50 protein-coding genes and 2 tRNA genes (2 of these 52 running past the window's edge) are annotated in these 55,804 nt (G+C 70.0%); 18 read left to right on the top strand and 34 right to left on the bottom strand.

The genetic code is table 11. The features are described from left to right. A protein-coding gene (locus AC5DRG_RS19685; protein ID WP_491811860.1) for a M6 family metalloprotease domain-containing protein crosses the window boundary here: on the top strand, positions 1 to 103 show its 3' end. The gene continues 1,169 nt to the left of window position 1, outside the view; the window shows 103 of its 1,272 coding nt (coding positions 1,170–1,272); the start codon falls outside the window, past its left edge; it ends in the stop codon at positions 101 to 103. Positions 104 to 176: 73 nt separating this feature from the next. Here AC5DRG_RS19685 and AC5DRG_RS19680 read toward each other — a convergent pair. The 7 genes from AC5DRG_RS19680 to AC5DRG_RS19650 all read right to left on the bottom strand — a co-directional run bounded on the left by AC5DRG_RS19680 (position 177) and on the right by AC5DRG_RS19650 (position 6,501). Then, positions 177 to 250: transfer RNA gene (locus AC5DRG_RS19680), tRNA-Lys, on the bottom strand. Beyond that, positions 241 to 888: a bifunctional DNA primase/polymerase gene (locus AC5DRG_RS19675; protein WP_491811859.1), complete on the bottom strand. Its 648-nt coding sequence runs from the start codon at positions 886 to 888 to the stop codon at positions 241 to 243. Before AC5DRG_RS19675 ends, AC5DRG_RS19680 begins: the two co-directional genes overlap by 10 nt. A 126-nt stretch (positions 889 to 1,014) precedes the next feature. Then, on the bottom strand, positions 1,015 to 1,380 hold the full coding sequence (locus AC5DRG_RS19670) for a DUF8844 domain-containing protein (RefSeq protein ID WP_491811858.1): 366 nt from the start codon (positions 1,378 to 1,380) through the stop codon (positions 1,015 to 1,017). A gap of 121 nt (positions 1,381 to 1,501) precedes the next feature. Next, positions 1,502 to 2,842 (bottom strand): AAA domain-containing protein, encoded by a 1,341-nt coding sequence (locus tag AC5DRG_RS19665; protein WP_491811857.1) that lies wholly within the window; start codon positions 2,840 to 2,842, stop codon positions 1,502 to 1,504. After that, entirely contained in the window at positions 2,839 to 4,449 is a 1,611-nt protein-coding gene (locus tag AC5DRG_RS19660; protein WP_491811856.1) for a hypothetical protein, read from the bottom strand. Before AC5DRG_RS19660 ends, AC5DRG_RS19665 begins: the two co-directional genes overlap by 4 nt. Then, positions 4,440 to 5,597 carry a hypothetical protein gene (locus AC5DRG_RS19655; protein WP_491811855.1) on the bottom strand — a complete coding sequence of 386 codons (1,158 nt, stop codon included), beginning with the start codon at positions 5,595 to 5,597 and terminating at the stop codon, positions 4,440 to 4,442. Before AC5DRG_RS19655 ends, AC5DRG_RS19660 begins: the two co-directional genes overlap by 10 nt. Then, complete coding sequence (locus tag AC5DRG_RS19650; protein ID WP_491811854.1) at positions 5,548 to 6,501, bottom strand: phosphatase PAP2 family protein; 954 nt, start codon at positions 6,499 to 6,501, stop codon at positions 5,548 to 5,550. Before AC5DRG_RS19650 ends, AC5DRG_RS19655 begins: the two co-directional genes overlap by 50 nt. Positions 6,502 to 6,697: 196 nt before the next feature. Between AC5DRG_RS19650 and AC5DRG_RS19645 the strand changes: the two genes are divergently transcribed. Further along, the gene (locus tag AC5DRG_RS19645; protein WP_491811853.1) at positions 6,698 to 7,294 is read left to right on the top strand and encodes a histidine phosphatase family protein; all 597 of its coding nucleotides are present in this window, start codon (positions 6,698 to 6,700) and stop codon (positions 7,292 to 7,294) included. Positions 7,295 to 7,317: 23 nt separating this feature from the next. Here AC5DRG_RS19645 and AC5DRG_RS19640 read toward each other — a convergent pair whose 3' ends face one another. Further along, the gene (locus AC5DRG_RS19640; protein ID WP_491813091.1) at positions 7,318 to 8,748 is read right to left on the bottom strand and encodes an NsdA family TPR-like regulatory protein; all 1,431 of its coding nucleotides are present in this window, start codon (positions 8,746 to 8,748) and stop codon (positions 7,318 to 7,320) included. A 334-nt stretch (positions 8,749 to 9,082) separates the two neighbouring features. Here AC5DRG_RS19640 and AC5DRG_RS19635 point away from each other — a divergent pair, with 334 nt between their 5' ends. Both AC5DRG_RS19635 and AC5DRG_RS19630 read left to right on the top strand, forming a co-directional pair. After that, complete coding sequence (locus AC5DRG_RS19635) at positions 9,083 to 9,508, top strand: hypothetical protein (RefSeq protein WP_491813090.1); 426 nt, start codon at positions 9,083 to 9,085, stop codon at positions 9,506 to 9,508. A gap of 84 nt (positions 9,509 to 9,592) precedes the next feature. Next, positions 9,593 to 10,462, top strand: coding sequence for a spermidine synthase (locus tag AC5DRG_RS19630; RefSeq protein WP_491811852.1), 870 nt, complete (start codon positions 9,593 to 9,595; stop codon positions 10,460 to 10,462). 3 nt (positions 10,463 to 10,465) lie between these two features. On the opposite strand, the gene AC5DRG_RS19625 is transcribed toward AC5DRG_RS19630, so the two are convergent. Further along, positions 10,466 to 10,975, bottom strand: coding sequence for a hypothetical protein (locus AC5DRG_RS19625; RefSeq protein ID WP_491811851.1), 510 nt, complete (start codon positions 10,973 to 10,975; stop codon positions 10,466 to 10,468). A 127-nt stretch (positions 10,976 to 11,102) separates the two neighbouring features. On the opposite strand from AC5DRG_RS19625, the gene AC5DRG_RS19620 reads away from it, so the two are divergent. From AC5DRG_RS19620 to AC5DRG_RS19610, 3 genes are all read left to right on the top strand, one after another. Beyond that, positions 11,103 to 11,822 carry a response regulator transcription factor gene (locus AC5DRG_RS19620; RefSeq protein ID WP_491811850.1) on the top strand — a complete coding sequence of 240 codons (720 nt, stop codon included), beginning with the start codon at positions 11,103 to 11,105 and terminating at the stop codon, positions 11,820 to 11,822. Further along, positions 11,819 to 13,192 carry a HAMP domain-containing sensor histidine kinase gene (locus AC5DRG_RS19615; protein ID WP_491811849.1) on the top strand — a complete coding sequence of 458 codons (1,374 nt, stop codon included), beginning with the start codon at positions 11,819 to 11,821 and terminating at the stop codon, positions 13,190 to 13,192. Before AC5DRG_RS19620 ends, AC5DRG_RS19615 begins: the two co-directional genes overlap by 4 nt. Positions 13,193 to 13,343: 151 nt before the next feature. Further along, positions 13,344 to 14,816, top strand: coding sequence for a glycoside hydrolase family 18 protein (locus tag AC5DRG_RS19610; protein WP_491811848.1), 1,473 nt, complete (start codon positions 13,344 to 13,346; stop codon positions 14,814 to 14,816). A 135-nt stretch (positions 14,817 to 14,951) separates the two neighbouring features. On the opposite strand, the gene AC5DRG_RS19605 is transcribed toward AC5DRG_RS19610, so the two are convergent. Continuing rightward, positions 14,952 to 15,575 carry a hypothetical protein gene (locus AC5DRG_RS19605; RefSeq protein WP_491811847.1) on the bottom strand — a complete coding sequence of 208 codons (624 nt, stop codon included), beginning with the start codon at positions 15,573 to 15,575 and terminating at the stop codon, positions 14,952 to 14,954. Between the two features lie 144 nt (positions 15,576 to 15,719). Continuing rightward, positions 15,720 to 17,255, bottom strand: coding sequence for a carboxylesterase/lipase family protein (locus AC5DRG_RS19600; RefSeq protein WP_491811846.1), 1,536 nt, complete (start codon positions 17,253 to 17,255; stop codon positions 15,720 to 15,722). 82 nt (positions 17,256 to 17,337) lie between these two features. Here AC5DRG_RS19600 and AC5DRG_RS19595 point away from each other — a divergent pair, with 82 nt between their 5' ends. Beyond that, positions 17,338 to 17,970: a TetR/AcrR family transcriptional regulator gene (locus AC5DRG_RS19595; protein WP_491811845.1), complete on the top strand. Its 633-nt coding sequence runs from the start codon at positions 17,338 to 17,340 to the stop codon at positions 17,968 to 17,970. Continuing rightward, positions 17,967 to 19,592, top strand: coding sequence for a CocE/NonD family hydrolase (locus AC5DRG_RS19590; RefSeq protein ID WP_491811843.1), 1,626 nt, complete (start codon positions 17,967 to 17,969; stop codon positions 19,590 to 19,592). Before AC5DRG_RS19595 ends, AC5DRG_RS19590 begins: the two co-directional genes overlap by 4 nt. Before the next feature lie 48 nt (positions 19,593 to 19,640). Here AC5DRG_RS19590 and AC5DRG_RS19585 read toward each other — a convergent pair whose 3' ends face one another. The 4 genes from AC5DRG_RS19585 to AC5DRG_RS19570 all read right to left on the bottom strand — a co-directional run bounded on the left by AC5DRG_RS19585 (position 19,641) and on the right by AC5DRG_RS19570 (position 24,482). Then, positions 19,641 to 21,068, bottom strand: a complete 1,428-nt coding sequence (locus AC5DRG_RS19585) for a GH1 family beta-glucosidase (RefSeq protein WP_491811842.1) — start codon at positions 21,066 to 21,068, stop codon at positions 19,641 to 19,643. A gap of 121 nt (positions 21,069 to 21,189) precedes the next feature. Continuing rightward, a complete protein-coding gene (locus AC5DRG_RS19580; RefSeq protein ID WP_491811841.1) occupies positions 21,190 to 22,098 on the bottom strand; it encodes a carbohydrate ABC transporter permease in 909 nt (302 codons plus the stop codon). A gap of 42 nt (positions 22,099 to 22,140) precedes the next feature. Beyond that, positions 22,141 to 23,160 (bottom strand): carbohydrate ABC transporter permease, encoded by a 1,020-nt coding sequence (locus AC5DRG_RS19575; protein ID WP_491813089.1) that lies wholly within the window; start codon positions 23,158 to 23,160, stop codon positions 22,141 to 22,143. Between the two features lie 5 nt (positions 23,161 to 23,165). After that, a complete protein-coding gene (locus tag AC5DRG_RS19570; RefSeq protein WP_491811840.1) occupies positions 23,166 to 24,482 on the bottom strand; it encodes an ABC transporter substrate-binding protein in 1,317 nt (438 codons plus the stop codon). 362 nt (positions 24,483 to 24,844) lie between these two features. Here AC5DRG_RS19570 and AC5DRG_RS19565 point away from each other — a divergent pair, with 362 nt between their 5' ends. Then, positions 24,845 to 25,900: a LacI family DNA-binding transcriptional regulator gene (locus AC5DRG_RS19565; protein ID WP_491811839.1), complete on the top strand. Its 1,056-nt coding sequence runs from the start codon at positions 24,845 to 24,847 to the stop codon at positions 25,898 to 25,900. A gap of 10 nt (positions 25,901 to 25,910) precedes the next feature. Here the strand turns inward: AC5DRG_RS19565 and AC5DRG_RS19560 are convergent, their stop codons facing one another. The 5 genes from AC5DRG_RS19560 to AC5DRG_RS19540 form a co-directional block, all read right to left on the bottom strand. Continuing rightward, entirely contained in the window at positions 25,911 to 26,417 is a 507-nt protein-coding gene (locus tag AC5DRG_RS19560) for a GNAT family N-acetyltransferase (protein WP_491811838.1), read from the bottom strand. Between the two features lie 70 nt (positions 26,418 to 26,487). Beyond that, positions 26,488 to 26,560: transfer RNA gene (locus tag AC5DRG_RS19555), tRNA-His, on the bottom strand. 113 nt (positions 26,561 to 26,673) lie between these two features. Next, the gene (orn, locus tag AC5DRG_RS19550; protein WP_491811837.1) at positions 26,674 to 27,276 is read right to left on the bottom strand and encodes an oligoribonuclease; all 603 of its coding nucleotides are present in this window, start codon (positions 27,274 to 27,276) and stop codon (positions 26,674 to 26,676) included. Positions 27,277 to 27,396: 120 nt separating this feature from the next. Continuing rightward, positions 27,397 to 28,641, bottom strand: a complete 1,245-nt coding sequence (locus AC5DRG_RS19545) for a helix-turn-helix domain-containing protein (RefSeq protein WP_491811836.1) — start codon at positions 28,639 to 28,641, stop codon at positions 27,397 to 27,399. Positions 28,642 to 29,019: 378 nt separating this feature from the next. Next, complete coding sequence (locus AC5DRG_RS19540; protein ID WP_491811835.1) at positions 29,020 to 29,316, bottom strand: hypothetical protein; 297 nt, start codon at positions 29,314 to 29,316, stop codon at positions 29,020 to 29,022. 319 nt (positions 29,317 to 29,635) lie between these two features. Between AC5DRG_RS19540 and AC5DRG_RS19535 the strand changes: the two genes are divergently transcribed. Then, a complete protein-coding gene (locus tag AC5DRG_RS19535; protein WP_491811834.1) occupies positions 29,636 to 30,163 on the top strand; it encodes a universal stress protein in 528 nt (175 codons plus the stop codon). Positions 30,164 to 30,314: 151 nt separating this feature from the next. Then, the gene (locus AC5DRG_RS19530; protein ID WP_491811833.1) at positions 30,315 to 30,878 is read left to right on the top strand and encodes a GPR1/FUN34/YaaH family transporter; all 564 of its coding nucleotides are present in this window, start codon (positions 30,315 to 30,317) and stop codon (positions 30,876 to 30,878) included. 152 nt (positions 30,879 to 31,030) lie between these two features. On the opposite strand, the gene glmS is transcribed toward AC5DRG_RS19530, so the two are convergent. Beyond that, positions 31,031 to 32,848 (bottom strand): glutamine--fructose-6-phosphate transaminase (isomerizing), encoded by a 1,818-nt coding sequence (gene glmS, locus AC5DRG_RS19525; RefSeq protein ID WP_491811832.1) that lies wholly within the window; start codon positions 32,846 to 32,848, stop codon positions 31,031 to 31,033. 13 nt (positions 32,849 to 32,861) lie between these two features. Beyond that, entirely contained in the window at positions 32,862 to 33,119 is a 258-nt protein-coding gene (locus AC5DRG_RS19520) for a hypothetical protein (protein ID WP_491811831.1), read from the bottom strand. A 186-nt stretch (positions 33,120 to 33,305) separates the two neighbouring features. On the opposite strand from AC5DRG_RS19520, the gene AC5DRG_RS19515 reads away from it, so the two are divergent. Continuing rightward, entirely contained in the window at positions 33,306 to 34,871 is a 1,566-nt protein-coding gene (locus AC5DRG_RS19515; protein WP_491811830.1) for a purple acid phosphatase family protein, read from the top strand. Positions 34,872 to 34,911: 40 nt separating this feature from the next. Here the strand turns inward: AC5DRG_RS19515 and AC5DRG_RS19510 are convergent, their stop codons facing one another. Further along, entirely contained in the window at positions 34,912 to 35,796 is an 885-nt protein-coding gene (locus AC5DRG_RS19510) for a DUF4429 domain-containing protein (RefSeq protein ID WP_491811829.1), read from the bottom strand. Between the two features lie 94 nt (positions 35,797 to 35,890). Here AC5DRG_RS19510 and AC5DRG_RS19505 point away from each other — a divergent pair, with 94 nt between their 5' ends. Then, positions 35,891 to 37,477, top strand: a complete 1,587-nt coding sequence (locus tag AC5DRG_RS19505; RefSeq protein ID WP_491811828.1) for a beta-N-acetylhexosaminidase — start codon at positions 35,891 to 35,893, stop codon at positions 37,475 to 37,477. A 76-nt stretch (positions 37,478 to 37,553) separates the two neighbouring features. On the opposite strand, the gene AC5DRG_RS19500 is transcribed toward AC5DRG_RS19505, so the two are convergent. From AC5DRG_RS19500 to AC5DRG_RS19475, 6 genes are all read right to left on the bottom strand, one after another. Then, positions 37,554 to 39,326 carry an IucA/IucC family protein gene (locus AC5DRG_RS19500; protein ID WP_491811827.1) on the bottom strand — a complete coding sequence of 591 codons (1,773 nt, stop codon included), beginning with the start codon at positions 39,324 to 39,326 and terminating at the stop codon, positions 37,554 to 37,556. Continuing rightward, entirely contained in the window at positions 39,323 to 39,886 is a 564-nt protein-coding gene (locus AC5DRG_RS19495) for a GNAT family N-acetyltransferase (RefSeq protein WP_491811826.1), read from the bottom strand. The genes AC5DRG_RS19500 and AC5DRG_RS19495 overlap by 4 nt, the downstream gene beginning before the upstream one ends. Beyond that, entirely contained in the window at positions 39,883 to 41,187 is a 1,305-nt protein-coding gene (locus tag AC5DRG_RS19490; RefSeq protein ID WP_491811825.1) for a lysine N(6)-hydroxylase/L-ornithine N(5)-oxygenase family protein, read from the bottom strand. The genes AC5DRG_RS19495 and AC5DRG_RS19490 overlap by 4 nt, the downstream gene beginning before the upstream one ends. Beyond that, positions 41,144 to 42,610, bottom strand: a complete 1,467-nt coding sequence (desA, locus tag AC5DRG_RS19485; RefSeq protein ID WP_491811824.1) for a lysine decarboxylase DesA — start codon at positions 42,608 to 42,610, stop codon at positions 41,144 to 41,146. The genes AC5DRG_RS19490 and desA overlap by 44 nt, the downstream gene beginning before the upstream one ends. Before the next feature lie 166 nt (positions 42,611 to 42,776). Continuing rightward, positions 42,777 to 43,622, bottom strand: a complete 846-nt coding sequence (locus AC5DRG_RS19480; protein WP_491811823.1) for a siderophore-interacting protein — start codon at positions 43,620 to 43,622, stop codon at positions 42,777 to 42,779. 123 nt (positions 43,623 to 43,745) lie between these two features. After that, a complete protein-coding gene (locus AC5DRG_RS19475) occupies positions 43,746 to 44,798 on the bottom strand; it encodes an ABC transporter substrate-binding protein (RefSeq protein ID WP_491811822.1) in 1,053 nt (350 codons plus the stop codon). 149 nt (positions 44,799 to 44,947) lie between these two features. On the opposite strand from AC5DRG_RS19475, the gene AC5DRG_RS19470 reads away from it, so the two are divergent. Continuing rightward, the gene (locus AC5DRG_RS19470) at positions 44,948 to 46,876 is read left to right on the top strand and encodes a glycosyltransferase family 2 protein (protein WP_491813088.1); all 1,929 of its coding nucleotides are present in this window, start codon (positions 44,948 to 44,950) and stop codon (positions 46,874 to 46,876) included. A gap of 18 nt (positions 46,877 to 46,894) precedes the next feature. On the opposite strand, the gene AC5DRG_RS19465 is transcribed toward AC5DRG_RS19470, so the two are convergent. The 4 genes from AC5DRG_RS19465 to AC5DRG_RS19450 are packed head-to-tail and all read right to left on the bottom strand — an operon-like array spanning position 46,895 to position 52,614. After that, positions 46,895 to 48,055, bottom strand: coding sequence for an acyl-CoA dehydrogenase family protein (locus AC5DRG_RS19465; protein WP_491811821.1), 1,161 nt, complete (start codon positions 48,053 to 48,055; stop codon positions 46,895 to 46,897). Between the two features lie 46 nt (positions 48,056 to 48,101). Continuing rightward, positions 48,102 to 49,034, bottom strand: coding sequence for a hydroxymethylglutaryl-CoA lyase (locus AC5DRG_RS19460; protein ID WP_491813087.1), 933 nt, complete (start codon positions 49,032 to 49,034; stop codon positions 48,102 to 48,104). Positions 49,035 to 49,042: 8 nt separating this feature from the next. Further along, the gene (locus AC5DRG_RS19455) at positions 49,043 to 50,971 is read right to left on the bottom strand and encodes an acetyl/propionyl/methylcrotonyl-CoA carboxylase subunit alpha (RefSeq protein WP_491813086.1); all 1,929 of its coding nucleotides are present in this window, start codon (positions 50,969 to 50,971) and stop codon (positions 49,043 to 49,045) included. 26 nt (positions 50,972 to 50,997) lie between these two features. Continuing rightward, positions 50,998 to 52,614 carry a carboxyl transferase domain-containing protein gene (locus AC5DRG_RS19450; protein WP_491811820.1) on the bottom strand — a complete coding sequence of 539 codons (1,617 nt, stop codon included), beginning with the start codon at positions 52,612 to 52,614 and terminating at the stop codon, positions 50,998 to 51,000. Positions 52,615 to 52,709: 95 nt separating this feature from the next. On the opposite strand from AC5DRG_RS19450, the gene AC5DRG_RS19445 reads away from it, so the two are divergent. The 3 genes from AC5DRG_RS19445 (at position 52,710) to tesB (ending at position 55,468) form a co-directional block, all read left to right on the top strand. After that, a complete protein-coding gene (locus AC5DRG_RS19445) occupies positions 52,710 to 53,300 on the top strand; it encodes an SACE_7040 family transcriptional regulator (RefSeq protein ID WP_491811819.1) in 591 nt (196 codons plus the stop codon). A 108-nt stretch (positions 53,301 to 53,408) separates the two neighbouring features. Continuing rightward, on the top strand, positions 53,409 to 54,566 hold the full coding sequence (locus tag AC5DRG_RS19440; protein ID WP_491811818.1) for an acyl-CoA dehydrogenase family protein: 1,158 nt from the start codon (positions 53,409 to 53,411) through the stop codon (positions 54,564 to 54,566). 35 nt (positions 54,567 to 54,601) lie between these two features. Continuing rightward, complete coding sequence (gene tesB / locus AC5DRG_RS19435; RefSeq protein WP_491811817.1) at positions 54,602 to 55,468, top strand: acyl-CoA thioesterase II; 867 nt, start codon at positions 54,602 to 54,604, stop codon at positions 55,466 to 55,468. 13 nt (positions 55,469 to 55,481) lie between these two features. Here tesB and AC5DRG_RS19430 read toward each other — a convergent pair whose 3' ends face one another. Beyond that, a protein-coding gene (locus tag AC5DRG_RS19430; RefSeq protein ID WP_491811816.1) for a phosphatase crosses the window boundary here: on the bottom strand, positions 55,482 to 55,804 show its final stretch. Its footprint extends 466 nt past the window's final position; the window shows 323 of its 789 coding nt (coding positions 467–789); its start codon lies beyond the right edge, outside the window — the gene reads right to left on this strand; its stop codon occupies positions 55,482 to 55,484.

Raw genomic sequence — 55,804 nt, 5'->3', positions numbered from 1 at the left:
CGGCTTCGGCGAGAGCTTCACCGTGCCCGGCGAGAACGTGCGGGTCGAGGTGGAGGGGCGTACGGCCTCGGGGGCGTGGACGGTGCGGATCACACCGGGGTGAGTAAGTGGTTCTGAGGGGGGATACGACGATGGCGGTCAGGTTCCTGGGAACCTGACCGCCATCCTCATTCGCGTGCGCCGCCAGGGACTCGAACCCCGGACCCGCTGATTAAGAGTCAGCTGCTCTAACCAACTGAGCTAGCGGCGCCTGCTGACGTCGTAGACCTTAGCATCCTGATCGGCGGGAGGAAAAATCGATATCCGCACCGCCGTGCGGGCCGCCCGGACGGCCGCCCACAGCAGGATCTCCGGGCCCGGCAGCCAGGGGTGAAGGGTGTCCGGGGCGACCAGCCAGCGGGAGTCGAGCGGGGTGGCGTCGGCCTCCGGCGGGGGCCCCAGCGGGGCGGGGACGGTGACCGCGTCGCCGTTGCCGTGACACAGGAGGGGCGGGATGGACGCCGTACGGCTGCTGCCCTCGCCGTCCCCGCGATGCGTGCCCCACTCCTCCCACTCCAGCAGCGAGGGCAGCCGCTGGGCCGTGCCCGGGGCGGCGAACAGGAGCATGCGGCCCCGGAACGCGGCCACCGGCCCCGATCCCGGGCCCTCGTCCCATAGGCGGTCGAGCATGCGGCGGCCGAAGATAGCGGGCGCGTTCACGATGTCGAAGGCGGAACCGCAGGGCAGGACGGCCGGAGCGTCGGGGCGTTCCTGCCAGAGGGCGAGCGTGCTACGGGGATACGTGCCTGCAGAGGCGAGCCAGGCGGCGCCGTCCGGGGTGACATCCGAGACGGCGAGGCGGGGGCCGTCGGAGGGGTGGGGGGACCGGTCGCGCGGTGTGCTGCTCATGGCATCTACAGGTACCGGGCGTAAGCGTCCCGATTCGGAGGGTTGCCGGAAACCGGGACAGGAGGGGGTGGGAGGGAGTATCTTGCCCACCTGGCATATGCCACGACTTCTTGCCGCCGCTGCCGCTCACACCGGGTCTGCGTGCCCGCTGCCCTCGGTGCCCCGCATCAGGTCCCGGCCGAACTCGACCATCTTCTTCGCGTAGTCCTCGGTCCACTCGGCCCGCTCGGCGATGTCCGCGGGCGTCAGCCGGTCGAACCGCCGCGGATCGGCGAGCTGCGCCGCCGCCATCGCCTGGAACTCGACCGCCCGGTCGGTCGCGGCACGGAACGCCTGCGTCAGCTCCGTGGCACGCGCCAGCAGAGCGCGGGGATCGTCGATCGACTCCAGGTCGAAGAAGTGCTCCGGGTCGTCGGCCACCTGCGTGGGCTCGAAGAGCAGGGGCGCGGGGCGTAGCCGCGGTTCGTTCCGACGCGGCGTGGGCTCCGCCATGTCTTCATCTCCTCCTCGTGCGGTTCGTTCTTCATTCGCTTCTACGATCTCGGCGGCCCGGCTTCCGGCTGGGCCACCGTCCATTGTCTCCCGAGAGCGCAAGTGGGCCGGAGTGAGCCCACTAGGGCCGCCAGCTCACTCTTCGCTCGGCGAGATGCGCCAGCACCGCGTGGTTCGCCTCCCAGCCGTCCGGGAACTTCACGACCGTCCCCAGCTGGACCGGTTCCGTCGACGGGTAGTCGTCCAGGAGGTCGGTCACGCCCGCTCGGCACACCACGATGCAGGCGTGGCGGTGGCGGGAGGCGAGGACGCAGAGGCGGCCCGTTTCCAGGTGGAAGGCGGTGGCGTCCGGGCGGCCGGAGAGGGGGTGGAGGACCACCGTGACGTCGAACTCGCGGCCCTGGAGGCGGTTCGCCGTGTCGACGGTGACGTCCGTGACGCCCAGGTCGGCGAGGGCCGCGCGGACCGCCGCCGCCTGGTCACGGTGCGCGGTGCCGACGGCGATCCGGTCGGCGGTCAGCGGGGCCGGGTCCGGTGACCGCTCCGACGTGGCCGCGCCGCCCCGGTCCAGCAGGCGTCGTACGACCGTCGCGACCGCCCGCACCGCCTCCGGGTCCGTACGGGGCGTGTGGCGCGCGGGGAGTTCCAGCAGGCCCCAGCCCGACTCGGCGGCCTCGTCGATCACCCGGTCCGGGCCCGAACCGTCCGACGGGACCGCGAAGGCCAGGCGTCGGTCGCCGTGGTCGGTGCCGCTGCGGAACGGGGTGTACGGGTAGAACGCGTCCGAGACCAGGGGTGCGGCCGAGGCCGGGAGCCGCCACGACACCGGGAGGCGGTGCTGCGGCAGCTCCGGGTTGTGGGCGAGGAGCGTGGTCACCGCCGACGCCGAGGGGTCGTACGACAGGCCCGCCCACTGCTCGCTGCCCACGATCGCGAACGGGTCCAGCTGGCCCGGGTCGCCCACGAACAGCGCCCGCTCGAAGAGCCCGGCGACGGCGAGCAGCGCGTCCGAGCGCATCTGGTACGCCTCGTCGACGATCGCGTGCCGCCATGGCTCGTCGACCTTCACATGGCCCCACTTGGCGGCCGTGGAGATCACCACCGCCAGGCCGGCGAGGTCGCCCGCCTTCGCCGACTTGCGGACGTTCGGCAGGTCGTCGAGCGCCTTGTCGTACGGGTCGGCGTCGCTGCTGTGCAGCCGGCCGACCGGCAGCTCGGGGTTCTTCTCGGCGAGCCTCAGCACCAGGTCGTCGACCTGGGCGTTGGTCTGCGCGACGACCATCAACGGGCGCCCGGCGTCGGCCAGTTCGAGCGCCGCCCGCACGACGAGCGTGGACTTGCCGGCGCCGGGCGGGGAGTCCACGACGACTCCGCGCGCGGTGCCGTGCAGGGTGTCGCGGAGGATCGCCTCGGTGGCGCGGGCGGCCGCGGCACCGGGGTCGAAGGTGGTCCCGGCGGTCACAGCACATCCTCCTCGGTCACCGCGTCGGCCTCCGGCACGCTCGCCTCGCCCGGCGGGCCGCCGTGCGTCCACGGTGTCTCCTCCGGGTCGGGCAGCTTCGCCCCGCCCCGCTGCTCGTGCTCGAAGAGCGTGAAGCAGACCCGGTCGCCCTTCTCGGGCACGGACCCCGTCTCGGGCTCCTTGCCGCGCCCCATCTTGTCGACCACCCGCAGGACGATCAGAGCGCCTTCGCCCTCGCTCGCGTCCTCTTCCTCGCAGGCGACGAACTCCGCCGCCTGCGGCTTCCCGCCCAGCGACCGGTACACCTTCATCCGCTCCCCGAGCTGCGGCCGGTCGTCCGTGCGTACGGTGACCAGCGGGCGCGGACTGGGCCGCTTGCCCTCGCTGTACGTCATGACGACATCCGTGACCTCGCCCGCGAACGCCTCCCCGCCCAGCCGCCGCCCGGCCATCACCAGCGGGTCGTCGAGGGCCTCCTGGGCCTCAAGGCGGGCCTGTTCACGCTCGCGCGTGGCGAGCTTGTTCGCCGCGGTGACCGCGTCGTCGCGGCGCGGCTGCGGGGGCTCGCCGGCCACGATCCGGTCGCGGTGGCCGGTGAACGACCAGCGGTCGCGCGTCCACCGCTCCTCGACCCGTGAGCCCTCGGGCAGTTCGCGCAGCAGGTCGAGGCCGCGCCACACCGCGTCCCAGGTGGGCCTCGTACGGCTCTCGACCAGGGCGTGGATATGCCGCTCGGCGGCGGTGAGTTCACCGAGCCGGTCGTCGGCCTGCAGACCGTCCTCGGCGGCGGCGAGTGCGGTCCGCGCGCGGTCGTAGCGCTCGAAGGCGGGGGCCAGCAGCTTGTTGTCGAACGCCGGGTCGGTGGCCGGTCCGGCGGGCGGGCACAGCAACTGGCCCTTGGCGTCCCGCGCGAGCTCGGCCCGCCCCGCGGCCTCCGCTCCCGACTCCCCCTCCGGGGGGTCGATCCAGGCGAGCAGCGCTCCCAGGTGCTGATCCTCCAGGCTGGACTGGCCGGTGGACCAGTGCCGCGCCAGCACGTCCGTCAGGGCCAGCAGCAGCGACGAGCCGGGCACCCGGGACCGCTCCCCGAAGTGCGTCAGCCAGCGCCCGAGCAACGGCACCCGGGGCGGCGCGGGATACGGCGTCTCCGGGTCCTGCTCCGCCGTACGCCTGAAGCGCATGGAGCGCCCCAGCAGCCGTACGAAGTCGATGCCCGCGCGGCTCGGCACGATCAACTGCGGGGCGTCCGCGCACAGTTCGACCTCGACCTTGACCCGCTTGCCGGTCTCCGGATCGGTCTCGCTGCGCTCGGCCGCTTCGACGTGCTCCGCGAAGGTGTCGATGTACGGCAGGACCACATCGGCAAGTTCGGCCAGGAACACGAAGCGCAGGTCCCGGTCGCGTGGCTGCGGTACGACCAGCAGGCGCGGCGCGTCCCGGTCCGTGCCGACGAGCGCGCCGAGCGGGGCGCCGGCCTCACCGGCGGTGGTGAGCGGCACGAAGACCAGGGGCCGGTCCGACAGGTGCCGGTGGAGCACGGTGGCGGCGGGCTGGGCGCGGCCGGTGGTGACGGCTTCGAGGCGGGCGAGGGTGGCCATCAGCGACATGGGGTCACCTCCTGGGCGGCACGAGCGCCCAGCGCTTCCGCCCGTAGCTCCGCCGCTCTCCGCAGCGCCGCGACGGCCGGATCGTCCGGGTCTCCGGCCTCTCCGCGCGCCGCGGCCAGGACGTCGGTGACGGTCGTCAGGCCGCCCAGTTCGGCGCGCAGTGAGCGGCCCAGGGAGGTCACCGCGCCGGCCGCGCGGGAACGGCCGCGGCAGTGGAAGGCCAGCTCGCACGCGGACAGGCACTCGGGCGCGTAGGTCGCCGGGACCGACTCCACCGCGGCCGTCAGCTGGGTGGCCGGCAGGTCGGGGGAGAAGCAGGTGCCCTCGGGGAGCGTGTCGGCGATGTCCTGGATACGGGTGAGACGGGCCAGCTGGCGGCCGGTGACCGCGCGCTGCTTGCGGACGTCGACGGCGGACGCGGTGGGCAGGTTGGAGAAGTCCTTCGGGCAGACGAGCAGGACGCGGTGGCGCACGCGCGGGGCCGGGGTGAGGTGGGCGGCGACCTGCTCCAGTGCCAGGACGTACACCGCGGCCTGGCGGGCGGCCGCGCCGACCTTCGCCGGGTCCGCCGAACCGTCCAGCATCGGGAAGGACTTGATCTCCACGACCGTCCAACTGCCGTCCGGGTGCACGACGACCGCGTCCGGCTCCAGGAACGCGGGGGATCCGGCCACGTCGAGGGCGAGCATCGGGTGGTCGAGCAGTGTCCATGCGCCAGTGCCGCTGTCGGCGCCGGTGTCGGTGGCCTCGCGCAGCGCCAGCGCCGTACGCGCGGTGCGGCCCTCCGGGCCGATGGCAGAGAGCTCGGGCACGCGCGCGTCGGTGGGTGGCGGGGCCGCCGGGTCCAGCTTCTCGTGCAGCAGCCGCAGCAGCTCCGCGCCTCCGTCGGCCTTGACCCGCGCCTCGAACGCGATGCCGCGCGTGAGGGCGAACTGCGACTGCCCGAAGGCGGACGGCGAGCCCAACGCGCTCGCCAGCGCCGTCTTGTTCACCCCGGCGCCGTCGAGGATCGCCCGCCGCTTGCAGCCCGGGTTCGCGGCGAGTGCCGCGAGGGCGCGCGCGTCGAGCGCCTTGGCCGGTACGTCGGGACCGCGCAGCTCAGCGAGCCGCTGCCGGAGTGCCGTCCCCCGCGTCCTGGGGAGCGGCACTCGGCTCGGCTCCTGGCTGGAGCCGTGACTCGCGCTGCCATGGAATTCGCTCACCCGGGGAAGTCTGGCATCCGCCACTGACAATTGAGGCGTCTGCGCCCCGAGCGGCTGCCGTGACCGGGGCGACACGGGCCAACAGCCGCGCCTTGACCGCGTTCGCGCACCGTGTCACGTACGGCGCCAGCAGCAGGCCGGCCCCCATCACGGCCGCGCCCGCGACCGCGTCCAGGAAGTAGTGGTTGGCGGTGCCCATCACCACGATGACGGTCACCAGCGGGTAGGCGACGCCCAGGACCTTGGTGATGCGCATACCGCCGTAGCGCCACAGCATCACTCCGCACCACAGCGCCCAGCCGACGTGCAGGCTCGGCATCGCCGCGTACTGGTTCGTCATGCCGCCCAGCCCTCGTGGCGCGCTGGCCTGGCCGCCCCACCAGCCGTACGAGCTGTACTGGGCCATCGTGTCGACGAAGCCGTACTCGGCGGAGAGTAGCCGGGGCGGGCAGGTCGGCAGCAGGGTGAAGCCGATCAGGCCGATGAAGGTGGACGTCATGAGCCAGGTGCGGGCGGCGCGGTAGTGCACGGCGCGCGATCTGAAGAGCCAGATCAGGATCGCGGGCGTGACCATGTAGTGCAGGGACGCGTACCAGAAGTCGGCCGGTACGCCGAGCCACGTCTCGCGTGTGAACAGCCGGTTGAGCGGATGCTCGGCGTTGATGTGCAGGAACTTCTCGATGCGCAGGATCGCCAGACCGTGGTCGACGGCGCCCGCTTCGTCGCCCCGGGCGAGGAGCCGGCCCGCGGAGTAGCAGGCGTACACCACCAGGATCAGCGGCAGTTCGGTCCACCAGCGCAACCGGGTTCGCGGGGCCGCCTCGATGCCCGGTATCTCGGTCTGCGGCATCCGATCGCCCTCCCCTTTCGCCTCGCGCGCGCCCGTTCGTTGCCGGTCGTGCCACTTTACGGTGTATGTGCCTGCCCTCGTGGGGTGCCCCCGGCCCTGAGAGACGCAGAGATCGCCCGCCGGGTTGCCCCCGCACAGGGTGCGCGATGATGGAGGTGCTCCGCCTCTCGTTTCTCCCGGAAGGGCCCCCGTTCTCATGGCACCGCGCATCCTGCTGGCCCGGCATGGACAGACCGAGTGGTCACTGTCCGGAAAACACACCGGCAGGACCGACGTCCCCCTCCTCGAAGAGGGCCGGCGCGGCGCGAAACTGCTCGGCGAGCGCCTGCACCGCGCGCCCTTCGACGGGCTTCCTGGGGTCGAGGTGCGCACCAGCCCATTGGCACGCGCGCGTGAGACGTGCGAACTCGCCGGGTTCGGTGAGCGCGCGAGCGCCTGGGACACGCTGATGGAGTGGGACTACGGCGCGTACGAAGGCATGACGCCGGACGACATCCAGGCCCTCCGGCCCGGCTGGCTGATCTGGCGCGACGGGGTGCCTGACGGGGAGAGCCTCGCCGAGGTGAGCGCCCGCGCGGACGAGGTCGTCGCCTGGGCACGGGCCGAGGACCGGGATGTGCTGGTGTTCGCGCACGGGCACATCCTGCGGTCGATCGGCGCCCGCTGGCTGGGCCTGCCGATCGACTTCGCGGCCCGGATCCGCCTCAACCCGACGTCGCTGTCGATCCTGGGCTGGGCCTACGGCGAGCCCGCGATCGAGAGCTGGAACGACCTGGGGCACCTGCCGGCGTAGGCGACGACACCCGTTGTCGGCGGCTATGCGGGTCGCGGCAGGCTCGCGTGCCGCTCCAGAAACGTCGACACCCCCGACGCCCGCCGGTGCGGCAGCAGGACCCGGGCCGTGCCCGCCAGCATCGTCTGGATCCGGGACGACTGGACCTCGCCCAGCAGATCCAGCACCCGCATGCCCGCCACCGCGGCCTCGTCGGGCCTCCCGCCCCGGGCGAGGTCGTCCGCCAGTTCGGCGGTGTACAGCGCGATGTTGCGCGTGAAGTGCGGGTCCTGGAGCTGGGCCGCACGCCGCGCGTGCCGCGCCGCCCGGGGCCAGTCGCCCAGCGTGGACCAGCACTGCGCCTCAAGTCCCTCCAGCTCGGCCTCTCCGTAGAAGCTCATCCACTCGGGGTCGGCGTCCGAGAGGCCTCGCTCGTAGAGGGCCTGCGCGCGGGCGAGTGCCTGTTCGCAGCCGGCGCGGTCGGCGAGCCCCGCCCAGCCGCCCGCCTCGCGCAGCGCGAGCAGCGACATCAGCCGGGGGGAGCCCAGGGGGCGCGCGACGCGTTGCGCGGCCTGCGCCGCGCGCACCGCCTCGCGCGGTCGCCCCGTATCGCGCGCCAGGAACGCCGTGTTGCAGAAGGCGTGCGCCTCAAGGCCCGGGTCGCCGGCCATCCTGGCGGTCGCGAGCGCCTCCGCGTAGTGCGAGCGCGCGTCGTCGAACCGCCCCGAGTCATGGGCCAGCCAGCCCACGGAGATGGCGAGTTCACCGGCGCCGGTGTGCAGCCGGTCGCTGGTCGTCTGCCGGGTGGTGCCGGCGTCGAGCAGTTCGTAGGCGGCGCGCAGCGGAGCCGCCGCGCGCCGGTAGAGGCCGTCGGCGCCGTGCCGGTCGTCGAGCAGCCGGATTCTGCGGACCGCCTCTTCGAGGACGCCGGCCTCGCTCGCGCCGGCCCGGCGGACCGGGCGGCTCGCGGCCAGGGCGTCGTGGGCGATTCCCAGGGGGCTCAGCGAGGCGGCGGCCACTGTGGCGCCCCCGCTGGTCATGAATGCGCGACGCAGCACGTCGCTCTCCTCGTAGTTGTCGTGCGTCTCGTACGGGTTCTGCGTGTCATACGGCTCGTACGCCCCCCGCGTCTCACCCGCGCTGTACGCGGGGGGTGTTGCGTGCGAGGGGGGCGCGTCCTCGGCGGTGCGCGCCCCGCGCCCGCGTACGGACGAGCGGGGCGCGAAGCCCAGGTCGGTGAGCGTGCGGCCGGGGAACATGTGCAGGAACACCCGTTCGTACGCGTAGTTGGGGCAGCGGATCTCACCTGCCTCGACCCGGCCGACGTAGCGCGCGTCGCAGCTGACCCGCTCGCCGATCTCGCGCGCGGCTCGGCGCACCGCCGCGGCGAACTCGGCCGGCGAGCGCTGTCCGCGCAGGCGCCGGAAGGCGAGGTTCGGCCGCGGTGGCCGGGGGAACTGGGATGGGGTCACCATTGACGCCATGGCCGGGTCCTCTCGTGCGAACCGTCGAACCATGCCGGATTCAAGGTGAGTTGTCCGTGTGGGCCCCTGTTTCCGGCGGGCTAGAACGTACCTGCTGTGTCGGACCCGCCACGCAGGGTTTGGCTACAAACCGGATATCTCATCCAGGATCTGCCATGAACTGCCATCCTTTGCGGCGGACTTGTGCCGTAGCCGTTGACGCGCTGACACGTTGAACTCGGTGGACGGGAGCCACCCGACTCCCGACCCGCTCGGACGAGGAGGCGTTTCCGTGGTGGAGGCCGGGATGAGGACCAGCCAGAGCATCGATCCGTGTCCGCCTGGCATGCCGATGACGACGGCCATGCCGTTGACGACGGTGGGACACGCGCCGACCCCCGAGTACAGCGCGCCACCGTGCCAGGCCGACGCCTGCGACCTGGTCACGGTCCCGGCGCGGCAAGGGCTGGAAGCGGTCGACATCCTGCGGCGCGGGGTCGGCGACGCGGTGGGCCCGGTGCTGCACGACGACGACTGCGACACGCTCGGCTTCCTGGTCCCGTCCGGCACGGCCGCGGCCTGGGACGTGCCGGGCAGCACCTGCACGGAGACCAACGGGCGGGGCCTGAGCCTGAACCCCGAGCCGCCCGTCGAGGGCTCGGACTGGCTGCTGCCGCCCGGCGAGGCCGACCTCGCGACGGACCCGGCGGTACTGCGGGCGGCACTGGGCGAGGCGGCCCGGCTGATCGAGGCGGCGGACAACTGCCGCTGACGCGTCCAGGCTGACGCCGGTGACGCGCCTGGGCCCACAGGGCCTGGCCGCGCCGACCTCCCCGCACCCCCCGATAATGGCGGAATGGGAAAGTCCAGGAACCCGCGGCGCGGCGGCTCGGCCGTGGAAGCCGTCGTCGAGGCCGTCGACGGCGGGCTCGCCGAGCTGATACCCGACCGGGAACGCGCGCGTGCCTGGACGCTGCTGATCGACGGGGCGCCGCAGTCGCACGTCGACCTCGACGACCCGGCGTACCTCTCCTTCGAGTACCAGCGCCGCCTGGGCCACGTCATCGACCTGACCGCCCCGCCCGGCAAGCCCATCCACGCCGTGCACCTAGGCGGCGGCGCCCTCAGCCTCGCCCGCTACGTCGCCGCCACCCGCCCCCGCTCCACCCAGCAGGTCGTCGAACGCGACGCGACACTCGTCCAACTGGTCCGCCGCGAGCTCCCCTTGGACCCCAATGCCCGGATACGGGTCCGGTCGACGGACGCGCGCGAGGGGCTCGGCAAGGTGCCCGACGGCTGGGCCGACCTCGTCATCGCCGACGTGTTCAGCGGCGCCCGCACCCCGGCCCACCTCACCTCGACCGAGTTCCTCGACGAGGTCCGCCGCACCCTCAAACCCGGCGGCCTCTATGCCGCCAACCTCGCCGACGGCCCGCCGCTGGCCCATCTGCGCGGCCAGATCGCCACCGCGGCCGCCCGCTTCCCGGAACTCGCCCTCGTCGCCGACCCGACCGTCCTGCGCGGCAAACGCTTCGGCAACGCCGTCCTCGTCGCCTCCGACCAGCCGCTCCCGGTCACCGAACTGACCCGCCGCGCCGCCTCGGATCCCCACCCCGCGCGCGTGGAGCACGGCAAGGCCCTCACCGACTTCACCGGAGGCGCCGTACCGGTGACGGACGAGGCGGCGGTGGCGTCACCGGCGCCGCCGCCCTCGGTGTTCCGCTGATCCCTAGTAAGTGCCGATCTCCACGCGAGGCGCGCTGTCGTGCCACGTACAGAACACCGACACCCGGTCCGCGCCCTTGCCGAACTCGATCCGGATCCACGTCTCCGTCTTCCACACCTGCATCGACCAGCCCGTGGCCGGCGTCGCGGAGACGAGCGTCGCGTAGGTCTTCCCGAGGTCGAAGACGGCCCGCCCGCCCTCGGTGTCGTAGCTCTTGACCCGGCCGGACGTGGAAGGGGAAGGGGAAGAGCTGGGGCTCTGCGTCGGGGTCTTCGACGGTGTGGGCGTGGGGGACGCCTTGCTCGACGCGTTCTTCGACGGGGACGGCCGCACCGTCGAGGACGCCAGCGGCTTCGAGTCCTGGGTGGTCGCGTCGGCCGCCGTGATGGGCAGGGCGCGGGGCGGGTCGTACGCCGTCCCCGCCATGACCGTATGGACACCCCACCACGACAGCGTGACCGCCGCGCCCGTGGCGAGCGACCAAGCGAGTACGTGTACGAGTCCTCTGCGCATCGCGAGCCATACTGCCTCACGCGTCCCACGGGTGTCCCAGCCGGTCCTGCGGGGGCCGGTTTTCCACAGCCCGGAGTTATCCACAGGCGCCGGACCGGGCTCGCCCGCATGGCGTACGGTGCGGCGCATGGCAAGTGTGCTCGTGGTCGAGGACGACCAGTTCGTGCGCTCCGCCCTCATCCGGCATCTGACCGACGCCGCACACACCGTGCGCAGTGTCGGCACCGCCCTTGAGGCGCTGCGCGAGGTCGCCCATTTCCGTTTCGACGTGGTCATCCTGGACCTCGGTCTGCCCGATCTCGACGGGTCCGAGGCCCTGAAAATGCTGCGTGGCATCACGGACGTACCCGTGATCATCGCCACGGCACGGGACGACGAAACGGAGATCGTCCGGCTGCTGAACGCAGGGGCGGACGACTACCTGACCAAGCCGTTCTCGGTCGAGCACCTGTCCGCGCGAATGGCGGCGGTCCTACGGCGGTCCCGTGCCGCCGGCGGGGAGGCGACGCCCGAGTCCGTGCTCCGCGTCGGCGGCCTGACCGTCGACCCGCTGCGCCGCCAGGCCGAACTGGACGGCGTCCGCCTCGACCTCACCCGCCGTGAGTTCGACCTGCTCGCCTTCCTGGCCGGGCGGCCCGGCGTCGTCGTGGCGCGCAAGGAGCTGCTCGCCGAGGTGTGGCAGCAGTCGTACGGCGACGACCAGACCATCGACGTCCACCTGTCGTGGCTGCGCCGCAAGTTGGGCGAGACGGCGGCCCGGCCCCGCTATCTGCACACCCTGCGCGGCGTCGGAGTGAAGCTGGAGCCCCCCGGAGTGGAACCGGGCGGAGCGGAGCCACTGCGATGAGGTGGGCACTGGTCAGGGTCTGTCTGGCGATCGCGGCGATGGTCGTCGTCGCCTTCGCGGTCCCGCTCGGCCTCGTCATCAAGGAGATGGCCCGGGACCGCGCCTTCTCCAACGCCGAACGGGAGGCCGCGGCCGTCGCCCCGGCACTCTCCATCACCACCGACCGCGACCAGCTGGAGCGCGTGGTCGCCTCCGCGGGCTCGGACTCCGGCATGGCCGTCCACATACCGGCGGGCGACGGCGCGGCCGCCGTCGACATCGGACGGCAGCGCGCCGCCGACAAGGACATCGCGACCGTACGGAAACTGGGCCGCGCCTCCACCACCGAGGTACCCGGCGGCTCCACCCTGCTCCAGCCGGTCGCGCTGAGCTCCGGCGAGATCGCCGTCGTCGAGGTCTACGTCCCCGAGTCCGAGGTCAGCAACGGCGTCGGCGCGGCCTGGGGAGTGCTGGCCGCCGTCGGCGTCGCGCTGATCGTCGGCTCCGTCGCGGTCGCCGACCGGCTGGGCGTACGGATGGTGCAGCCCGCGCAACGTCTGGTCGAGGGCGCGCATGAACTGGGGGAGGGCAAGCTGGGCGCCCGGGTGCCGGAGGAGGGGCCGACCGAACTGCGGCTGGCGGCGGTCGCGTTCAACTCCATGGCCGACCAGGTCGTACAACTGATGGCGAACGAAAGGGAGTTGGCGGCCGATCTCTCCCACCGGCTGCGCACACCGCTGACCGTGCTGCGGCTCAACGCGGCCTCGCTCGGGGACGGTCCGGCCGCCGACCAGACGCGGGCCGCCGTCGCGCAGTTGGAGCGGGAGGTCGACACGATCATCCGCACGGCCCGGGACTCCAAGCCGCAGACCACGGTGCCGGGTCCGGGCGCCGGATGCGACGCGGCCGAGGTCGTCCGGGAACGGATGGGGTTCTGGTCGGCGCTCGCCGAGGACGAGGGCCGCAAGGTGCGGGTGGCCGGGGTCGACCGGCCGGTGCGCATACCGGTGGCCCGGGCGGATCTGGCGGCCGCGCTGGACGCCCTGCTCGGCAACGTCTTCCGTCACACCCCCGAGCGCACGGCCTTCGCGGTCGACGTCCACAACGGCGAGGACGCGGTGATCGTGCTCGTGTCGGACGCGGGCCCGGGGATCACCGACCCCGAGGCGGCGATGGCGCGCGGGCGGGGCTCCGGGAGCGCCGGGTCGACCGGGCTCGGCCTTGACATCGTGCGGCGGCTCGCGGAGTCGACGGGCGGGGACGTGCGGATCGGTTCGTCGGTGCTGGGCGGGACCGAGGTGCGGATATGGATCCAGCTGGATGGGCGGGAGCCGGTGCGGAGGGGGCACCGGGGGTCGGTGCGGCGGCGTCGGAGGGCGGCCGCGAGGTGAGCGCCGGGGGGCTATGGGGGTGCGCCGTCGGCTCCGAATTGGTCTCTACCTTTAACCGTTCCCGATCCCTCCCTTAAGCGCGGCATAAGATCGCCAACCTCCGCCCTGATCAGGCCTTTTGCCCGATTCCGGATCGCTAGCGTGCCACGTCATGAGCATCCATCGACGCAGGGTCAGCGGCAGAAACAAGATGATCGGCGGGGCCGTGGCCGCTGCCGTGGTCGGCGGTGGCGCGGTCCTCCTCGGCGGCACCGCGCAGGCGGCCGGCATCGGCGCCGCGTACACCAAGACCAGTGACTGGTCGACGGGTTACACCGCGCAGTACGTCGTCACGAACAACAGCGGTACGGCGGAGACGGACTGGAAGCTGGAGTTCGACCTGCCATCGGGCTCGAAGCTGAGCTCACTGTGGAACGCCGAGTCGGCGGTTAGCGGTCAGCACGTCACCGTGACCTCGGCGAAGTGGGACACGGACGGGCTGGCGGTGGGGGAGTCGGTCACCGTTGGGTTCGTGGTCAACGGCGGTGGCGATCCGGCCGGTTGTCTGATCGATGGGATGACGTGTTCGGCGGATGGCGGTGCGACGCCGGAGCCCAGCGGTCGCCCGACGGAGTCGGCCATACCTACGTCCACACCTACATCCACATCCACACCCACTCCGACGGCCACCCCTACTGGGACCGTCACTGCCACGGCTTCCCCCTCGGAGAGCTCCGGTGGTGGCACGACGACCAGCGCCGGTTTCGCCCCGTACGTCGACACCTCCCTCTACCCGGCCTTCGATCTGGTCGCGAGTGCCGAGGCGACGGGCGTCAAGGACTACAACCTGGCCTTCGTCACGGACGGCGGCGGCTGCACGCCGAAGTGGGGCGGGGTGACCGACCTGGCGAGCGACGCGGTGGCCGCGCAGATCGGTGAGTTGCGGGCGGCGGGCGGTGACGTCAGGGTCTCCTTCGGCGGGGCGGCCGGGTCCGAGTTGGCGACGACGTGCTCGTCGGCGGACGCGCTGGCGACGGCGTACGGCAAGGTCGTGGACGCGTACGGCCTCACCAAGGTCGACTTCGACGTGGAGGGCGGGGCGCTGCCGAACACGACGGCGAACACGCGCCGCGCGCAGGCGATAGCGACCCTCCAGCAGGCCCACCCCGACCTGGACGTCTCCTTCACCCTCCCTGTCATGCCCGAGGGCCTGACCCAGGACGGCGTGAACCTCCTGTCCAACGCCAAGTCGAACGGCGTCGACATCAACACCGTCAACATCATGGCGATGGACTACGGGGCCTCCTACAGCGGCGACATGGGCACCTACGCCGAGCAGGCCGCCACCGCCACGCAGGCCCAGGTCAAGAGCGTCCTCGGGCTGACCGACAGCGCGGCCTGGAAGGCGGTCGCGGTGACCCCGATGATCGGCGTCAACGACGTCACCACCGAGATCTTCAAGGTCGACGACGCCACCCAACTGGTGAACTTCGCCAAGTCAAAGGGTCTGGGGTGGCTGTCGATGTGGTCGGCGACCCGGGACAAGCAGTGCGCGGGCGGGGCGCTGCCGTACGCGGACGCTACGTGCAGCTCGATCGTCCAGGATGCGTACGCGTTCTCTAAGGCGTTCGGGGCTTACGAGTAGGCATCAGCAGGTCTCTTGGCGGGGTTGGTAGGGAGAGGAGGTGATTGGAGCCTTTGGCCCACGGCCAGAAGTGCTGACCTGCGGGTTTGCTTCTATCGCTTGGGTCAAAGGGGCCAATCACCGGGGCGTGGCAGGTCACGCGTGATGCGCGTACAGCCCATCCAGTGCCGCGTCCGCCAGCAGTACCCCGCCCACTCCTGCCACGGTGCCGACCAGTGCCGTCTTCCACCACGGTGCGCTGTACCAGCCGCCCGGCACCGTGCGGCCGTCGACCACGCCGCCGGGGTGGTAGTAGGGCGTCGTGGCGCCTGGGCGGGCGGAGGCGGTGTAGAAGCCGGCGCCGACCGTGACCTCGCCGCCGGTGGCGATGACCGGGCCGGTGCCGGGGTCCGGGAGGGTGGGGCCCGGGTCGAGGTCCAGGGCGGTGCGGGCGGCGCGGATGTAGTACAGGCCCTCTACGGCTGTCCGCTGCACGTGCGTGTAATCGGCCGGGTCCGACGCGGTCGCCAGCTGTCGTCGCGCGGCCTCGTGGTGTTCCTCGGCGTCGGTCAGGGCCTGCCGGGCGGGCAGGTTGCCGCCTGCCTTCAGCGTGGACAGGCTTCCGCCCAGCCGCTCGACCCACTCGCGCGCCTCGGCCTCGTACGACGGCCGTTCCTGGCGCGGGTCGTTCGCGCCCTGTCGCCGTCCCCTGGTCGACAGCACCACCGCGCCGGCGGCCAGCGCCAGCACGACCACCCAGACCAGCCCGATGATTCCCATGTCGTCCTCCGGTGTTTCGCGAGGTCACTCACCCCGCCACACCCGATGAGACCTCGTCCCGCTGGGTGAACCCTGCGTGCTTCCTGAGGGCTTCTTGTGAGAGTCGTCGTCCTGTTTGTTCCTGAACTGTCCGCTCAGCCCTGCCTATCCCTTCAGCAGCGGCAGTGCCCCGAACACGTGGTCCTTCCACATGGCCCGGCTTGTCTCCTCCGGGTACGTCGCGACCGCCGTCTCCGTGTCGAAGACCTGCGTCAGGCGCACGTCCGGCTCGTACGCGGGCCAGCCCGGGTCGCCCGTCCAGGCGAAGGACGTCCACGCGGTGCGCATACGGGTGGCCACCGTTTCCGCCTCCGGCGGGGGCGTCGGGCCTAGCACCAGCGGGCCGAGGTGCGCGTCGAACGTGCCGAACAGCAGCGGCCCGTCCAGGCCGTGGCACGCACCCAGCGCCGACTGCCACGCCAGCTCGTAGAGGTACGCCCTGCCGCCGCCTGCGGCCTGTGCCTCGGCCAAGTGCAGCACCGGCATCCTGAACAGCCAGTCGGTCTGGACCAGTTCGTACAGTTCGCCCGCCGACGCTGCCGGGAAGGCCTCGCGGTAAGCCCGTTCGCCTCCTTCCGGGCCGGGGCCGTACACCCGTAGCGCTTCCGTCGCCGCCCCCTCGTCGATCTTTCCCAGCAGGCCGGTCAGCGCGACGAACAGCCGGTACTCGTCCCGGTTGTGGCCGACGATCAGCTCCACGTCCCGCCCCGCGCCCTCCGCCAGCGCCTGCCAGGGGGCGGTGGGCAGCACCTCGCCGTCCACGACCGGGGAGAAGGGGGTGAGGGTGTGCGCGAGCCGGCCCCAGCGGTCCTCGTACGGGCGCATCTTTGCCCCCAACGCCGCTCCCGCGTCCGGCAGTTGACGCGGGTCCACCCCGGCCAGGTCACCCACCGTCGGCCTCAGTCCCAGCTCCGCGGCGATCGCCGACGTTACGTCCGACGCCAGCTCCGCCGAGAAGAACGTACCCGGCACGCTCTGCGCGATCGCACGCCCGAACAGCCCCCGCGCCACCGGCATGACCAGCAACGCCGCGATCGAACCGGCCCCGGCCGACTCGCCGAAGACCGTGACCCGGCCCGGGTCGCCGCCGAACGCCGTGATGTTGTCCCGTACCCACTCCAGCGCGGCGACCTGGTCGAGCAGACCCCGGTTGGCGGGGGCGCCCTCGATCTGCGCGAACCCCTCGATGCCGAGCCGGTAGTTCAACGTCACGACCACCACGTCGCCCTCGCGCGCGATGCGGCGGGCGTCGTAGCCGGGGCTGCCGGAGAAGCCGAGCTTGTAGGCGCCGCCGTGGATCCACACCATCACCGGGCGGCGGGCCGCCGGGTCCGGGTCGGGCGTCCAGACGTTCACCGTCAGCCAGTCGTCGCCCATCGGCCCTGGCATCTGCGTCGACATGCCCTGGAACATCGCCTCCTGCGGCGCCGGCGGGCCGAACTCGAACGCCTCCCGCACTCCCTCCCAGGCCGGCACCGGCTGCGGCGCCGCGAATCGGGCTTCACCGACCGGGGGCGTGGCGAACGGTATGCCCCGGAACACGGCGAGGCCGTGCTCGGTGCGACCGCGTAGGCCTCCGGCGGCTATACGGACCTCGGGCTCGGCGGACTTGGCGGATTCGGCGGACTCGAAAGTGGTCATCTGCGGCTCCTCGCCGACGACACGACTGGGACTTGGGCTCTTACACTTGTACGTTATTTAACACCTGTCTAGTGTTCTGAGGGTGCAGGAACGACGAAACCGCGAGCCCGAGCGACAGGACCGCCGCGTCCTCCGCTCCCGCGCCGCCCTCATGGCCGCCGCCGTACGCCTGGCCGCCGAGCGTGGCACCACCAACATCCCCGTCACCGACCTCGCCGAGGCCGCCGACGTGAGCAGGCAGCTGGTCTACATCCAGTTCGGGGACCGCGACGCGCTCTTCGTGGAGGCCGCCGCCGATCTCGTACGACGGGAACTGTTTCCGCAGGTCGACGAGGCCACCGACGCCTTCACCGGCGTATCGGCGATGGCCCGGCACTTCGCGCGGAACCGACCCTACTACCGCGCCATGCTCACCGGCTCCTGCGCCTTCGCCATGACCAGAACGCTCAACGCCCTGTTCAGCTCGGTCAACGAAGAGGCCGTGCGCAAGATCTACGGCGAGCTGGACCCCGAGATCTCCCGGGACCTGGCCGCATTCGTCGCGGGCGGGACCGGCGCGGTCGTCAACGACTGGCTGATCGACGGGCCCGACCCCCTCGACCCGGAGGAACTGGCCCACCGTCTCCTCCGCCTCGCGACGGTCTTCGCCGACACCCATCACCATCAGGGAGCCCGCCAGAGCCAATCCGCCCCAGTCGGAGGCCACGCCCAATGAACCTGAGCAGCCATCTCTCCCAGCGCCTCCTCCGCCTTCCACCGCCGCTCACCCGCGATCTGGCCGTCCAGCACGACCTGCGCGTGCCGATGCGCGACGGCGCCGTCCTGCTCGCCGACCACTGGGCGCCGAAGTCGGGCGTGGAGGGCCTGCCGACCGCGCTCATCCGCATCCCCTACGGCAGAACCGGCATGATCGCCGCCCAGATGGCCAGGCCGCTCGCCGAACGCGGCTTCCAGGTGCTGATCCAGAGCACCCGCGGCACCTTCGGCTCCGGCGGTGCCTTCGACCCCCTGCGCTGCGAGCGCGAGGACGGCCTCGACACCCTGGAGTGGGTGGTCAAGCAGCCGTGGTTCGGCGAGTCCCTCGTCCTCTACGGCGGCAGCTACCTCGGCTTCGTCCAGTGGGCGGTCGCCGGTCAACTGCCCCCGCAGGTCAAGGCGATGGTCCCGTCCGTGTCCGAGTCGGCCTTCACGCTGGAGTTCCTCCGCGAGAACGGCTACTCCCTGGAGGCCACCTTCAACTGGGGCGTCCAAGTCGCGGGCCAGGAACGCAAGTTCGCCACTCTGCACCAGCTCCGCGAGCTCAAGCGGACGCGCAGGGCCCTGTACACCCTCCCGTTGAACCAGGCCGACACCGTCGCGATGGGCCGCCCCTCCGACTACTTCCAGGCCTGTCTGGCCCACGACGACGAGTCGCCGTACTGGAAGGACCTCGACCACAGGCACCGCGTGGCCGACATCGATGTGCCGGTGAGTTCGGTCGGCGGCTGGTTCGACATCTTCCTGCCCGGTCAGATCCGCGACCACCGGACCCTCCAGGGCGCCGGCCGGCAGGCCCGTCTCACGGTCGGCCCCTGGGCGCACATCGCCATGGGCGTGGGCGCCACGGCCGCCGCCGAAGCCCTCGACTTCGCCCTGCCCCTGGCCCGCGGCGAACAGCCCGCCGACCGCGCCCCCGTCCGGCTGTTCGTCATGGGCGAGGAGACCTGGCGCGACTTCCCGTCCTGGCCCCCGCCCGGATACGAGCCCCAGCGCCTCCACCTCCAGCCGGGCGGCGCCCTCGCCCTCGGGGCGCCGACCGAGTCTGCCCCCGACGGCTACCGCTACGACCCCGCCGACCCCACCCCCGCCGTCGGCGGCGTCCGTATGTCCGTCGGCGTCAAGTCGGGCCGCGTCGACAACACCGCCCTCGAAGCCCGCCCCGACGTCCTTACCTACACAACTCCCGTCCTGGACAAGGACGTTGAGGTCATCGGCGAGGTGAGCGCCGAGATCTGGTTCAAGTCCAGCCGCCCGCACGCCGATGTCTTCGTCCGCCTGTGCGACGTAGACGAGAAGGGCCGCTCCACCAACGTGTGCGACGGCCTGACCGGCCTCACCGCCGCCGACAACACCGCCAAGGTGGCGGTACGGCTGTGGCCCACGGCGTACCGCTTCAAGCGCGGCCACCGCATCCGCGTCCAGCTCTCCAGCGGCGCCTTCCCCCGCTACAACCGCAACCCCGGCACCGGCGAACCCCGAGCCACCGCCACCACCCTCCGCGCTGCCGACCAGCAGGTTTTCCATGACCCGGCCCACCCGTCAGCCATCATCCTGCCGATACGGCAGCCCGATAACTAAGCCGCACAGGGCGCGGCACCCCCCTCAGGTGCCGCGCCCCGTCCCCCGCTACGCCCCCTCGATGGTCGGCAGTGTCCCCGTCCGTGCCGCCTCCCCGTACCACCGCGCGCTCGACTTCGGCGTTCGGGCGAGGGTCGAGTAGTCGACGTACACCGCGCCGAAGCGCTTGCCGTAGCCGTACGCCCACTCGAAGTTGTCCATCAGGGACCACAGGTAGTAGCCGCGCACGTCCGCGCCGTCCGCGATCGCCCGCCGTACGGCCGACAGGTGGCCGTGGAGGTACGCGATCCGCTCGGGGTCGTGGACGCGGCCGTCGGGGTCGGGCTTGTCGTCGTAGGCGGCGCCGTTCTCGGTGATGTACAGCGGCAGGCCGGGGGCTTCCCGCGTGTACCGCATGATCAGGTCGTGCAGGCCCGTCGGGTCGATCGTCCAGCCCATCTCCGTGCGCTCGCCCGGGGTTTGGTGGAAGGCCACGTCGTCCGCGCCCGGCCAGGGGGAGTGGTCGCTCGCCCCGTGGCCGTCCGCCCGCTGGGCGCTCGCGTCGGTGTCCGCCGCCGAAACCAGCGCCGGGGTGTAGTAGTTGAGGCCGAGCGCGTCCAACGGCTGGTTGATCAGCGCCAGGTCGCCGTCCAGGACGTACGACCAGTCCGTGACCGACTGTGTCGCCGCGAACAGCGTCTCCGGGTAGGCGCCGTGCAGCAACGGGCCGTGGAAGATGCCGTTGGCCAGGTCGTCGATCCGTCGGACTGCCGCCAGATCGGCCGGATCCTGCGAAAACGGCCTGACCACCGACGAGTTGAGGCTCACGGCGACCGTGTTGCGGGCCGGCATCGCGGCGCGCAGGGCCGAAGTGCCCAGGCCGTGGGCCAGGTTGAGGTGGTGGGCGGCCTTGAGTGAGGCTTCCGGGTCCGTACGGCCGGGTGCGTGCACCCCGGAGCCGTAGCCCAGGAAGGCGCTGCACCAGGGCTCGTTGAGGGTGATCCACTGCTCCACGCGGTCGCCGAGCGCCTCACCGACGATCTGCGCGTACTCGGCGAAACGCAGCGCCGTGTCCCGCTCCGGCCATCCTCCCGCGTCCTCCAACTCCTGCGGCAGATCCCAGTGGTAGAGCGTGAGCGCCGGCTTGATCCCGACAGCCAACAGCTCGTCGACCAGCCGACGGTAGAAGTCCAGGCCTACCTGGACGGCCGGGCCGCGGCCCGTCGGCTGCACCCGGGACCAGGAGACCGAGAAGCGGTACGCCGTCAGGCCCAGCTCCGCCATCAGCGCCACGTCGTCGCGGTAGCGGTGGTAGTGGTCGACAGCGATGTCACCGTGCTCGCCGCCGGCCGTCTTCCCCGGCGTATGGCTGAAGGTGTCCCAGATCGAGGGGGTGCGGCCGTCCTCCCGCACCGCCCCCTCGATCTGGTACGCGGAGGTGGCCGCGCCCCAGAGAAAGGCGGGAGGAAAGGTCACGGGTGTTTCGGACTCAGGCATGGAAGCGCTCCCATAGGGGCCATAGAGGGTCGTGGAGACCGACGGGTCGGATAAGGAAGGGGGGAGATGGACCGGGGCGGCGGTGACCCGGCCCATTCCTTGGAGACGTCCTTGGAAACGGTCAGCCCTTGACGGCGCCCTGCATGATGCCGCCCACGATCTGCTTGCCGAAGATCGCGAAGACCAGCAACAGCGGCAGCGTGCCAAGGAGCGCGCCCGCCATGATCAGGGACTGGTCCGGGGTGTAGCCACGGCCGAGGCCCGCGACCGCGACCTGCACGGTCGGGTTGCCGGTCTGCGTCAGCACCAGGAACGGCCACAGGAAGTCGTTCCAGGTCTGCACGAACATCAGCATGCCCAGGACGGCCATCGCGGGCCGCGCCGCCGGGAACACGATGTGCCACACCACGCGCCAACTGCTCGCGCCGTCCACCCGGGCCGCCTCGATCAGCTCGTCCGGCAGCGCCTGGAGGAGGTACTGCCGCATGAAGAACACCCCGAACGCGCTCACCAGCGACGGCAGGATCACCGCCTGCAGCTGGTCCGTCCAGTCGAGCTTGGCGACCATCATGTACAGCGGGATCACCTGGAGCTGCGGCGGCACCATCATCGTGCCGATGACGATCAGCATCAGGGCGTTACGGCCTCTGAAGCGCAGCTTGGCGAAGGCGAACCCGGCGATCGTCGAGAGGAAGACGATCGTCAGCGCCGACACCCCCGCCACGAAGGTGGTGTTGAAGAACGCCTCGCCCAAGTTGGCGTCGTTCCAGGCGACTTCGAGCTTGTCGAACAGCCCCGAGCCGAACCAGAACGGCGGCGGCGTCTCGGCCAGCCGCTGGTTGTCGCGCGAGGCGGCGATCGCCGTCCACACCAGCGGGAACAGCGAGCCGATGGTGAACAGGACGAGCACGGCGTACGCGATGGGTCCACCGTGCAGCGTCCCGCCGGCCCGCGCCGACTTCGGCCGCCGTACCCGCTTGGGGGGCTTGGGATCCGCGTCGGCCGGGGGCTTGGCCAGGGTCGTGGTCACGGCCGACTCTCCCTAACTGTCTTCGTCGTCACGGCCGTTCTCCTAACTACTGGCGCGCAGCCGGCGCGAGATGACGTAGTTGACGATCCCGACCACGATGAGGATCAGGAACATCGTCCAGGCGATGGCGGAGGCCCGGCCCAGATGCTGGTTCACCCAGCCCTGCTCGTAGAGGTACAGCCCGAGCGTCTGGAACTGGTGCTGGGAGCCGCCGGACGCACCCTTGTTCGCGTCGAACAGCAGCGGCTCACCGAAGAGTTGGGAAGCCCCGATGGTCGACACGACGACGGTGAACAGGATCGTCGGCCGCAGCGACGGCAGCGTCACATGGAAGAACTGCTGCCAGCGGTTGGCCCCGTCGAGGGCCGCCGACTCGTACAGGTCCTGCGGGATCGCCTGCATCGCGGCCAGATAGATCAGCGCGTTGTAGCCGGTCCAGCGCCAGATGACGATCGACGAGACGGCGAACTGCGAGGGCCACTTCTCGTTCTGCCAGTCGATCTTGTCGATACCGACCATGTCCAGAACCCAGTTGATCATGCCGTAGTCGCGGCCGAAGAGCAGCACGAAGACCAGCGAGGCGGCCGCGATCGACGTCGCGTACGGGGCGAGCATCGCGACCCGGTAGAACGTCGAGGCACGCAGCTTGTAGTTGAGGATGTGCGCGAGCCCCATCGCCATCAGCAACTGCGGAACCGTCGAAATGATGCCGATGGTCAGGGTGTTGCGCGCCGCGTTCCAGTAGAACTCGTCGTCGAAGATGCGCGTGTAGTTGCGCAGCCCCGCCCACTCCATGTCGGTCGGCGCGGTCAGCTCCACCGTGTGCAGCGACGCCCAGGCCGTGTAGATCAGCGGAAACAGACCGAACGCCAGGAACAGCAGGAAGAACGGCGAGACGAAGGCGTACGGGCTCCAGCGCACGTCCCGCTGCCAGCGGCGGGAGAGCCGGGCCCGGCGGCGCGAGTCGTCCGCCGCGGGTACGGCGTCGGCGGGCGGGCCGACCGGGGCCGCGCCCCCCTCCTTTGCGGGGGGCGCGGCGGCGGTGTCGTGCCGGGAGGGCATACCGGTCACTTCTCCAGGTTGTTGTCGATGGTCTTCACGGCGTTCTTCCAGGCCTCTTCGGGAGACTTGCCCTGGGTCACGAGGACCACGCCGTTGTCGGTCAGCCCCTGCTGGATGATCTGGTCCTTCGGGCCGATCGTCTGGACCGGGATGTTCTTGGCGGCCTCGGCGAAGATCGTGCCGATCGGCGCGTCACCGGTCATGTCGTTGACCGCGTTCTTCACCTCGGTCGAGTCGTACGCCGCCGGGGTGCTCGGGAAGCTCCCCTGCACGCCGAACAGCTTGGCCTGCTGTGCGGGCGCGGTCAGCCAGGCGGCCAGCTTCGCCGCTTCCTCGGTGTTCTTGCCGGACTTGGGCACGGTCAGGAAGGAGCCGCCCCAGTTGCCGGAGACGGGCGACTGAGCGATGTCCCACTTGCCGGCCGCGTCCGCCTTGGACTTGCCCTTGATGTAGCCGAGCATCCACGGCGGGCAGGACATCGCGGCGAACTTGCTGTTGGCGATCGTCGTGTCCCAGGCGGGCTGGAACTGCGTCTGGTTGCCGATCAGTCCGGCCTCGGCGGCCTCGGAGGTGAGGTCGAACGCGGACTTCACCGCCGGGTTCGTCTTGTAGATGACCTCGCCGGAGGAGTCGTAGAACCGCTCTTTCTCACTGCTGAGGATCGCCTGCAGCAGACCGCCGGGGGAGTCCAGGAAGGTGGTGCCCTTGGCCTTCGCCTGGTACTGCTTGCCGACCTCGACGAACTTGTCCCAGCTGCCGGTCCACAGCTTGCCGACCTCCTCGCGGTCGGTGGGCAGACCGGCCGCCTCGAACAGGTCCTTGCGGTAGCAGATGGCCATCGGACCGATGTCGGTGCCGACCCCGATCGTCTGCCCGTCCGAGGTGGTGGCCTGCTTCCACTTCCAGTCGAGGTAGTCGCTCTCCTTGCCGTACTTCGACAGGTCGAGCAGCTTGGAGGCCTGGGTCTCGACGATCTCGGCGATGTTGCCGACCTCGACCATCTGGATGTCCTGGAGGCCGCTGTTGGTGGTGAGGTGGTTGATGAGCGCCGGGTAGTAGTTCTCGTTGCGCTCTACGACCGTCTGCTGGATGTCGATCTCCGGGTGAAGCTTCTCGTACTCCTTGTACAGGCCGGATTCCTCGAAGCCGGCGGTGCCGAAGAGGCCGAGCGTGATCTTGGTCTTGCCGCCACCGCCCGACGACGAGTTGGAGTCCTCGTCCTTGCCGTCGTCGGCACAGCCGGCCAGCAGCCCGGCGCCCAGCGACGCTACGGCCGCGAGGACCACCACCCGAGTGCGGGCGGTTCGGGTACGTGCTCGCATTGCGTCCTCCTGTTGCCCTGACGTGCCGACCCCCCGGCCAACTGCATTGTTGGGCCCGTTAGTTCATGGTGCTGGTGTCGCTGCGGCTCGGGCGGGGAACGTGCGGGATGTGTATGTGTCAGGTACCGTGGGAGCGCTCCCATCGGTGATGTGTTGAAGAGTCGTCGGTCCGGGCGGGGGTGTCAAGGGAGCCGACACGGAGAGATGCGTTCAGTTATCGGGCTGTTAACTGGACGCGGGGGATGGGCTTGGAGGTGCTACGGAAGCGACGCGCTGGCTCGTGTCAACGGAGCCGAATCCCCGTCCCCGAACGGGACTGTTAGATTCCAGGCCAGCAGGTCGACGGCGGAAGGGCGGGGCGCATGGCAACCCATGGAGCGCGGAGCCGGAGCGGTGGCAGGCCCACCCTCGAAGAGGTCGCCGCGCGCGCCGGCGTCGGCCGCGGCACCGTCTCCCGGGTGATCAACGGCTCGCCCCGGGTCAGCGACGCGACCCGCGCGGCGGTCGAGGCGGCCGTGGCGGAACTGGGCTACGTCCCGAACACGGCGGCCCGCGCCCTCGCCGCCAACCGCACGGACGCGATCGCGCTGGTCGTCCCCGAGCCGGAGACGCGTTTCTTCGCGGAGCCGTACTTCTCGGACATGCTGCGGGGTGTCGGCGCGGAGCTTTCGGACACGGAGATGCAACTGCTCCTGATCTTCGCGGGTAGCGACCGCGAACGCCGCCGTCTGGCCCAGTACTTGGCGGCCCACCGAGTGGACGGCGTCCTCCTGGTCTCGGTCCACGCGGACGACCCCCTCCCCGACCTCCTCTCCCAGCTGGAGATCCCGGCGGTGATCAGCGGCCCGAGGTCGGCCGCGGAAACGCTGACCTCCGTCGACTCGGACAACTACGGCGGCGCCCGCCAGGCCGTGGAGCACCTCCTGTCCCGGGGCCACCGCAAGGTCGCCCACATCACGGGCCGCCTGGACGTGTACGGCGCCCAGCGCCGCATCGACGGCTACCGCGAGGCGCTGCGCGACGCGGGCCACGCCGTGGACGAACTCCTCATCGAACCGGGCGACTTCACGGAGGAGGGCGGCCGCAGGGCGATGACGAACCTCCTGGCCCGCTGCCCAGACCTGGACGCGGTCTTCGCGGCCTCGGACGTCACAGCGGCAGGCGCCCGCCAAATCCTCCGCGAACAGGGCCGCCGAACCCCCGACGACGTCGCCCTCGTCGGCTACGACGACTCAGCCATCGCCCGCCACATGGACCCACCCCTCACCAGCGTCCGCCAGCCCATCGTGGAAATGGGCCGCACAATGATCGACCTACTCCTGACGGAAATCGCGGACCGCCGCCCGGCGGTGTCACGGGGGCTGGAGCGACGGCAGGTTGTGCTGGCCACGGAGCTGGTCGAGCGTAGGTCGTCGTAGACGGCTCGTGTCACCAGCGTGCTGGCGTCAGCCGCCATCTGATCTCGCCGTCCTGTTCCTCGTCCGTCGGGGACAGGCCGGCCGATCTCGCCACCGACGCCGAGGCTCGGTGAGCCGGGTGGATGTGGGCCGTGATCGTGCGTATCGACTGTTCTGCCAGCCAGGCGACCAGTCCCTGGGCCGCCTCCGAGGCCAGCCCGCGGCCCTGCCAGGGTGTGCCCACCACCCACGCGATCTCCGCCGCTGACGCCTCTTCCGTCACCGTTGCCTGGACCGTGCCCGTCAGGGACGACGTCTCGCGCAGGCTCAGTACCCAGTTGCACCAGGTCACCGCCGGGTCGGGGGAGCCGGCGACCAGGCGTTCGTAGCGGGTGCTCAGGGCCTCGGGGGTGGCGGGGGTGCCGCCGATGTAGGTGTGGAGGGCCGGGTCCGAGAGTGCCTTGGCCATTTCCTCGGCGTGGTCGGCTGCGAGGGGGATCAGGTCCAGGCGGGTGGTGTGGATCGGCTCGGTGCGCAAGGCGGCTCCCTGCTCCAGGAAATGAGTCAGCCGGTAACCCTGTTTCCAGGGTTACCGGCTGACTACTCAGGGTGAGTGACGGGACTTGAACCCGCGACTTCCTGGACCACAACCAGGTGCTCTACCAGCTGAGCTACACCCACCATGTCCGGCGGTTCTTCGTGCTTCACCGACCGGCCGAGAAAAAGTGTACAGGGTCTGAAGGGGTGCTCGCGCACGGCTTTTCGCGGCCCCCCTTCCAGGGCCCCGTACATGATTACTGCGCAGGCAGAACGTGCTTCGCGGCGATCGTCTTCGCGGTGTCCGAGTCGGGTCCCGGCTGGGGTACGAAGATCGCCTCGCGGTAGTAGCGGAGCTCCGCGATCGACTCGCGGATATCGGCGAGAGCGCGGTGGTTGCCGTTCTTGTCGGGGCTGTTGAAGTACGCCCGGGGGTACCAGCGCCGGGCCAGCTCCTTCACCGAGGACACGTCGACGATGCGGTAGTGGAGGTACTCCTCCACCAGCGGCATGTCCCGGAGCAGGAAGCCACGGTCCGTGCCGACGGAGTTGCCGCACAGCGGGGCCTTGCCGGGTTCCTTGACGTGCTCTCGTACGTAGGCCAGGACCTGCTCCTCCGCGTCCGCCAGCGTCGTACCGCCGGCGAGTTCGTCGAGCAGTCCGGACGCGGTGTGCATCTGACGCACCACCTCCGGCATCGTCTCCAGCGCCGAGTCCGGCGGACGGATGACGATGTCCACACCGTCGCCGAGTACGTTCAACTCGGAGTCGGTGACGAGGGCGGCAACCTCGATGAGAGCGTCGTCGGACAGCGAGAGGCCGGTCATCTCGCAGTCGATCCACACCATGCGATCGTTCATGCGACCACCCTACGGCCGACGCCCGCTCATGTGATGACCGGCGTCGCTGTGGGCCTTGTCCTCAAACGCCGGACGGGCTGGATTGTCCCGTCCGGCGTTCAAAGCCTTCCCCCTATCCCCTCACGAACCGCTCCGCTGCCCCGGCAAGCTCGCCCGGGTCGTGACGTACGGGTCGCGGGCGTGGTCCGGGGACAGGGGCGTCGCGGAGCCGACCGTGCTGGTGGCCGGGGTGCGGCGGGCCTGGATGGGCACCGGGCTGCCTTCCGGGTGCAGTACGGGTGGCGGCGGGCCCGGCTGGCCCGGCGGCGGGGGTGCGGTGCCGTCGGTGTCCGGCTGGCGTTCGCCCTGCGGCCTGCGGGCGCGGTACGCCGCCCGGTAGGCGGCCGGGGACGAGCCCAGCTGGCGACGGAAGTGGCCGCGCAGGGCCACCGGCGAGCGGAAGCCGCAGCGGCCCGCGACCTCGTCCACCGAGTAGTCCGACGTCTCCAGCAGGCGTTGCGCCTGCAGGACCCGCTGCGTGATCAGCCACTGGAGCGGGGCGCTGCCCGTAAGGGAGCGGAAGCGGCGGTCGAACGTACGACGACTCATGTACGCGCGTGCCGCCAGCGTCTCCACGTCGAACTGCTCGTGGAGGTGCTCCAGTGCCCAGGCGACGACCTCCGCGAGCGGGTCGGCGCCGATTTCCTCTGGTAAAGATCGATCGAGGTAGCGCTCCTGGCCGCCGCTTCGGCGCGGAGGGACCACCAGTCGGCGGGCCAGCGCACCGGCCGCCTCGTTGCCGTGGTCAGTCCGCACGATGTGCAGACACAGGTCGATTCCGGCCGCCGTACCCGCCGACGTCAGTACGTCGCCGTCGTCCACGAAGAGTTCCCGTGGGTCGACGTGGACCGACGGATAGCGCTTGGCCAGCGTCGGTGCGTACATCCAGTGGGTGGTCGCGGGCCGGCCGTCCAGCAGGCCCGCCGCCGCGAGGACGAAGGCGCCGGTGCACAGCCCGACGATCCGGGCGCCTTCCTCGTGCGCCCGGCGCAGTGCGTCGAGCGCGTCCTCCGGTGGCGGCGAGGTGATCGAACGCCAGGCGGGCACGACTACCGTGCCTGCCCGGGAAATGGCCTCCAGGCCGTGTGGCGCGGTGAGTTCCAGGCCACCCGTGGTCCGCAGCGGGCCTTCCTCTCCGGCGCTCACCAGCAGTCGGTAGCGCGGTACTCCGGCGTCCTGGCGATCGATGCCGAACACCGAAAGCGGTATGGAACTCTCGAAGATGGGGCCGCCGCTGAACAGCAGCACCGCGACGATCTCCTTGCGGCGTCGCCCGGATAGTTTCCGGGCCGCGGCTTCCGGCGCGGCAGTGGAGTCGTGGCTCATACTGCTAAGCCCCCCTCGGTGGTCGCGGCTCCTCGGTCGTGTCGCTCCTGCACGTTTCCCCTCGGTCCTGCACGAGTCCCCCGCCGTAAGACAGTCAAGATCGAATCTACTGTGTCGAGTGGTGCCGAGGTGACCAGTTCTCTACTCGGCACATTGTCGACATGGCAACTTGGCGTGAAGCATTCGATCACGAAGCGTTGCACTCGTGGGCCGTGCAGGGAAGTGCGCCTCGTCGCCGTGGCCAAACCCCGTAGGGTGCGCCCAGCCTACGAGACCCTTTCCCCGCAGGTGGAACGGGGGTTGGGGGGTGGTCAGGGCAACGGGTGTGCGATGGCGAGAAGTTGGCTGAAAAGAAGCGGGCGCGTGCGCGGAAACCGGTCAGTCGACCGGTGCAGATCCTCCACCGTGTCGACCGCCCCTGTACGCCCCCGATCCCGCCCTGTGATGACGGCCACGATGGGGCGCGCTCTCCTCGGCGGGCATCCGTGCCGCGCCCCGCTCGGACTGGCGCAGCAGGACCCGGCAGACGGCCGTGACGGCCGCGAGGCCGAGGGCCATGCCCGTGGCGCCGGCGAGGGAGGTGCCGTACCAGAGGAGGACCACGGGGACGAGGACGCAGCTGAAGGCCGCCCAGCGGACCACGTCGCTCGCGGTGTCCTGTGTCGGTGAGGTCATGGTGTGCTCGGCTCCCTGGGGCGATGGGCTCACCCGGTTCAACGCATGTTCGAGCGGTCGGTCACTGGCCGTGCCGTCAAGTGAACCTTGTTGAACCCTGTGTAAACCGGCTGTACGGGGCAGCAACCATTGCGTTACGGGCGCCCCCTCGTGCATGCTCCGGGGAACCCCGATGGGGCATGTACGGGATCTGGGCTAAGGAGGCGTGCCGCCGTACCCTTGGGGTATGGGGTTGGGAAGATGATTCCCGGACACAGCTCCGCCGCATCCCGCAGTCCCCTGGTCCCCACCCATAAAGGATCACAACGCCGAGATTGCCATGGCCGGTCACGAATTCTTCGAACCCGCGGACCGCAAGCGGCCGGTCGCCGATCCCACGGCGAACGAGCCCCTCGCGGCGGAAGAGACACGTCACTCCTGCGACCCCGCCTTCAAGCACGGCGTCGTCGTCGGCTTCGACGGGTCCACGTCCAGTGAGCGCGCCCTCGCGTACTCCATCGGCATGGCCCACCGCTCCGGGTCGGGCCTGATCATCGTCCATGTGGCCAACCGGCTGCCCACCACCGTGTGGGCCGGCTGCGAGCCGCCCGTCTTCGTCGACGTGCCGGACCATCGCACCGAGGTGCTCGGGCTTGAGCTCGCCTGTGCCGACTATCTCTCCGAGGTGCCCTGGATCCTCGTCGAGCGCGGCGGCGACATCTGCCACGAACTCGAAGAGGTCGGGCGGGAGTACGAGGCGGACGCGATCGTCGTCGGCTCCACACAAGGCATCGTCGGACGGATTTTCGGCTCGGTCGCCGGACGGCTCGCGAAGCGCGCCAAGCGCCCTGTCGTTGTCATTCCGTAACTCGCCGTTCGCCCAGGTGAGATGTGCCGTGGGAACCGTCAACTTCCTTTGTGCAGCGGATAAATCTACTCGCGCGTAGATGTGTTTGTGCCCTTGTGAAGGGCATATATCGGTCACCGCGCAACCGCACATTGCATGAAGGGAGCCCGCCGTGGACAACGACGTCTCTGCGGGAAGCACCACCACGATCGTCGGCAGACTAGCTCTCGGGATCACCCTCCTGGCCTTCGGCTTCGGATACACCGACATGATCGACGGTGTGACGGCGGCCGACGCCGTATCGCTGGCTCAGTACGTGGGCGGACTCGCCCTGTTCATCGCCGGCCTCATGGCCTTCCGTGACCGTGACACTTCGACAGGTACGGCCTTCTCGGCGCTCGGTGCGCTGTGGTTCACCTGGGCTGTCTCCGCCGACACGAGTGTCTCCGACAATGCGGCGGGGCTGTTCCTGCTGCTGTTCGCCCTTGTGGCCCTTTCGCTCACCCTTGCCGGGGGCGACACGCTCACGCAGGGCACCTACGGGTTGTTCTTCGTCTCCCTTCTGCTGCTCGCGATCGGGCGGTTCGCCGACAACGGTGACCTCGCCAAGGTCGGTGGGTGGTTCGCCGTCGCTGCTGGGGCTGTTGCCTGGTATGCGGCTACCGCGGCCCTTGCGCACTGGCCTACCGCTGTTCCTCGACGTGCTGCCGGCCGGGGCGTGACGGCAACCGGCTAACTGGCAGCCGATGCCGGGGTATTGGGCGATCCCGGCGAACGAGAACGGACCCCCCGTGCTTGGTGGCAGCACGTGGGGGTCCGTACTCGTTGTTCAGCCTCTGCAGGTGCGTGGGGGCTTGTCGCGCAGTTCCCCGCGCCCCTAAAGGGGCGCTACTCGACCGTTACTGATTTCGCCAGGTTCCTCGGCTTGTCGATGTCCCTGCCCAGGGCCAAAGCCGTGTGGTACGCCAGGAGTTGGAGGGGGATGCCCATCAGGATCGGGTCCAACTCGTCCTCGTTCTTCGGGACCACGATCGTCTCGTCGGCCTTTTCCTGGTCGCGGTGGGCCACCGCCAGGATCCTGCCGCTGCGGGCCTTGATCTCCTCCAGGGCCGCTCGGTTCTTCTCCAGGAGGTCGTCGTCCGGGACGATCGCGACCGTCGGGAGGGCCGGCTCGATCAGGGCCAGGGGGCCGTGCTTCAGTTCCGAGGCCGGGTAGGCCTCGGCGTGGATGTACGAGACCTCCTTCAGCTTGAGGGAGGCCTCGCGGGCCACCGGGTAGCCGCGGACGCGGCCGATGAAGAGCATCGAGCGGGCTTCGGCGTACTGCTGGGCCAGCTTCTTGATCTGCTCCTCCTGCTCCAGCATCTCGGAGATCTGGGCGGGCAGCTTGCGCAGGCCCTCGATGATCCGCTTGCCGTCGCGGACCGAGAGGTCGCGGGTGCGGCCCAGGTGCAGGGCGAGGAGGGCGAAGGCCACCGTCGTGTTGGTGAAGCACTTCGTGGAGACCACGCAGACCTCCGGGCCAGCGTGCACGTAGATGCCGCCGTCCGCCTCGCGGGCGATCGCCGAACCCACCACGTTCACCACGCCGAGGACGCGGGCGCCCTTGCGCTTCAGCTCCTGGACGGCGGCGAGGACGTCGTACGTCTCACCGGACTGGGAGACCGCGACGTACAGGGTGTCGGGGTCGACGACCGCGTTGCGGTAGCGGAACTCCGAGGCCGGCTCGGCGTCCGCGGGGATGCGGGCCAGCTCCTCGATCATCTGGGCGCCGATCATGCCCGCGTGGTACGAGGTGCCACAGCCGAGGATCTTCACGCGGCGGATCTGGCGGGCCTCGCGGGCGTCCAGGTTCAGGCCGCCGAGGTGCACGGTGGAGAAGCGGTCGTCGATGCGGCCGCGCAGGACACGGTCCACGGCGTCGGCCTGCTCGTGGATCTCCTTGTGCATGTAGGTGTCGTGGCCGCCCATGTCGTAGGAGGCGGCCTCCCACTCCACGGTGGTTGGCTCCGCCGTGGTGCGGGTGCCCTCCGTCGTGTATGTCCGGAAGTCGTCGGCCTTGAGGGTGGCCATCTCGCCGTCGTCCAGCGTCACGATCTGGCGCGTGTGGGCCACCAGGGCGGCGATGTCCGAGGCGACGAACATCTCCTTCTCGCCGATTCCGAGGACGACCGGGGAGCCGTTTCGCGCCACCACGATGCGGTCCGGGAAGTCGGCGTGCAGGACCGCGATGCCGTACGTGCCCTCGATGACCCGCAGGGTGTCGCGGACCTTGTCCTCCAGCTTCTCGGCCTGCGAGCGGGCGATCAGGTGGACGAGGACCTCGGTGTCGGTCTCGGAGAGGAACTCGACGCCGTCCGCCTCCAGCTTGCGGCGCAGGTCGGAGGCGTTGTCGATGATGCCGTTGTGGACGACGGCGACCTTGCCCTCGGCGTCCAGGTGCGGGTGCGCGTTCACATCGGAGGGGGCGCCGTGGGTGGCCCAGCGGGTGTGGGCGATGCCGGTCGTGCCCTTGAAGCGTGCCGGGACCTTGGCCTCCAGGTCACGGACCCGGCCCTTGGCCTTGACCATCTTCAGGCCGGCCGCCTTGGGGGTGGTGACGACGATGCCGGCCGAGTCGTAGCCGCGGTACTCCAGGCGCTGGAGGCCCTCCAGCAGGAGAGGCGCCACATCGCGCCTTCCGATGTATCCGACAATTCCGCACATATAGGTGTATCCCCTAGCCGTAGACCATGCGGCGCAGCTGTCGGAGCGTGAGCTCCGGCGGTGCCACCGTCCGGTATTTCAGGTCCGCCTCGATCCGTCCGAAGATCTCCGCGTTCACCAGGCCCTGGGCCTGCAGCTCGCGGTGGCGGCGACGGACGTAGTCCTCGGTCGTCTCGTCGAAGTAGGCGAGCACGTCCTGGATCACACGCAGTGCCTCGCCTCGGTTGAGGGGCGAGGACCGCATCAGGTGATCAACAAGTTCGTCGTGCACTCGGTAGATCCTGGGGTATCGGGGGCCCTTTCGCAAGAATCCTGCCCGATATCGGGCAGAAGGCTGTTGGGAATCTTTGGAAGAACGTTGAACCTGTCATGAGTGCCTGTTCGTGAGCTGTCCATGCTGCGTCCTGCGGTCCGTCGCCTCGGGAGACGAGTTTCAGACGCCATGGACATTCCTCGCATGGGAGTACCCGAGCAGCTCGCCGAGCGCATGAGCATGGCGGAGCAGCACGAATACCTGCGCGCCAGATTCTCGCGGCGCACGATGATCAGGGGCGGAGCCGTCACGGTCGGCGCCGTCGCGGGTGGCGCGTTCGTACCGGGCGCGGTCGCCCAGGCCGCGGTGCCGACGCAGAGCACGGCCGGCAAGACCGAGTCGGTCGACGGTGCGCTCGTCGCCCCCTTCGGCCGCCACCTCGCCTTCGGCAACGACCCGGCCACGGAGATGACGGTCTCCTGGCAGGTTCCGGTCGCGGTCAAGAAGTCCTTCATCCGCATCGGCGCGCACCCCTGGGACCTCTCCCGCAAGATCGAGGCGGAGGTTCGCTCGCTGTACACCCCGGCCGGCGTCGGCACCAGCGCCGATCACACCCAGTACTACCTGCACGCCCAGCTGACCCATCTGCGCCCGGGCCGGACGTACTACTACGGTGTCGGCCACGAGGGCTTCGACCCGGCCGAGAGCCACCTGCTCGGCACCCTCGGCACGTTCACCACCGCTCCCGCGCACAAGGAGCCCTTCACCTTCACCGCCTTCGGCGACCAGGGCGTCAGCTACCACGGCCTCGCCAACGACGCCCTGATCCTCGGCCAGAACCCGGCCTTCCACCTGCACGCCGGCGACATCGCCTACGCCGACCCGACCGGCGCCGGCAAGGCCGCCGACACGGGCTACGACTCGCGCACCTGGGACCAGTTCCTGTACCAGACCGAGTCCGTCGCCAAGCAGCTCCCGTGGATGGTCTCCTACGGCAACCACGACATGGAGGCCTGGTACTCGCCCAACGGCTACGGTGGCGAGGAGGCCCGCTTCACGCTCCCCGACAACGGGCCGGACAAGAAGAACCTGCCGGGCGTCTACTCCTTCGTCTACGGCAACACGGCGATCATCTCGCTCGACCCCAACGACGTCTCCTTCGAGATCCCGGCCAACCTCGGCATCTCCGGCGGCACCCAGACCAAGTGGTTCGAGGCGCAGCTGAAGAAGTTCCGGGCCGACCGGGGCATCGACTTCATCGTCGTGTTCTTCCACCACTGCGCGTACTGCACCTCCACGGCGCACGCCTCGGAAGGCGGCGTGCGACAGGAGTGGGTGCCGCTGTTCGAGAAGTACACGGTCGACCTGGTCATCAACGGCCACAACCACCAGTACGAGCGCACGGACGTCATCAAGGGCAACGCGGTCGCCAAGAAGCTCCCCATCGGCGGCACCGCGTACCCCGAGACCGAGGGCGTGGTGTACGTGACGGCGGGCGCGGCGGGCCGCAGCCTGTACGCGTTCACCGCACCGGACTCCTACGAGGGTCACGAGGCCGAGGTCGACTCCGTGTCCTCCTTCGTCAACCTGAAGGGCGGCAAGCAGAACGAGACGGTCGCCTGGTCCCGGGTGCGCTACCTCAACTACTCCTTCCTGCGCGTGGACGTCCAGCCCGCCCCGTCGGGCCGCTACACCACGCTGAAGGTCCAGGGCATCGCCGAGACGGGCGACCGGATCGACCACTTCACCGTGGCACGCAAGGCCAAGTAACACCCAGCAACAGCACGGGCGGTCCTCAACTCCCGGATTCCTACATCCGCTTGAGGACCGCCCGTTTGGCCATCGTGAACTCCTCGTCCGTCAGCACCCCGGCGCGATGCAGCTCGCCCAGCTCCCGCAACCGCCGCAGCAGCGCGTCGTGGCCGTCCTCGGTGGCGGGCGCGAGGCGCCCGGGGGCTTCGGCTTCCTCCTGTCGTACGTCCATGGCGGCGACCGCGGCCGGATGCGGGAGCCGTGCCTGTACCGCCGCCGCGACCAGGGCCATCAGCGGGTCCTTCTTGAACCCCCACAGCTCCACGGAGTTGGGGTCGTACTTCGGCGGTGCCTTGGTCGGGGCGTGCTTCACGGTGAAGCGCAGGAAGCCGTTCTCCAGGCCGGCCGACGGATGCCACTCCACGGCCGCGATGTCGGTGACGGCGAGGGTGCGGGCGCCGGCGGCGGCCTTGGCGTCCTCCGTCTTCCAGTTCCACTCCAGGCGTACGTGGTCGCCGTCGAAGCTCGCGGTGCCGTCCCCGGCGGAGGCGGACAGGGGGACGGACGGACCGGGCAGCAGGAAGGCGTCCACCGGGTCGGACGGGACCTCGTCCAGGAAGAGCGCGTTGCGGACCTCGTCCGTGAAGTACTCGGCGACGCCGTAGCGGTCCGACTCCACGGTCAGCTGGTAGGGGTCGTGGGGCTCGGTGAGGCGGCCGCCCGTCGCATGCAACAGGGGGTCGGCGCCATCGCGCAGACGCAGCCGCAATCGCCCCGTCTTCCTGCCCTGCTCGAAGGAGATCCCGGCCAACGCGCCGAGCGGGACGACGAGTTCACCCAGGGTTCTGCGGAGCAGGCCGACGTTCTTGTCCCGCCCCGGCGTCAGTCGCAGGGCGTCGCCGTCGAAGACCCAAGTGCCGTCCTTCTGGATGATTTCCGCCATGAAGGGGATTGTTTCACCGGTCTTGCGGGAGAGTGGTCCAGACCTTTTACTGGCTCAGGACGTGACTGAGGACGTGACTGAGGAAGGGACCGCTGTGAGACAGCGCCACAGAACGACCCGCCTGCTCGGTTCGCTGCTGCTCGTCGCGGCGGCGGGCATCTCCGCCGTCGGCGCGGCACCGGTCGCCCTCGCGCCGACCGCGACCCCGCTCGACCGGGTGGTCCCGGCCCCCGCCTCGGTCCACGCGAGCGGATCCCCGTACCGCATCACGACCGACACCCGCATCCGCGTCGACGACACCCGGGAGGCCCGCCGGGTCGGCGAGTACCTCGCGGGCATCCTGCGGCCCTCGACCGGCTATCGGCTGCCGGTCACCACGCACGGCAGCGGCATTCAACTGCGCCTGACCAAGGGCCCGTTCGGTGCCGAGGGTTACCGCCTCGACAGCGGGCGCGGCGGCATCACCATCACCGCGTCGAAGCCCGCCGGCCTCTTCCACGGCGTCCAGACCCTGCGCCAACTGCTCCCCGCCGCCGTCGAGAAGGACTCCAGGCAGCCCGGCCCCTGGCTGGTCGCGGGCGGCACCATCGAGGACAGTCCGCGCTACGGCTGGCGCGGCGCGATGCTCGACGTCTCCCGGCACTTCTTCACCGTCGACCAAGTCAAGCTCTACATCGACCAGTTGGCCCTCTACAAGGTCAACAAGCTGCACCTCCACCTCAGCGACGACCAGGGCTGGCGCCTGGCCATCGACTCCTGGCCGCGCCTTGCCACGTACGGCGGTTCGACGCAGGTGGGTGGCGGTGCGGGTGGCTTCTACACCAAGGCCGACTACCAGGAGATCGTCCGGTACGCGGCCTCCCGCTACCTCGAAGTCGTCCCCGAGTTCGACATGCCGGGCCACACCAACGCCGCACTCGCCTCCTACGCCGAGCTGAACTGCGACGGCGTCGCGCCCCCGCTCTACACCGGCACAGACGTCGGCTTCAGCTCGCTGTGCGTGCCGAAGGAGATCACCTACGACTTCCTCGACGACGTGATCCGGGAACTGGCCGCCCTCACGCCCGGCCCCTATCTCCACATCGGCGGCGACGAGGCGCACTCCACCAGCCACGCCGACTACGTGGCGTTCATGGACAGGGTGCAGCCGATCGTCGCCAAGTACGGGAAGACGGTGGTCGCTTGGCACCAGCTGACCGGCGCGAACCCCTCGCAGGGGGCTCTGGCGCAGTACTGGGGGCTGGACGACACCAGCGCCGCCGAGAAGGAGCAGGTCGCCGCCGCCGCGCGGAACGGGACCGGGGTCGTCCTGTCGCCGGCCGATCGGATCTACCTCGACATGAAGTACACCGCCGATACTCCGCTCGGGCAGGACTGGGCGGGGCTCGTGGAGGTGAAGCGGGCCTATGACTGGGATCCCGGCAACTACCTTCCGGGGACGCCCGCTTCGGCGATCCGGGGCGTGGAGGCGCCGCTGTGGACCGAGACCATCGTGACCTCGGACGACATCGAGTACATGGCCTTCCCTAGGCTGCCGGGTGTGGCCGAGCTGGGCTGGTCGCCGGCGTCGACGCACGACTGGGACGCCTACAAGGTGCGGCTCGCGGCCCAGGGACCGAGGTGGGAGGCGCTGGGGATCGACTACTACCGCTCGCCGCAAGTGCCGTGGCCCAGCAGCTGAGTTGAGATGAGAACGGGCATCTCGGGGGACCGTACCCCGAGGTGCCCGCCCGTTTGTGGGGGCTGTCCCTGTGGCTCTACAGCCCCGCGAGGGGGTTCTTCAGGTTGCCCACGAGCTGGAGGGCGCCCGCCGGGTCGGCGAGGTCCACCATCTGCTTGTTGTTCCGCAGCTGGAGCCGGTTGAGGCAGGACAGCGCGAACTCGGGGGCGAACATGTCGTACTGCCGGAATTTGTCGGCGAGTTCGGGCGTCGCGTCCTGGTACTCGCGGGTGACGTCGGCGACCGTCCGCCAGAAGTCGTCCTCCTCCAGGACGCCCTCGGCGGCGAGGTTCGCGGCGAGGAAGCGGAAGAAGCAGTCGAAGACGTCCGTGAAGATCGACAGGAGCTTCTTCTCCTCCGGCACGTCCACGCGCAGCCGCTCGACCGTCGGCGGCAGCACCGCGTCCGGGTCCATGACGGCGATCTCCTCGGCGATGTCCTTGTAGATCGCGCGCTGCACGACGCCGTCCTTGAGGACGAGGATGACGTTCTCGCCGTGCGGCATGTAGACCAGGTCGTAGGCGTAGAAGCTGTGCAGGAGCGGGGTGTAGTACGCCCGCAGGTAGCGGCGCAGCCACTCCTTCGGGGCGAGCCCCGACTGCTCGATCAGCGCGGCGCCGAGGGAGTTGCCCTCGTGGTCGACGTGGACGAGGGAGGCCATCGTCGCCAGGCTCTCGCCGTCCCCGAGGGAGGAGACCGGGCTCTCGCGCCACAGGGCGGCGAGCATTTTGCGGTACGGCGAGTAGCGGTCCGTCGCCGCCTCGTACTCCAGGTGCCGGTAGCCGACCGCCGCCCGCTCACGGATGATCGACAGGCCCGTCGACTTCAACACCGGGTCGTTGTCGATGAGTTGGGCGAGCCAGTCGTTGATCGCCGGGGTGGCCTCCATGTAGGCGGCCGAAAGCCCGCGCATGAAGCCCATGTTGAGCACGGACAGGGCCGTCTTCACGTAGTGCTTCCCGGGGTTGGACTTGTTGAAGAAGGTCCGGATGGACTGCTGGGCGAGGTACTCGTCGTCGCCCTCGCCCAGGCAGATCAGGTGCCCGCGGGCGACCTCGGCGGCGAAGGTGACGGTGAGCTTGTTCCACCACTGCCAGGGGTGGACGGGGATGAGGAGGTACTCGGCGGGGTCCAGACCCCGGTCCCGGAGGGTCTCGGCGAACCGCTCGACGGTCGCCTCGCCCAACTCCTCCCGCACGAACGACTCGTACTCGATGCCGACGCCCGCCGTGAACGCCGCCCGCGAGCGGTGCGCGGCCAGCCACACCAGCTTGACCAGGCTCGCGGTCTCGGGGGCGTACGAGAGGTACTCGTGGACGCCGAAGCCGAGCCGCCCGTTGTTGGCGACGAAGCAGGGGTGGCCCTCGGTCATCCCGGTCTCGATCGCCTGGAACCCGCTCTTCGCCAACTCGGCGGCGGGGACCTGCGGTTTGGTGAGCTTGTAGCAGGTGCCGGAGAGGGTGGAGGAGATCTCCTCCAGGTAGACCGGGAGGACCTCGTCGCTCAGGCCCAGTGATTTCCTCAGCTCGATGAAGAAGTCCAGGGCGGCGAGGGGGAGGTCGACGCCGTCTCGTTGACGGGTGATCGAGTCGGCGTCGACCTGCCAGTGGTCGAGGGCGCGGCGGACGGCGGTGAACCCGTACCGGGTCAGACCGTCGTCGCCGCGGACCTCGAAGCGGCCGTCGGCGGTGGCCTCCGGCGTGATGAGCCGCTCGTGCGCGAACTCGGCGAGGGCCTTGCGGATGAGGAGGCGGTTGGCCAACTCCCAGCGCTCGGGGGAGAGATGGGCCACGGCGTCGGTGAGGGTCATGCGGACACCGCCGTAGCCACGAAGCTGTGCTTCTTAGAGAACTGCTCCCGCGTGCAGAAGCTCAACAACGCCTTCTTCTCCGGCTTCTGGATCTCGCGCTCGGGCACGAATCCGACGGCTTCGTTCAGGGCGTGGACGGCCTTGTTGGACACGTCCGGCTCGACGACGACGCGGGCGGTGCGCGGGTCCTCGAAGAGGTGCGCCATGACGGCGGTGATGACGGCGCGGGTGAAGCCGTGCACGGGCGTGTCGGTGGCAGGCGTGAGGAAGTGCATGCCGACGTCGCCGGGCAACGGCTCGTAGAGGCCGACCAGTTCGCGGTGGGCGGGGTCGTAGTACTCCATCAGGAAGGCCGGTTCGCCGTCCTGGAGCCCGAGCAGCGCGTGGTGGTGCTCGTCGGCCGCGATCTCCATGTAGGCGCGCTCGACGTCCTCGAGTTTGGCGTCCTGCATCATCCAGAAGGCCGCTTTGGGGTGGGTGACCCAGGAGTGCAGGAGTTCGGCGTCCTTGTCGGGGTCGAGAGGGCGGAAGGTGAAGGTGCCCCTGTCGATGGTGCTCATACGGCGAACTCCTGGAACGCGATCGACTTCTCGACCGGGTAGTACTCGGTGCCGAGCAGCTCACGGATGATGTACGCGTTGCGGTACGCGCCCATGCCCAGGTCCGGGCTGGTGATGCTGTGGGTGTGGACGCCGGCGTTCTGCAGGAAGACGCCCCGGCCGGTCGTGTCGATCGCGTAGTTGCGGGCGACGTCGTAGTTGCCGTGGGAGTCGTAGAGCAGCCGGTCGCGGACGGGCGCCAGGAACTCGGGCTCGGCGTACTTGTAGCCGGTGGCGAGGACCAGGCCCTGGGTGTGCAGCTCGTAGTCCTTGCCCTGCTCCTCCTGTCGCAGGCCGAGGGTGTACGTGCCGTTCTCGTAACCCGCGCTGTTCAGCGAGGAGTTGGTGAGCAGGCGGGTGGGCACGGGGCCGCCGAGGTTCTTCTGGTAGAGCAGGTCGAAGATCTCGTTGATCAGGTCGCCGTCGATGCCCTTGAAGAGGCCCTTCTGGTCGGCGGTGAGCCGGTAGCGGGTCTTCTCCGGGAGCGCGTGGTAGTAGTCGATGTACTCCGGGGAGGTCATCTCCAGCGTGAGCTTGGTGTATTCGAGCGGGAAGAAGCGCGGGGAGCGCGTCACCCAGTTCAGCTGGTAGCCGTGTACGTCGATCTCGCTGAGCAGGTCGTAGTAGATCTCGGCGGCGGACTGACCGCTGCCGACCAGCGTGATCGATTCCTTCTTCTGCAACTCCGCCTTGTGCTGCACATAACGGGAGTTGTGGATGAAGTCGCCGCCCAGCCCCTGGCAGGCCTCGGGGACGAAGGGCGGGGTGCCGGTGCCGAGGACGAGGTGACGGGCGCGGAGGATCTCGCCGGCGTCCGTCTTCACGGCGTAAAGACCGTCCTCGTACGTCACCTCGGTCACCGTCGTGCTGAAGCGGACGTTGCTCAGTTTGTCGGCGGCCCAGCGGCAGTAGCTGTCGTACTCGACGCGCAGGGGGTAGAAGTTCTCGCGGATGTAGAACGAGTACAACCGCCCCTGGTCCTTGAGGTAGTTGAGGAAGGAGTACGGCGACGTCGGGTCGGCCAGGGTCACCAGGTCCGACATGAACGGCGTCTGGAGGTGTGCGCCGTCGAGGAACATGCCCGCGTGCCACTCGAAGTGGGGCTTCGAGTCCAGGAACACACCGTCGAGTTCGACGATGGGCTCGGTGAGACAGGCCAGGCCGAGGTTGAAGGGGCCGAGCCCGATGCCCACGAAGTCGTAGGTCTTTTTCGTGGTGTCAGGAAGCGCGGACAACGGTCTCTCCCAGGTACTGCTCGGCATGGTCGGCGATCAGATCGAGGACGGCGGCGATGTCGTCGGCCGTCGTCTCGGGATTGAGCAGGGTGAACTTCAGGTAGTGGCGGCCGCCGACCTTGGTGCCCGCGACCACCGCGTCGCCGGAGGCGAACAGGGCCTTGCGGGCGTACAGGTTGGCGCGGTCGATCTCGGCCGGGTCGGTGACGGCCGCCGGGATGTAGCGGAAGACGAGGGTGGAGAGGGACGGCTCGACGACGACGTCGTAGCGGGGGTCGCCGGCGAGCAACTGCCAGCCCTCCTGGGCCAGTTCGCAGACCTCGTCGAAGAGTTCGCCGATGCCGTCGGCGCCCATCACGCGCAGCGTCATCCACAGCTTGAGGGCGTCGAAGCGGCGGGTGGTCTGGAGGGACTTGTCGACCTGGTTGGGGATACGTTCGTGCACCATGCGGCGCGGGTTGAGGTACTCCGCGTGGTAGGTCGCGTGGCGCAGGGTGGCGACGTCCCGCACCAGCAGCGCGGACGAACTCACCGGCTGGAAGAAGGACTTGTGGTAGTCGACGGTGACCGAGTCGGCGCGCTCGATGCCGTCGATGCGGCCCCGGTGCTTGAGGGAGGCGAGCAGCCCGCAGCCGTAGGCCGCGTCGACATGCATCCACACGCCGAACTGCTCGCACAGCTCGGCTATTTCGGGCAGCGGGTCGATAGACCCGAAGTCGGTGGTGCCGGCGGTGGCGACGACGGCCATGGGGACGAGGCCGTCCTTCTTGCAGCGCTCCAGCTCGTGGGCGAGCGCGACCGTCTGCATGCGCTTGTCGTGGTCGACCGGGATCGAGACCACCGAATCGGCGTTCAGACCAAGGAGTTTGGCCGACTTCTTCACGCTGAAGTGGCTGACCTCGGAGGCGAAGATCCGCAGTTTCGCGAGGGAGACAGGATATTCCCACCCTGCCCGCCCTGGCTTGGCCTCCTCGCGGGCCAGCAGCAGCGCCTGGAGGTTGGACTGGCTGCCGCCGCTGGTGAACACGCCGTCGGCGGCCGGTCCGAGGCCGATGCGCTCATTCGTCCAGTCGATGAGCTTGCGCTCGATGAGGGTGCCGCCGGCCGACTGGTCCCAGGTGTCGAGGGAGGAGTTGACGGCGGACAGGACCGCCTCGCCCAGCACGGCCGGGATGACGACCGGGCAGTTGAGGTGGGCGAGATAGCGGGGGTGGTGGAAGTAGATCGCGTCCCGGAGGTACACGTCCTCCAGCTCGTCGAGGACCGCGGCGGTGTCGAGCAGCGGCTTGTCGAGGTCGATCGCGTCGATGCGGGGGGAGAGGGCGTCGACCGTGACGCCGGTGAACGGACGGGAGGTGGTGGCGAGTTTGGCCGCCACCCGCTCGACTCCTTCGGTCACGGAGCGGCGGTACTGCTCCGCGGTCAGGTCATTGAGCAGGTGCGAGCGCATGTGCGGGTCCTCCGGGGGGACAGTCCGTGTGGGACGGGCGAAGCGGAGTGTTGAGTTCAACTTAGGTGAGCCTAACCTAACTTCGCCAAATTTAACGCATGCGAAACCTCGTCACTCCCGTGACGGTGATCACGTCCGTAGCGTGATCACTTCGGTCGTGTTGCTGCTACTCGCCCCGCTCGCGCAGCTGTTCCTCGGTGAGCCCCTGTCGCCAGTAGCCCACGAACGTGACACTGCGGCGGTCGATCCCGCGCTCGCCCACGAAATGCCGGCGCAGCTCCTTCACGCAGCCGGACTCGCCCGCGATCCAGACGTACGGCCGTTCTGCGGGCGGGAGTTGGGCGGCCCGCACGGCGTCGAGGGCCATGGGGGACCCCTCGTCCCGCACAAGCCAGGTGATCTCGGCGTCGGCCTCGGTCACCAAGTCCTGGATGTCACCGGGGTGATGGACCTCCAGCCACACCCGGGCACGGATCCCGGCCGGCAGCGACTCGACGATCGCCGACACGGCCGGTACGGCGGTCTCGTCACCCCAGATCACCACAAGGTCGGTGTCCTCGGCGGGCCGGAACCGGATCGCCCGGTTGTCCGCGATCGCCGGCCCGAGCAGCAGCACCCGGTCCCCGGCGCCGGCCCGGGAGGCCCAACGGGAGGCGGGCCCGGCCGGGGTGGCCGCGCCGGGCTCGATGCCGTGCAGGACGAAGTCGATGTCGATCTCGTCGGGGGATCGGCGGAGAGCCCGGAGTGTGTACGACCGCATAACTGCCCTTACATCATCGGGCAGTTCACGCCAGGCCTGCCACCAGCCGTCGCCGAGCTCGATGGGCACGGCGGGCTCGGACTGACCGGGATGCGGCAGGAAGAGGGAGAGGCTTTGGTCGCATCCGTTGGAGTGGAAGGCGGCCAGGTCAGATCCGGCGAAGGTGACACGAACCAAGGACGGGCCGAGCCGCCGAGTCCGTACAACTTGGAGGGAGAAGAACCGGAACGGGGCGGCGACGGCCGTGGTCATGGGGTAACTCCTGATTCGACGTCAGGGATGCCTAGCTTCTTTAGGGGCGCGGGGAACTGCGCGACCAGCCACAACGGACCCGCAGTCACCCGCGAAACCTCAACCACCCCTAATCCAGCTGAGTCAGCTGACCTTCTTCGCGTTTTCGAGAGCCTCGGCGAGGTTCTCGAGCAGCGGCACGCACTTGTCGTAGGACAGAATCGGCTCGGGCGAACGGGCGATGACCTGCCCAGCCTTGACGGCAGGCAGCTTCTTCCACGTGGCCTCAGTGATGTCGGCCGGCTGAATCGTCGCCGAGCGGTCGTCCATCATGATGATGTCGGCCGCGTACTTGTCGACGTTTTCCCAGCTAAGCGACTCGTACCAGCCACCGCCAACGGCCTTCGCCTTCTCCGAGGGCTCGACGAAGTTCACGCCGAGAGCCTTGAAGTACTCAAGGTCGATGGAGAGGTTGGTGCCGGAGACGTAGAAGAGGTCCTGGCTGGCGGAACCGGCCATCACCTTGATGTCGGGCTTGGCCTTGGCGGCGGCACGCAGCCGGGCGGCCGCGTCCTCGAACTTCTTCTTGGCGTCGGTGACGGCGGTGGCCGTCATGTCACCGCCGAGCGACTCGGCAAGCGCCCACATGCGCTCCAGCGGCTCGGTGATCTGACGGTCGTAGACGGAGATGCCGACGCTCGGGGCGAGCTTGGCGATCTTGTCCTTGGAGGCCTCGGGGACGTACCAGAGGGTGCCGGCGTCGTCGAACATCGTGGAGATGAGGACGTCGGGCGCGAGGGCCGCGTACTTCTCGACGTTGAACTGGTCCCAGGCGTTGCCGAGGATCGTGACCTTGCTGATGTCCATGTCGCCGGCCTGGACGTCGGCCTTGCCGTCGGTGGTCTTGGTCGGGCCGAACACGCCCTTCACGGAGACCCCGTAGTCGTACAGGGCGGCGGCGACACCGGTGAACGCGACTATGTTCGCGGGGACCTTGTCGAGCTTGACAGTCGTACCGCGGTCGTCCTTGAAGGACCAGGGACCGGAGGCCTTGGCCGACGCAGTCGAGTCCGAGCCGCCGCTCTGCGTGTCCGAGTCCTCGTCGCCGCACGCGGCCAGGGCAGCGCCCAGACCGAGAGCACCACCTGCTGCGAGCAGGCCACGGCGGGAGAAGTGGGCGGATCTGGCGTTCGACATGGCTGTGTTCTGCTTTCGTGCGCACGGGCGGCCCTTGGCCGAATTCGAGCTTAGGGTAGCCTAACCTCAGTGTTTGTCCAGAGGGCGGGTCGGGATGCGCCCCCGCTTGAGGCAATCGGCACACAGGTAAAGTCCGTGGAATGCCAGAAGTGCCGAGACCCAAGGTCAGTGTGATCGTTCCCGTCTACAACACCGGGAAGTACGTCGACGAGTGCGCACCGTCGTTGCTCGGGCAGAGCCTGTCTGCCGACGAGTACGAGGTGATCTACGTCGACGACGGGTCGACGGACGACACACTGGCCCGGCTGGAGAAGATCGCGGCGGCGCATCCCAACGTCCAGGTGCACACCCGGCCGAACTCGGGCTGGCCCGGCGCCCCGCGCAACCTCGGCATGGAGCACGCCAAGGGCGAGTACGTGCAGTTCGTCGACCACGACGACACGCTCGGGCCCGAGGCCCTGGAGCGGCTTTACGAGCACGCGAAGCGGAACGACGCCGACGTGGTGATCGGCAAGATGTCCAGCACGATGGTGCGGCCCCGGCGGCTGTTCCGGCACACCGTGGACGCCTGCACGATCGAGAACGACGAGCTCATGCAGAGCATGTCGCCGCACAAGATGTTCCGGCGGGCGTTCGTCGAGGAGCATGGGCTGCGGTTCCCGGAGGGGCCTTGGATCCTGGAGGACCTGCTCTTCGTCAGCGCCGCCTACCTGAAGGCCGAGCGGATCTCGATCCTCGCCGACTACCCCTGCTACTACTGGATGAAGCGGGACGACGGCGGTAACAACACCCAGCACCGTTTCAACCCCCGGCACGGGTTCTGGAACAACTGCCGCACCATCGTCCGCCAGATCAAGGACGGCACCACTCCGTCCGACGACGTCGACGCGCTCCAGAACCGGCTGCTGTACCGCCTCTACCACGTGGAGGTCCTCTCCCGGACCCGCGAGCCCGAGATCCTCCGCGAGGACCCGGCCGAGCAGCGGCAACGCTTCGAGGCGGCCCGGGAGTTGGCGCTGGAGGAGTTCCCGGCGGCCGTGCGCGAGGGCCTGCCCACGGTGTCACGCCTGCGGGCCGAACTGCTGGAACGCGGCGACTTCGACGGCGCGGTGGCACTCGCCGAGCGCGTCCGCCAGGTGAAGGCCCGCAGCGAGGTCGGCGAACTCCGCTGGGAGAACGGCTGCCTGGTCGCCGACGTCACCCTGGACCTGCTGCGCGGGGACGGCGAACCGCTGGTCCTCGTCGAGCGGGACGGGAAGCGGTGGCTGGACCCGGAGTTGCTGGACGGTGTGCCGGGGGCGGAGGACGGCTGGGAGGTCCGCGATCCGTTCCGGCTGGCGTACGGGGAACTGGTGCTGAAGGACCGGGACCGGGAGGACTGGTGGTATCCGGAGGGCGACCTTGAGGTACGCCTGCGGCCCCTCGGCGAGGGACGCTCGCAGGTCGTCGCTTCCGGGCGGCTGCGCCTCGACCCGGAGCGCACGGCAGGCGGCCGGCCACTGGAGCGCGGCGTGCACGACGTGTGGGCGTACGTCCAACTGCTGGGCGTCGACCGGATGCTCCGCGTGACGGGCGCCGGCACCCCGGGCGGTCCGGCCACGGGCCCGGCGCTGACCGGCGGTCGGCTCGCCCTCCCGTACTGGACGGTCAAGGGCCAGCTCGCCCTCGACGTGGACCAGCGCCAGCGCGAGATCGGCCCCGACACGGCCGGTGTCGTCGCCACGAACGCTGCGCGGGCGAGGCAGTCGCTTGGACTGCCCTTCGTGGCGGCGGCGCCCGGCGCCCCGGTTCCCGTCGAACTCACGGTGTCCGCCCTGACGATCCAGGCCAAGCTGCTCCCCGGCGCCGACGGAACGGCACGCCTGCGCCTGCCCGCGAGCCTCAAGAAGCTCCCGGACGGGCGCCACCCGGTCACCTTTCCGAAGGCGGACACCCCGGTCGCGTACGCCGTCGTCCGCGACGGCACGCTGCTGCGTCTGGAGGGCCCGGCGTACGAGGCCGGTGCCGGGCGGCGGTTCCTCGACGCGGTTGGTGACAACCGGCGGGTGCGGCAGGTGCGGGGGCGGCTGGGGCGCTGACTCCGCCCCCCAGTGCTGTTAGCCCACCAACCCCAACTCCCGTGCGATCAGCATCCGTTGCACCTCGCTCGTCCCCTCCCCGATCTCCAGGATCTTGGAGTCCCGCCACATACGGGCCACCGGATACTCGTTCATGAACCCGTACCCGCCGTGGATCTGGGTCGCGTCGCGGGCGTTGTCCACCGCGATTGTCGAGGAGTGGAGCTTGGCCAGGGCGGCCTCCTTCTTGAAGGGCTCGCCGGCGACCAGGCGGGAGGCGGCGTCGCGCCAGGCCAGGCGGGAGGTGTAGGCCTTCATCTCCATGTCGGCCAGCTTGAATTGGATGGCCTGGTTCGCGCCGATCGGGCGGCCGAAGGCGATCCGCTCCTTCGCGTACTTCAGGGACTCGTCCACGCAGCCCTGCGCCAGGCCTGTCGCCAGGGCCGCGATCGCGATGCGGCCCTCGTCCAGGATGCGCAGGAACTGGGCGTATCCGCGGCCCGCCTCGCCAAGCAGGTTCGCCGCCGGGACCCGGACGTCGGAGAAGGACAACTCGCGGGTGTCCGAGGCGTTCCAGCCGACCTTCGAGTACGGGGCGGCGACCGTGAAGCCTGAGGTGCCGGACGGGACGATGATCGACGAGATCAGGGGTTTGCCGTCCGGCTTGCGGCCCGTGACCGCCGTGACCGTCACCAGGCCCGTGATGTCCGTCCCCGAGTTGGTGATGAAGCACTTGGTGCCGTTGATCACCCATTCGTCGGTGTCGGGGTCCAGGCGGGCCGTCGTACGCGTCGCCCCCGCGTCACTGCCGCCGTCCGGCTCCGTCAGGCCGAACGCGCCCAGGATCTCGCCTGTGCAGAGGCGGGGCAGCCACTCCCGCTTCTGCTCCGGCGTGCCGTACAGATGGATCGGCATCGCGCCCAGCGAGACGCCCGCCTCCAGGGTGATCGCCACCGAGGAGTCGACGCGGGCCAGTTCCTCCAGCGCGATGCCCAGGGCCAGATAGTCGCCGCCCATACCGCCGTACTCCTCCGGGAACGGCAGCCCGAACAGCCCCATGCGGCCCATCTCGCGGACGATCTCGTACGGGAACTCGTGCCGCTCGTAGAAGTCGCCGATCTTCGGCGCCACGACGTCGTGCGCGAACGCCTCGACGGTGCGCCGGAGTTCTTCCAGCTCGGGGGAGAGACGGTGGTCCATGGCAGGTCACTGCTCCTTGTGGGGCGTGTCGGTTTGCTACCGATTGCTACCGATTAGTTCCGAGTGCTCGGACTGTGCGGGACGGGCTGGGGCGGCCCAACTGTCCGGCCATCCACTCGCTTGTGGCGACGAGGCGGCCGAGGTCGACCCCGGTGTCGATGCCGAGCCCCTGCAGCATCCACACGAGGTCCTCGGTGGCGAGGTTGCCGGTGGCGGACTTGGCGAACGGGCAGCCGCCGAGGCCGCCCGCGGAGGCGTCGACGGTCGTGACGCCGTGCTCCAGGGCGGCGTACGTGTTGGCCAGCGCCTGGCCGTACGTGTCGTGGAAGTGCACGCCGATGACGTTCGTCGGCACGCCCTCCTCGTTGAGCACGGAGAGGAGTTCGAGGACATGGCCGGGCGTGGCGACGCCGATGGTGTCGCCGAGGCTCAGTTCGTCGCAGCCCATGTCCATCAGGGACTTGCAGACCCTGACCACCTGGTGGACGGGGACGGCGCCCTCCCAGGGATCGCCGAAGCACATCGAGACATAGCCGCGGACATGGGCGCCCGCCTCCTTGGCGCGGGCGACGACGGGATCGAACACGGCCAGCGACTCGTCCACCGTCCGGTTGAGGTTGGCCTTGGCGAAGGACTCGGTCGCGCTGGCGAAGACGGCGACGCGGGTGGCGCCGAGTGCGAGCGCGCGGTCCAGGCCGCGGCCGTTCGGCACGAGGACCGGCAGGTGTACGCCCTTCACGTCCCCGAGGACGTCTCCGAGGAGCGGGAACAGCTGCTCCGCGTCCGCCAGTTGGGGCACCCACTTCGGGTGGACGAAGCTCGTCGCCTCGATCGTCGTCAGCCCGGCCTCGGCGAGTCGGCGGACGAACTCCGCCTTCACCTCGGTCGGCACGGTCGACTTCTCGTTCTGTAGTCCGTCACGCGCGCCGACCTCGTGGATCCGCACCCGCGCGGGCAGGTCCTGGGCCGGTACGACCATGGGGAGCGTCACTGGTCCTCCTCCGCCGCGGTGATGACCGCGAGCACTTGGTCCATGGCGACCGTCGCGCCCGGTACGACGTCCAGCTCGGCGACCGTGCCGGCGTGCGGGGCGGAGATGACGTGCTCCATCTTCATCGCCTCGACGACCAACAGGCTCTGCCCTGCGGTCACTTCATCACCCACGGCCACCTTCACGACCGTGACGGTGCCGGGCATGGGCGCGGTGAGCGAGTCGGCACCGGCGTGGACCCCTCGGGTGAGCGATTCGGCCACCGGGTCGTGGTCGCGCACGTGCCAGGCGTCACCGTCGCGGCCGATCCAGTCGGCGGCGCGGTGGAAGGTGTGCCGGACGCCGTCGAGGGTGACGGAGACCCGGTCGGCGGTGACGGTGTGGGTGCCGCGCGGGACGTACGCCACGGGCTCCTGCACCCGTAGATGGAAGCTCACGGGCTTTGGCGTGCCCCCGAGTCGCCAGCCGCTCGGCACGGAGAAGGGGTCGGTCCAGCCCTCGCCGCTCGGGCGCAGCGCGTCGAGGCGTACGGCGGCCGCTGCCTCGTAGACCTCGTCGGGCACCTCGCTCGACACGAGGCCCTCCACCACCCGCTCCACCAGCCCCGTGTCCAACTCCCCCGCAACCACCGCCGGATGCCCCAGCAGCCTCCGCAGGAACCCCGCATTGGTCGGCACCCCCAGCGTGACCGTCTCCGCGAGGGCGGCCCGGAGTTTCCTGAGCGCGGTCGCGCGGTCGGGGCCGTACGCGATGACCTTGGACAGCATCGGGTCGTAGAGCGAACCGACCTCCGTGCCCTCGCTCAGCCCCGAGTCGGTGCGGACACCGTCGCCCTGCGGCTCGTGCAGCTTCAGCACCGTGCCGCCCGAAGGGAGGAATCCTCGCGCCGGGTCCTCCGCACACACACGGGCCTCGATCGCGTGCCCGGTGAGCCTGATGTCGCCCTGGCCGTACGGCAGTTGCTCACCCGCCGCCACCCGCAGCTGCCACTCCACCAGATCCAGTCCCGTGACGAGCTCGGTGACCGGGTGTTCCACCTGGAGGCGGGTGTTCATCTCCATGAAGAAGTACGACGACGGGTCGCCGCCGGGGACGATGAACTCCACCGTGCCCGCGCCCCGGTACCCGCACGAGCGGGCCGCCTGGACCGCCGCCTCGCCCATCGCGGCCCGGGTCTCCGCGTCGAGGAGCACGCTCGGCGCCTCCTCCACGACCTTCTGGTGGCGGCGTTGGAGGGAGCACTCGCGCTCGCCGAGGTGGATCACGTTGCCGTGGCCGTCGGCCAGGACCTGGATCTCGATGTGCCGGGGCCGGTCGACCCACCGCTCGACGAGGAGCGTGTCGTCGCCGAAGGAGGCGCGGGCCTCGCGGCGGGCGGCGGCGATCTCGTCGGCCAGTACCGCAGGGTCCCGGACCAGCCGCATGCCCTTGCCGCCACCGCCGGCCGACGGCTTGAGCAGCACCGGCGTGCCGATCTCCTGGGCGGCGTCGGCGAGTTGGGCGTCCGTCAGCCCGCTGCCGCTGGAGCCCGGGACGACCGGCACCCCGGCCGCCTTCACCGTCTCCTTGGCGCGGATCTTGTCGCCCATGAGGGAGATCGCCTCGGCCGGGGGCCCGATGAAGACCAGCCCGGCGTCGGCGCACGCGCGCGCGAAGTCGGCGTTCTCCGCGAGGAAGCCGTACCCGGGGTGCACCGCCTGGGCGCCGGTGCGGGCGGCGGCCTCCAGGATGCGCTCCACGGACAGATAGCTCTGTGCCGCGGGCGCGGGACCGATCCGTACCGCCGTGTCCGCTTCCCGGACGTGCCGGGCGTCCGCGTCGGCGTCGGAGAAGACGGCCACCGAGCGCACGCCCATCGACCGCAGCGTCCGGATGACGCGGACGGCGATCTCGCCCCGGTTGGCCACAAGGACTGTCTCGAACATCGTCTGAGGCATCTCTGAAGTCCCCCTCACATCCGGAAGACGCCGAACTGGGGCTCACCCAGTGGGGCGTTGGCGCAGGCGGTCAGGGCCAGTCCCAGCACCTGCCGGGTCTCCAGCGGGTCGATGACCCCGTCGTCCCAGAGCCGGGCGGTCGCGTAGTAGGCGCTGCCCTGACGCTCGTACTGTTGCCGGATCGGGGCCTTGAAGGCCTCTTCCTCCTCGCCGGGCCAGGACTCGCCGCGCGCCTCCAACTGGTCGCGCTTGACGGTCGCGAGGACGGACGCGGCCTGTTCGCCGCCCATCACGGAGATCTTGGCGCCGGGCCACATCCACAGGAAGCGGGGCGAGTATGCGCGGCCGCACATCGAGTAGTTGCCCGCGCCGTACGACCCGCCGACCACCACCGTCAGCTTCGGCACGCGCGTGCAGGCGACCGCCGTCACCATCTTGGCGCCGTGCTTGGCGATACCGCCGGCCTCGTAGTCCTTGCCGACCATGAACCCGGAGATGTTCTGCAGGAACACCAGCGGGATCCCGCGCTGGTCGCACAGCTCGATGAAGTGGGCGCCCTTCTGGGCGGATTCGGAGAACAGGATGCCGTTGTTGGCGACGATCCCGACCGGGTGCCCGTGGATGTGGGCGAAGCCGGTGACGAGGGTCTGCCCGAACTCGGCCTTGAACTCCGAGAAACGGGAGCCGTCCACCACGCGCGCGATGATCTCGCGTACGTCGTAGGGGGTACGGGAGTCGACGGGGACCGCCCCGTACAGCCCGTACGGATCCACCTTCGGCTCCACGGACGGCACGACCGACCAGGGCAGCGCCCCGCGCGCGGGAAGCGTCGCGACGATGTTCCGCACGATCCGCAGGGCGTGCGCGTCGTCCTCCGCGAGGTGGTCGGTGACACCCGACACGCGCGCGTGGACCTCACCCCCGCCCAGCTCCTCCGCGGTCACGACCTCACCGGTGGCGGCCTTCACGAGCGGGGGCCCGCCGAGGAAGATCGTGCCCTGGTTGCGGACGATGACGGCCTCGTCGCTCATGGCGGGTACGTAGGCCCCGCCGGCGGTGCAGGACCCGAGCACGGCGGCGATCTGCGGAATCCCGGCGCCCGACATCCGGGCCTGGTTGTAGAAGATCCGCCCGAAGTGGTCGCGATCCGGGAACACCTCGTCCTGCATGGGCAGGAAGGCCCCACCGGAGTCCACGAGGTAGAGACACGGCAGCCGGTTCTCAAGGGCGACTTCCTGCGCGCGCAGGTGCTTCTTCACCGTCATCGGGTAGTACGTCCCACCCTTGACGGTCGCGTCATTGGCGACGATCACGCACTCGCGCCCGCTCACCCGCCCGATCCCGGCGACGACACCGGCGGCCGGGGCCTGTCCGTCGTACAGCCCGTCGGCGGCGAGAGGCGCCAGCTCCAGGAAGGGCGAGCCGGGATCGAGGAGTGTGTCCACGCGGTCCCGGGGCAGCAGCTTGCCGCGCGCGGTGTGCCGGGCGCGCGCCCTTTCCCCACCCCCCAGACGGGCGGCGGCGAGCTTTTCGCGCAGCTCCTCTCCGAGCGTGCGGTGTGCCGCCTCGTTGGCCCGCCAGGCCTCCGACGCGGGATCGGCCGCGCTCGTCAGCTCCGGTGCCTCTTGCATTCTGCGGTCCCCTCACCCAGCGATCGACTGTTAATGAGCGTTAACCATTTCCTTCAGGTTAACGACCGCTAACCTCCCTGTCTAGAATTGCTTCCATGGCCACGAGAACCGACGCCCCCACCCGCCGCGAACAGATCCTCAAGGAAGCCGCGCGCCTCTTCGCCGAGCGCGGCTTCCACGGCGTCGGCGTGGACGAGATAGGGGCGGCCGTCGGCATCAGCGGCCCCGGCCTCTACCGGCACTTCCCCGGCAAGGACGCGATGCTCGCCGAGTTGCTGGTGGGCATCAGCGAGCAGCTGCTCAGAGGCGGCCGGCACCGGGTCGCGGAGGTCGACGGCAACCCGGAGGCGGTCCTCGACTCCCTCATCGAGGGCCACATCGACTTCGCCCTCGACGACCGCCCCCTCATCACCCTCCACGACCGCGAACTGGACCGCCTCCGCGACAGCGACCGCAAGCTGGTGCGGCAGCTTCAGCGCCAGTACGTCGAGCTGTGGGTGGACGTCGTCCGCGAGCTCTACCCGACCCTGACGGAACCGACGGCCCGCTCGGCGGTCCACTCGGTCTTCGGCCTCCTGAACTCGACCCCCCACCTGGGACGACCGGGCTCGCTGCCGGGGCGGACGGCCACGGCGGCGTTGCTGCACCGGATGGCCAGGGGGGCGTTCGCGGCGGCGGGGGAGTGACGAGCGTTACGGGACTGCTGCTCTGGACGGTTGTTCGTACTCGCCGGTACGCTGGTATCTGAGCAAGCGCTTAGATAGGCGTCAGTTAACCAGGCGGAGGAGGCGGCGGTGCGCCGTACGGTGTTCGACGAGGACCACGAGGCGTTCCGGGAGACCCTGCGGGCCTTCATTGAGGCCGAGGTCGTTCCCGTCTACGACGAGTGGTTCGCTGCCGGCCAGGCGCCGCGCGACTTCTACTACAAGCTCGCCGAGCTGGGCGTCTTCGGCATCCGTGTCGACGAGGAGTACGGCGGCGCCGGCATCGACTCGTACAAGTTCGAGGCCGTTCTCTACGAGGAGACCGCCCGCGCGGGCGTGTCCTTCGGCGGCTCCGGTGTGCATGTGCTGCTCGGCCTGCCGTACATCAAGATGCTCGCCAACGACGAGCAGAAGAAGAAGTGGCTGCCCAAGTTCGTCTCCGGTGAGGAGATGTGGGCGATCGCGATGACCGAGCCGGGCACCGGTTCCGACCTCGCGGGCATGAAGACCACCGCCAAGCTGAGCGAGGACGGCACGCACTACGTCCTCAACGGCTCCAAGACCTTCATCACCGGTGGTGTCCACGCCGACCGCATGATCGTCTGCGCCCGTACCGACGCGCCCAGCGCCCAGGACCGCCGCCACGGCATCTCCCTCTTCGTCGTGGACACCAAGGCCGAGGGCTACTCCGTCGGCCGCAAGCTGGACAAGCTCGGCCTGAAGACCTCCGACACCGCCGAGCTGGCGTTCGTCGACGTCAAGGTGCCCGTCGAGGACCTGCTGGGCGAGGAGAACAAGGGCTTCTACTACCTCGGCCACAACCTCGCCTCCGAGCGCTGGGGCATCGCCTACGGCGCGTACGCGCAGGCCAAGGCGGCCGTCCGGTTCGCCCAGCAGTACGTTCAGGACCGCGTCGTCTTCGGTCAGCCGGTCGCCGCGTTCCAGAACACCAAGTTCGAGCTGGCCGCCTGCAAGGCCGAGGTGGACGCCGCCGAGGCCGTCGCCGACCGCGCGACCGAGGCCCTGGACGCGGGCGAGCTGACCCCCGCCGAGGCCGCCTCCGCCAAGCTGTTCTGCACCGAGGTCGCGCACCGCGTCATCGACCGCTGCCTCCAGCTGCACGGCGGCTACGGCTTCATGAACGAGTACCCGATCGCCCGCCTGTACGCGGACAACCGCGTCAACCGCATCTACGGCGGTACCAGCGAGATCATGAAGTCGATCATCGCGAAGGACATGGGCTTGTAAGGTTCCCGAAATTACTCGCGGGTAATTTAGGGTCCATGAGCCAGGCACTTCAGTCTCTCCTCGATCTGCTCGACCTTGAGCAGATCGAGGGGAACATCTTCCGCGGCCAGTCCCGGTCCGCCGTCGTCCCCCGCGTCTTCGGCGGACAGGTCGCGGCCCAGGCGCTCGTCGCCGCCGGGCGGACGGTCCCCGAGGACCGTCTCCCGCACTCCCTCCACGCGTACTTCCTGCGCACCGGCGACGCGGGCGCGCCGATCGTCTACCAGGTCGACCGGATGAACGACGGCCGCTCCTTCACCACCCGCCGCGTCGTCGCCGTACAGCACGGACAGCCGATCTTCGCCCTGTCCGCGTCCTTCCAGAAACACGAGGAAGGCTTCGACCACCAGGCCCCGATGCCGGCCTCCCCCGACCCCGAGTCGCTCCCCACCGCCGAGGAGCGGATGGCCGGGTACACCCACCTCGACCCCGACATCGTCGAGAAGTTCCAGGAAGCCCGCGCCGCCGTCGACCTCCGCTACGTCGACGAACCGCCCTACGGCAAGTTCGGCGAGCCCCGCGAACCCCACTCGCAGGTCTGGTTCCGCACCAACGGCAAGCTCGACGACGACCCGCTCCTGCACGTCGTACTCGCCACGTACGTCTCCGACATGACGCTCCTCGACTCGATCCTCCTCGCGCACGGCCGCGGCGGCTGGGCGGTCGGTGACGTCGTAGGGGCTTCACTCGACCACGCGATGTGGTTCCACCGCCCGTTCCGCGCCGACGAATGGCTCCTCTACGACCAGGAGTCCCCGTCCGCCTCCGGGGGCCGCGGCCTCGGCCAGGCCCGCATCTACACGCAGGACGGACAGCTCGCCATCTCGGTGATCCAGGAAGGTGTGGTCCGCGCCCCCCGGTGACGGTGCCAAAGGCCTACGACAGCCCCGCCTCCGCCAGCAGATACGCCGTCATCGCGTCGTAGTAGCGCGGGCTGACCACATGGTCGTCGAGGGGGACCGTCACCTGGACGGTGCCCTCCGACTCGGCGAGGAAGAGGGCCGGGTCGTTGGAGTCGGCGTAGCCGACGGAGTCGACGCCGTGCTGGCCGGCGTAGCCCGCCCAGCCGTGGTCGGCGACGACGAGGTCGGGCAGCGGGCGGCCCTCGCGCTCAAGTCCCGTGAGAATGGCGCGCATTGGTTCGCCGGAGTGGGTGTGCCACAGCGTGGCGCCGTGCTCGAGCACCGCCACGTCCGCGA

The organism is Streptomyces sp. JLBG701 (assembly GCF_058544905.1).
The sequence above is the reverse complement of the archived record's forward strand: the minus strand, read 5'-3'. Positions and strand labels throughout refer to the sequence as shown.

Bases quoted from the DNA above. Each gene is read 5' to 3' on its own strand.
- AC5DRG_RS19675 (WP_491811859.1), bottom strand. From the start codon at position 888: ATGAGCAGCACACCGCGCGACCGGTCCCCCCACCCCTCCGACGGCCCC.
- AC5DRG_RS19670 (WP_491811858.1), bottom strand. From the start codon at position 1,380: ATGGCGGAGCCCACGCCGCGTCGGAACGAACCGCGGCTACGCCCCGCG.
- AC5DRG_RS19660 (WP_491811856.1), bottom strand. From the start codon at position 4,449: ATGTCGCTGATGGCCACCCTCGCCCGCCTCGAAGCCGTCACCACCGGC.
- AC5DRG_RS19650 (WP_491811854.1), bottom strand. From the start codon at position 6,501: ATGCCGCAGACCGAGATACCGGGCATCGAGGCGGCCCCGCGAACCCGG.
- AC5DRG_RS19645 (WP_491811853.1), top strand. From the start codon at position 6,698: ATGGCACCGCGCATCCTGCTGGCCCGGCATGGACAGACCGAGTGGTCA.
- AC5DRG_RS19640 (WP_491813091.1), bottom strand. From the start codon at position 8,748: ATGGTGACCCCATCCCAGTTCCCCCGGCCACCGCGGCCGAACCTCGCC.
- AC5DRG_RS19635 (WP_491813090.1), top strand. From the start codon at position 9,083: ATGCCGATGACGACGGCCATGCCGTTGACGACGGTGGGACACGCGCCG.
- AC5DRG_RS19630 (WP_491811852.1), top strand. From the start codon at position 9,593: ATGGGAAAGTCCAGGAACCCGCGGCGCGGCGGCTCGGCCGTGGAAGCC.
- AC5DRG_RS19625 (WP_491811851.1), bottom strand. From the start codon at position 10,975: ATGCGCAGAGGACTCGTACACGTACTCGCTTGGTCGCTCGCCACGGGC.
- AC5DRG_RS19620 (WP_491811850.1), top strand. From the start codon at position 11,103: ATGGCAAGTGTGCTCGTGGTCGAGGACGACCAGTTCGTGCGCTCCGCC.
- AC5DRG_RS19615 (WP_491811849.1), top strand. From the start codon at position 11,819: ATGAGGTGGGCACTGGTCAGGGTCTGTCTGGCGATCGCGGCGATGGTC.
- AC5DRG_RS19610 (WP_491811848.1), top strand. From the start codon at position 13,344: ATGAGCATCCATCGACGCAGGGTCAGCGGCAGAAACAAGATGATCGGC.
- AC5DRG_RS19605 (WP_491811847.1), bottom strand. From the start codon at position 15,575: ATGGGAATCATCGGGCTGGTCTGGGTGGTCGTGCTGGCGCTGGCCGCC.
- AC5DRG_RS19600 (WP_491811846.1), bottom strand. From the start codon at position 17,255: ATGACCACTTTCGAGTCCGCCGAATCCGCCAAGTCCGCCGAGCCCGAG.
- AC5DRG_RS19590 (WP_491811843.1), top strand. From the start codon at position 17,967: ATGAACCTGAGCAGCCATCTCTCCCAGCGCCTCCTCCGCCTTCCACCG.
- AC5DRG_RS19585 (WP_491811842.1), bottom strand. From the start codon at position 21,068: ATGCCTGAGTCCGAAACACCCGTGACCTTTCCTCCCGCCTTTCTCTGG.
- AC5DRG_RS19575 (WP_491813089.1), bottom strand. From the start codon at position 23,160: ATGCCCTCCCGGCACGACACCGCCGCCGCGCCCCCCGCAAAGGAGGGG.
- AC5DRG_RS19570 (WP_491811840.1), bottom strand. From the start codon at position 24,482: ATGCGAGCACGTACCCGAACCGCCCGCACTCGGGTGGTGGTCCTCGCG.
- AC5DRG_RS19565 (WP_491811839.1), top strand. From the start codon at position 24,845: ATGGCAACCCATGGAGCGCGGAGCCGGAGCGGTGGCAGGCCCACCCTC.
- orn (WP_491811837.1), bottom strand. From the start codon at position 27,276: ATGAACGATCGCATGGTGTGGATCGACTGCGAGATGACCGGCCTCTCG.
- AC5DRG_RS19545 (WP_491811836.1), bottom strand. From the start codon at position 28,641: ATGAGCCACGACTCCACTGCCGCGCCGGAAGCCGCGGCCCGGAAACTA.
- AC5DRG_RS19540 (WP_491811835.1), bottom strand. From the start codon at position 29,316: ATGACCTCACCGACACAGGACACCGCGAGCGACGTGGTCCGCTGGGCG.
- AC5DRG_RS19535 (WP_491811834.1), top strand. From the start codon at position 29,636: ATGGCCGGTCACGAATTCTTCGAACCCGCGGACCGCAAGCGGCCGGTC.
- glmS (WP_491811832.1), bottom strand. From the start codon at position 32,848: ATGTGCGGAATTGTCGGATACATCGGAAGGCGCGATGTGGCGCCTCTC.
- AC5DRG_RS19515 (WP_491811830.1), top strand. From the start codon at position 33,306: ATGGGAGTACCCGAGCAGCTCGCCGAGCGCATGAGCATGGCGGAGCAG.
- AC5DRG_RS19510 (WP_491811829.1), bottom strand. From the start codon at position 35,796: ATGGCGGAAATCATCCAGAAGGACGGCACTTGGGTCTTCGACGGCGAC.
- AC5DRG_RS19500 (WP_491811827.1), bottom strand. From the start codon at position 39,326: ATGACCCTCACCGACGCCGTGGCCCATCTCTCCCCCGAGCGCTGGGAG.
- AC5DRG_RS19495 (WP_491811826.1), bottom strand. From the start codon at position 39,886: ATGAGCACCATCGACAGGGGCACCTTCACCTTCCGCCCTCTCGACCCC.
- AC5DRG_RS19490 (WP_491811825.1), bottom strand. From the start codon at position 41,187: ATGCCGAGCAGTACCTGGGAGAGACCGTTGTCCGCGCTTCCTGACACC.
- desA (WP_491811824.1), bottom strand. From the start codon at position 42,610: ATGCGCTCGCACCTGCTCAATGACCTGACCGCGGAGCAGTACCGCCGC.
- AC5DRG_RS19480 (WP_491811823.1), bottom strand. From the start codon at position 43,622: ATGACCACGGCCGTCGCCGCCCCGTTCCGGTTCTTCTCCCTCCAAGTT.
- AC5DRG_RS19475 (WP_491811822.1), bottom strand. From the start codon at position 44,798: ATGTCGAACGCCAGATCCGCCCACTTCTCCCGCCGTGGCCTGCTCGCA.
- AC5DRG_RS19465 (WP_491811821.1), bottom strand. From the start codon at position 48,055: ATGGACCACCGTCTCTCCCCCGAGCTGGAAGAACTCCGGCGCACCGTC.
- AC5DRG_RS19460 (WP_491813087.1), bottom strand. From the start codon at position 49,034: ATGGTCGTACCGGCCCAGGACCTGCCCGCGCGGGTGCGGATCCACGAG.
- AC5DRG_RS19455 (WP_491813086.1), bottom strand. From the start codon at position 50,971: ATGTTCGAGACAGTCCTTGTGGCCAACCGGGGCGAGATCGCCGTCCGC.
- AC5DRG_RS19450 (WP_491811820.1), bottom strand. From the start codon at position 52,614: ATGCAAGAGGCACCGGAGCTGACGAGCGCGGCCGATCCCGCGTCGGAG.
- AC5DRG_RS19445 (WP_491811819.1), top strand. From the start codon at position 52,710: ATGGCCACGAGAACCGACGCCCCCACCCGCCGCGAACAGATCCTCAAG.
- tesB (WP_491811817.1), top strand. From the start codon at position 54,602: ATGAGCCAGGCACTTCAGTCTCTCCTCGATCTGCTCGACCTTGAGCAG.